At 59.2% G+C, this 57,671-nt stretch carries 47 protein-coding genes, 5 tRNA genes and 1 riboswitch (2 of these 53 cut by a window edge); of the genes, 17 read left to right on the forward strand and 35 right to left on the reverse strand.

Going from position 1 to position 57,671, the window contains the following annotated elements; all coding sequences use genetic code 11:
• The 4 genes from flgA to C1X29_RS15230 form a co-directional block, all read left to right on the forward strand.
• Positions 1–37, forward strand: partial view of a flagellar basal body P-ring formation chaperone FlgA gene (gene flgA, locus C1X29_RS15215; protein ID WP_102688146.1) — the 3' end only. Its footprint begins 725 nt before the window's first position; only the last 37 of its 762 coding nucleotides appear in the window; its start codon lies off the left edge, out of view; its stop codon occupies positions 35–37.
• A 218-nt stretch (positions 38–255) separates the two neighbouring features.
• Positions 256–582, forward strand: coding sequence for a flagellar biosynthesis anti-sigma factor FlgM (gene flgM / locus C1X29_RS15220; RefSeq protein ID WP_007960324.1), 327 nt, complete (start codon positions 256–258; stop codon positions 580–582).
• 48 nt (positions 583–630) lie between these two features.
• Positions 631–1,098 carry a flagella synthesis protein FlgN gene (locus tag C1X29_RS15225; protein WP_007960323.1) on the forward strand — a complete coding sequence of 156 codons (468 nt, stop codon included), beginning with the start codon at positions 631–633 and terminating at the stop codon, positions 1,096–1,098.
• A 95-nt stretch (positions 1,099–1,193) separates the two neighbouring features.
• A complete protein-coding gene (locus tag C1X29_RS15230) occupies positions 1,194–1,928 on the forward strand; it encodes a flagellar brake protein (RefSeq protein ID WP_102717799.1) in 735 nt (244 codons plus the stop codon).
• A 59-nt stretch (positions 1,929–1,987) separates the two neighbouring features.
• On the opposite strand, the gene C1X29_RS15235 is transcribed toward C1X29_RS15230, so the two are convergent.
• The 4 genes from C1X29_RS15235 to C1X29_RS15250 all read right to left on the reverse strand — a co-directional run bounded on the left by C1X29_RS15235 (position 1,988) and on the right by C1X29_RS15250 (position 7,187).
• Positions 1,988–3,364 (reverse strand): MFS transporter, encoded by a 1,377-nt coding sequence (locus C1X29_RS15235; RefSeq protein WP_102717800.1) that lies wholly within the window; start codon positions 3,362–3,364, stop codon positions 1,988–1,990.
• A 68-nt stretch (positions 3,365–3,432) separates the two neighbouring features.
• Positions 3,433–4,674, reverse strand: a complete 1,242-nt coding sequence (locus C1X29_RS15240) for a glutamine synthetase family protein (RefSeq protein WP_173940194.1) — start codon at positions 4,672–4,674, stop codon at positions 3,433–3,435.
• 219 nt (positions 4,675–4,893) lie between these two features.
• Entirely contained in the window at positions 4,894–5,586 is a 693-nt protein-coding gene (locus C1X29_RS15245) for a sensor histidine kinase KdpD (RefSeq protein ID WP_102717802.1), read from the reverse strand.
• On the reverse strand, positions 5,583–7,187 hold the full coding sequence (locus tag C1X29_RS15250) for a tetratricopeptide repeat-containing response regulator (protein ID WP_102717803.1): 1,605 nt from the start codon (positions 7,185–7,187) through the stop codon (positions 5,583–5,585). Before C1X29_RS15250 ends, C1X29_RS15245 begins: the two co-directional genes overlap by 4 nt.
• A 215-nt stretch (positions 7,188–7,402) precedes the next feature.
• Between C1X29_RS15250 and C1X29_RS15255 the strand changes: the two genes are divergently transcribed.
• The gene (locus C1X29_RS15255; RefSeq protein ID WP_102717804.1) at positions 7,403–8,773 is read left to right on the forward strand and encodes a lysozyme inhibitor LprI family protein; all 1,371 of its coding nucleotides are present in this window, start codon (positions 7,403–7,405) and stop codon (positions 8,771–8,773) included.
• A 76-nt stretch (positions 8,774–8,849) separates the two neighbouring features.
• Here the strand turns inward: C1X29_RS15255 and C1X29_RS15260 are convergent, their stop codons facing one another.
• From C1X29_RS15260 to C1X29_RS15270, 3 genes are read right to left on the reverse strand one after another with little or no spacing between them, the layout of a single operon-like run.
• On the reverse strand, positions 8,850–10,484 hold the full coding sequence (locus tag C1X29_RS15260; RefSeq protein ID WP_039772094.1) for a GMC family oxidoreductase: 1,635 nt from the start codon (positions 10,482–10,484) through the stop codon (positions 8,850–8,852).
• Positions 10,481–11,035 (reverse strand): sugar dehydrogenase complex small subunit, encoded by a 555-nt coding sequence (locus C1X29_RS15265; RefSeq protein ID WP_102717805.1) that lies wholly within the window; start codon positions 11,033–11,035, stop codon positions 10,481–10,483. The genes C1X29_RS15260 and C1X29_RS15265 overlap by 4 nt, the downstream gene beginning before the upstream one ends.
• Positions 11,036–11,038: 3 nt before the next feature.
• The gene (locus tag C1X29_RS15270) at positions 11,039–12,439 is read right to left on the reverse strand and encodes a cytochrome c (protein WP_102717806.1); all 1,401 of its coding nucleotides are present in this window, start codon (positions 12,437–12,439) and stop codon (positions 11,039–11,041) included.
• Between the two features lie 367 nt (positions 12,440–12,806).
• On the opposite strand from C1X29_RS15270, the gene C1X29_RS15275 reads away from it, so the two are divergent.
• The gene (locus C1X29_RS15275; RefSeq protein ID WP_102717807.1) at positions 12,807–14,447 is read left to right on the forward strand and encodes a methyl-accepting chemotaxis protein; all 1,641 of its coding nucleotides are present in this window, start codon (positions 12,807–12,809) and stop codon (positions 14,445–14,447) included.
• A gap of 56 nt (positions 14,448–14,503) precedes the next feature.
• On the opposite strand, the gene C1X29_RS15280 is transcribed toward C1X29_RS15275, so the two are convergent.
• A tRNA-Arg gene (locus C1X29_RS15280) sits at positions 14,504–14,580 on the reverse strand.
• A 284-nt stretch (positions 14,581–14,864) separates the two neighbouring features.
• On the opposite strand from C1X29_RS15280, the gene C1X29_RS15290 reads away from it, so the two are divergent.
• Positions 14,865–15,092 carry a hypothetical protein gene (locus C1X29_RS15290; RefSeq protein WP_102688171.1) on the forward strand — a complete coding sequence of 76 codons (228 nt, stop codon included), beginning with the start codon at positions 14,865–14,867 and terminating at the stop codon, positions 15,090–15,092.
• A 20-nt stretch (positions 15,093–15,112) separates the two neighbouring features.
• Positions 15,113–15,292 carry a PA3371 family protein gene (locus C1X29_RS15295; protein WP_085745123.1) on the forward strand — a complete coding sequence of 60 codons (180 nt, stop codon included), beginning with the start codon at positions 15,113–15,115 and terminating at the stop codon, positions 15,290–15,292.
• On the opposite strand, the gene phnN is transcribed toward C1X29_RS15295, so the two are convergent.
• Positions 15,267–15,836 (reverse strand): phosphonate metabolism protein/1,5-bisphosphokinase (PRPP-forming) PhnN, encoded by a 570-nt coding sequence (phnN, locus tag C1X29_RS15300; RefSeq protein ID WP_102717830.1) that lies wholly within the window; start codon positions 15,834–15,836, stop codon positions 15,267–15,269. The genes C1X29_RS15295 and phnN overlap by 26 nt on opposite strands.
• A 389-nt stretch (positions 15,837–16,225) precedes the next feature.
• Here phnN and C1X29_RS15305 point away from each other — a divergent pair, with 389 nt between their 5' ends.
• Entirely contained in the window at positions 16,226–16,552 is a 327-nt protein-coding gene (locus C1X29_RS15305) for an Arc family DNA-binding protein (protein WP_003178899.1), read from the forward strand.
• Positions 16,553–16,667: 115 nt separating this feature from the next.
• On the opposite strand, the gene mgtE is transcribed toward C1X29_RS15305, so the two are convergent.
• Positions 16,668–18,110, reverse strand: a complete 1,443-nt coding sequence (gene mgtE, locus C1X29_RS15310) for a magnesium transporter (RefSeq protein ID WP_102717808.1) — start codon at positions 18,108–18,110, stop codon at positions 16,668–16,670.
• Between the two features lie 320 nt (positions 18,111–18,430).
• On the opposite strand from mgtE, the gene C1X29_RS15315 reads away from it, so the two are divergent.
• Positions 18,431–18,949, forward strand: a complete 519-nt coding sequence (locus C1X29_RS15315; protein WP_085745125.1) for a cell envelope protein SmpA — start codon at positions 18,431–18,433, stop codon at positions 18,947–18,949.
• A gap of 19 nt (positions 18,950–18,968) precedes the next feature.
• On the opposite strand, the gene C1X29_RS15320 is transcribed toward C1X29_RS15315, so the two are convergent.
• The 8 genes from C1X29_RS15320 to ltaE form a co-directional block, all read right to left on the reverse strand.
• A tRNA-Arg gene (locus C1X29_RS15320) sits at positions 18,969–19,045 on the reverse strand.
• Between the two features lie 72 nt (positions 19,046–19,117).
• Positions 19,118–19,194, reverse strand: a tRNA-Arg gene (locus C1X29_RS15325).
• 72 nt (positions 19,195–19,266) lie between these two features.
• A tRNA-Arg gene (locus tag C1X29_RS15330) sits at positions 19,267–19,343 on the reverse strand.
• A 107-nt stretch (positions 19,344–19,450) separates the two neighbouring features.
• Positions 19,451–19,541 (reverse strand) — tRNA-Ser (locus tag C1X29_RS15335).
• 62 nt (positions 19,542–19,603) lie between these two features.
• Positions 19,604–19,792, reverse strand: coding sequence for a carbon storage regulator CsrA (csrA, locus tag C1X29_RS15340; RefSeq protein WP_002554426.1), 189 nt, complete (start codon positions 19,790–19,792; stop codon positions 19,604–19,606).
• Positions 19,793–19,978: 186 nt separating this feature from the next.
• A complete protein-coding gene (locus tag C1X29_RS15345) occupies positions 19,979–21,220 on the reverse strand; it encodes an aspartate kinase (RefSeq protein ID WP_102717809.1) in 1,242 nt (413 codons plus the stop codon).
• 90 nt (positions 21,221–21,310) lie between these two features.
• Positions 21,311–23,935: an alanine--tRNA ligase gene (alaS, locus tag C1X29_RS15350; RefSeq protein WP_102717810.1), complete on the reverse strand. Its 2,625-nt coding sequence runs from the start codon at positions 23,933–23,935 to the stop codon at positions 21,311–21,313.
• Positions 23,936–24,081: 146 nt separating this feature from the next.
• Positions 24,082–25,086 (reverse strand): low-specificity L-threonine aldolase, encoded by a 1,005-nt coding sequence (ltaE, locus tag C1X29_RS15355; RefSeq protein ID WP_102717811.1) that lies wholly within the window; start codon positions 25,084–25,086, stop codon positions 24,082–24,084.
• A 197-nt stretch (positions 25,087–25,283) separates the two neighbouring features.
• A riboswitch (FMN riboswitch) is annotated at positions 25,284–25,455 on the forward strand.
• Positions 25,456–25,557: 102 nt separating this feature from the next.
• Here ltaE and C1X29_RS15360 point away from each other — a divergent pair.
• Positions 25,558–26,067: a 6,7-dimethyl-8-ribityllumazine synthase gene (locus tag C1X29_RS15360; RefSeq protein ID WP_011335530.1), complete on the forward strand. Its 510-nt coding sequence runs from the start codon at positions 25,558–25,560 to the stop codon at positions 26,065–26,067.
• A 46-nt stretch (positions 26,068–26,113) separates the two neighbouring features.
• On the opposite strand, the gene astE is transcribed toward C1X29_RS15360, so the two are convergent.
• The 7 genes from astE to C1X29_RS15395 all read right to left on the reverse strand — a co-directional run bounded on the left by astE (position 26,114) and on the right by C1X29_RS15395 (position 33,844).
• Positions 26,114–27,124, reverse strand: coding sequence for a succinylglutamate desuccinylase (gene astE, locus C1X29_RS15365; protein WP_085745128.1), 1,011 nt, complete (start codon positions 27,122–27,124; stop codon positions 26,114–26,116).
• Between the two features lie 12 nt (positions 27,125–27,136).
• A complete protein-coding gene (locus C1X29_RS15370; RefSeq protein ID WP_064598799.1) occupies positions 27,137–27,427 on the reverse strand; it encodes a hypothetical protein in 291 nt (96 codons plus the stop codon).
• A 62-nt stretch (positions 27,428–27,489) separates the two neighbouring features.
• Entirely contained in the window at positions 27,490–28,836 is a 1,347-nt protein-coding gene (gene astB / locus C1X29_RS15375) for an N-succinylarginine dihydrolase (RefSeq protein WP_085745129.1), read from the reverse strand.
• Positions 28,837–28,929: 93 nt separating this feature from the next.
• The gene (gene astD, locus C1X29_RS15380) at positions 28,930–30,399 is read right to left on the reverse strand and encodes a succinylglutamate-semialdehyde dehydrogenase (protein WP_173940195.1); all 1,470 of its coding nucleotides are present in this window, start codon (positions 30,397–30,399) and stop codon (positions 28,930–28,932) included.
• Positions 30,396–31,421, reverse strand: a complete 1,026-nt coding sequence (astA, locus tag C1X29_RS15385) for an arginine N-succinyltransferase (protein ID WP_064598805.1) — start codon at positions 31,419–31,421, stop codon at positions 30,396–30,398. The genes astD and astA overlap by 4 nt, the downstream gene beginning before the upstream one ends.
• A gap of 51 nt (positions 31,422–31,472) precedes the next feature.
• A complete protein-coding gene (gene aruF, locus C1X29_RS15390) occupies positions 31,473–32,492 on the reverse strand; it encodes an arginine/ornithine succinyltransferase subunit alpha (protein ID WP_011335535.1) in 1,020 nt (339 codons plus the stop codon).
• A 131-nt stretch (positions 32,493–32,623) separates the two neighbouring features.
• A complete protein-coding gene (locus C1X29_RS15395; protein ID WP_074688199.1) occupies positions 32,624–33,844 on the reverse strand; it encodes an aspartate aminotransferase family protein in 1,221 nt (406 codons plus the stop codon).
• Between the two features lie 306 nt (positions 33,845–34,150).
• On the opposite strand from C1X29_RS15395, the gene C1X29_RS15400 reads away from it, so the two are divergent.
• Positions 34,151–41,890 (forward strand): DUF6543 domain-containing protein, encoded by a 7,740-nt coding sequence (locus C1X29_RS15400; protein WP_102717813.1) that lies wholly within the window; start codon positions 34,151–34,153, stop codon positions 41,888–41,890.
• Positions 41,891–41,938: 48 nt separating this feature from the next.
• On the opposite strand, the gene argR is transcribed toward C1X29_RS15400, so the two are convergent.
• The 7 genes from argR to acs all read right to left on the reverse strand — a co-directional run bounded on the left by argR (position 41,939) and on the right by acs (position 49,696).
• Positions 41,939–42,919 carry a transcriptional regulator ArgR gene (gene argR, locus C1X29_RS15405; protein ID WP_011335538.1) on the reverse strand — a complete coding sequence of 327 codons (981 nt, stop codon included), beginning with the start codon at positions 42,917–42,919 and terminating at the stop codon, positions 41,939–41,941.
• A gap of 111 nt (positions 42,920–43,030) precedes the next feature.
• A complete protein-coding gene (locus C1X29_RS15410) occupies positions 43,031–43,795 on the reverse strand; it encodes an ABC transporter ATP-binding protein (RefSeq protein ID WP_003227281.1) in 765 nt (254 codons plus the stop codon).
• 23 nt (positions 43,796–43,818) lie between these two features.
• Complete coding sequence (locus C1X29_RS15415; protein WP_102688620.1) at positions 43,819–44,931, reverse strand: succinylglutamate desuccinylase/aspartoacylase family protein; 1,113 nt, start codon at positions 44,929–44,931, stop codon at positions 43,819–43,821.
• Position 44,932: 1 nt separating this feature from the next.
• Complete coding sequence (locus tag C1X29_RS15420) at positions 44,933–45,631, reverse strand: ABC transporter permease (RefSeq protein ID WP_085697085.1); 699 nt, start codon at positions 45,629–45,631, stop codon at positions 44,933–44,935.
• Positions 45,628–46,317 (reverse strand): ABC transporter permease, encoded by a 690-nt coding sequence (locus tag C1X29_RS15425; protein WP_007951063.1) that lies wholly within the window; start codon positions 46,315–46,317, stop codon positions 45,628–45,630. The genes C1X29_RS15420 and C1X29_RS15425 overlap by 4 nt, the downstream gene beginning before the upstream one ends.
• Positions 46,318–46,408: 91 nt before the next feature.
• Complete coding sequence (locus C1X29_RS15430; protein WP_102717814.1) at positions 46,409–47,182, reverse strand: ABC transporter substrate-binding protein; 774 nt, start codon at positions 47,180–47,182, stop codon at positions 46,409–46,411.
• 558 nt (positions 47,183–47,740) lie between these two features.
• Positions 47,741–49,696, reverse strand: coding sequence for an acetate--CoA ligase (gene acs, locus C1X29_RS15435; RefSeq protein WP_102717815.1), 1,956 nt, complete (start codon positions 49,694–49,696; stop codon positions 47,741–47,743).
• Between the two features lie 451 nt (positions 49,697–50,147).
• On the opposite strand from acs, the gene C1X29_RS15440 reads away from it, so the two are divergent.
• The 5 genes from C1X29_RS15440 (at position 50,148) to C1X29_RS15460 (ending at position 55,012) form a co-directional block, all read left to right on the forward strand.
• Complete coding sequence (locus C1X29_RS15440) at positions 50,148–50,408, forward strand: DUF2790 domain-containing protein (RefSeq protein ID WP_007912695.1); 261 nt, start codon at positions 50,148–50,150, stop codon at positions 50,406–50,408.
• Between the two features lie 555 nt (positions 50,409–50,963).
• Positions 50,964–52,214 (forward strand): ribonucleotide-diphosphate reductase subunit beta, encoded by a 1,251-nt coding sequence (locus C1X29_RS15445; RefSeq protein ID WP_007951068.1) that lies wholly within the window; start codon positions 50,964–50,966, stop codon positions 52,212–52,214.
• 346 nt (positions 52,215–52,560) lie between these two features.
• Entirely contained in the window at positions 52,561–53,091 is a 531-nt protein-coding gene (locus tag C1X29_RS15450) for a Bro-N domain-containing protein (RefSeq protein WP_102717831.1), read from the forward strand.
• Positions 53,092–53,204: 113 nt separating this feature from the next.
• On the forward strand, positions 53,205–53,918 hold the full coding sequence (locus C1X29_RS15455) for an HNH endonuclease (protein ID WP_102717816.1): 714 nt from the start codon (positions 53,205–53,207) through the stop codon (positions 53,916–53,918).
• 107 nt (positions 53,919–54,025) lie between these two features.
• On the forward strand, positions 54,026–55,012 hold the full coding sequence (locus C1X29_RS15460) for a hypothetical protein (protein WP_102717817.1): 987 nt from the start codon (positions 54,026–54,028) through the stop codon (positions 55,010–55,012).
• A gap of 3 nt (positions 55,013–55,015) precedes the next feature.
• Here the strand turns inward: C1X29_RS15460 and C1X29_RS15465 are convergent, their stop codons facing one another.
• From C1X29_RS15465 to C1X29_RS15475, 3 genes are all read right to left on the reverse strand, one after another.
• The gene (locus tag C1X29_RS15465; RefSeq protein ID WP_102717818.1) at positions 55,016–56,206 is read right to left on the reverse strand and encodes a hypothetical protein; all 1,191 of its coding nucleotides are present in this window, start codon (positions 56,204–56,206) and stop codon (positions 55,016–55,018) included.
• An 86-nt stretch (positions 56,207–56,292) separates the two neighbouring features.
• Positions 56,293–57,012: a hypothetical protein gene (locus C1X29_RS15470; protein ID WP_102717819.1), complete on the reverse strand. Its 720-nt coding sequence runs from the start codon at positions 57,010–57,012 to the stop codon at positions 56,293–56,295.
• Between the two features lie 55 nt (positions 57,013–57,067).
• On the reverse strand, positions 57,068–57,671 hold the 3' portion of the coding sequence (locus C1X29_RS15475; RefSeq protein WP_102717820.1) for a sulfite exporter TauE/SafE family protein. The gene runs 212 nt beyond the window's last position; 604 of the gene's 816 nt are visible here — the last part of the coding sequence; its start codon lies off the right edge, out of view; the stop codon is at positions 57,068–57,070.

Genomic DNA, 57,671 nt, shown 5'->3' on the forward strand with positions numbered 1-57,671 from the left:
GGTTATCGCGCCGGGCCAGGTGGAAGTTGCCATGTGAGCGGCCATGTAGCGGTGATGTGAGCGGCTGTATGAACGGATATTTGAAAAGCCTCTGAGTACTCAAGCAGAAAACTGGCGCTGACCAGAGCTGTTCCCTAAACTGTGCCGCAGCAGGATCTGCAACGGCGCATGCAAGCTCATTGCTAAATGAGCCTAAAGTTTTCCAGGGGATGGCCGAGAACATGGCAAGCGTCCAAATTCCCAGAGGTTTTTAACATGGTCATCGATTTCAGCCGTTTGAACAGCTCCTCGTCACTTACGGGCAGTACACGTACCAGCAACGCCAAGGAAACCGCCGAAACCGGCACCTCCGCGCCGCTGAATACCCCGGCCGAACAGGCCAGTACCGCAAAAAGCGGGGAATCGGTACACCTCAGCAATGAGGCTCAACAGTTGCAGAAGGTCACTGACAAGCTGCGCGATCAGCCTGCCGTCGATAAAGCCCGCGTGGCCGAGTTGAAAGCAGCGATTGCCGATGGCAGCTACAAGGTCGACAGCAACCGTGTAGCCAGCAAACTGCTTAATTTCGAAGCCCAGCGCTAGGCCTCGGTCAGCGCCAGGCTTTTGGACGCTTAAAACCCAAGGCCAGCCATGCACGACACTAATCTATTGCAACTGATCACCGACGACTTTGCTCCAGCTCAACAATTGCTGGAGTTGCTGCAAACCGAGTCCCTCGCCTTGCACGGTCGCGACATGCCTCTGCTGGAAGAAATTCTGGCGCGCAAACAGGCATTGATCATTCTGCTCGAACAGCATGGCCGCAAGCGCAGCGAAATCCTCGCCAGTCTCAACCTGTCGCTCGACCGCGCCGGCCTGGAACAACTGGCCAGCCAGTCGAGCATCGGCGACCAATTGCTGAGCCAGAGCGATGTCCTGACCGACCTGATTGCCCAGTGCCAGGCGGCCAACGTCAAGAACGGCCAGTCGATCATCATGCAGCAGGCCGCCACGGCCAATCAGCTGAAAATCCTCACCGGCGGCGAGCCTCCCGCGCTCTACGACGCCAGTGGCACCTTCTCCAAACTGCAGAAACCGCGCGCGCTCAGCCAGGCGTGATGCTTTCTTCTATGCTTGCGCCCTATCAACGTGCGAAACATGCTGGCAAAATACTGGCCAGCCGTAGTCAAATTTTGTCTGGAGATTGATTTAACGTGTCCAACGATGACGCTCCGCAGCCCCCAAAGGTGCTCACCACGCCCCTGGAGATCTCCAGCAATCTGCGCCAGCTGCAAGAGAGCCACGATCCGCTGATCATCACCTTTCACGAGCGTAGCCAGCGCTTCCAGAGCTACCTGATTGAAGTCGATCGCGAAAACGGTTCGATCAAGCTTGATGAAATGATCCCGCGCGACGGCGAACGTTTTCTGGAAGCAGGCGAACCGTTCAAGGTTGAGGGCTTTCATGATGGCGTGCGCATCGCCTGGGAATGTACAGGGACGCTGAGCATCAAGGATTCCGACGGCGACCGCTTCTACAGCGGCGACCTGCCCAGCGAAGTGGTTTATCACCAGCGCCGCAATGCCTTCCGCGCCGCCCTGAAGCTGACCGACCTGGTCAGCGTCGAACTGGGTGGCGAAAAGCTCAAGTCGCCGATCGGCGGCAAACTGCTGGATATCTCTGCCACCGGTTGCAAGCTGCGTTTCGAAGGCGACATCACTGACCGCCTGCAACTGGGCCAGGTCTATGATCGCCTGATCGCCGCGCCGCTGTTCGGCAACCAACCGGTATCGGTCGAGCTGCGTTACCTGCACTTCGAAGAAAAGCTCAACATCACCTTCGCCGGCCTGCGCTTTCACAACATCAGCGGCCCGGCGGCCCGCAACGTCGAGCGTTTCGTTTATCAACTGCAGCGCGAAGCGCGTCGGTTCGATAAAGACGATCTCTGATCGGCAGGCATGAAAAACGGGCAGTCACTGCGGTGACTGCCCGTTTTTTTATGCCCGGATCACGGCTTGGCGGGAGTGATGTCCGGCCCCTCGTCTTCGACTGTCGAGTCGGTGGGCGCGGCAGATTCTGGCTCCGGTTCAGGTTCTGGCTCAGGCTCCGGTTCAGGAGCGACCGTATTCTGCATCTGCTCCTGCACCACTTGTTCGTCAACCCGCGGGTCAAGCGCTGCTACCAGCGGCGAACTGGACATGCTGTCCGGCATCGCCACGTGATGCAGCGGTGCATCGTCCACCTGGTGCAGATTGGTCACGGCTTTCGGTCGGATCCGCCACACCAGCACCAGCGCGAAAAAGGTGAAGAACGCATACAGGCTCTGCGGCCCGAACAGCTTCATCAGCACCCCGGCCGCCAGCGGCCCGATACTGGCGCCCACGCCGTAAGTCACCAGCAGCATCGCCGTCAGCGACACCCGGCGCTCGCCTTCGACGTGGTCGTTGGAGAACGCCACCGCCAACGGGTACAGGCAAAACTGCACCAGCGAGCAGAGGAAGCCGACCACGAACAGAACCTCCAGCGGCACCTGCGGCAGGATCGCCAGCGGCAACGCGGCAATCGCGAGGAACAACGCAAAGCAACGAATCAGCAGCGCCCGGTCATAGCGGTCGGACAACCAGCCCAGCGGCCACTGCACCACCAACCCGGCAAAAATGCAGCTACCCATGAACAGACCGACCTGCTCGGTGGACAGCCCCTGCTGCGAGGCATACAGCGGCGCCAGACCGTAGAACGAACCGATGATCAGCCCCGCCCCGAGCACCGTGCTCAGCGACTGCGGCACACGCTTGATAAAGAAGCGCGGCTCCATCGGCGCCGGGTGCAGCGGCGCCGGGTGAATCCGTCGGGTCAGTGCCACCGGCACCAGACACAGGGCGAAGCACAGCGCGACCAGCATCAGCAGTTCCAGGCCAAGGCCCGGGTGCATGACCAGAATCAGCTGACCGAGCACCAGCCCCAGATACGACGCGATCATGTAGCCGCTGAACACCAGACCGCGCTGATTGGCGTCAGCCTGCTCGTTCAGCCAGCTCTCGATGACCATGTATTGGCACATCATGCCGAGGCCGACGATGGTCCGCAGCACCAGCCAGGCCGGCAGCCAGTCCACCAGGCCATGACCGAGCACCGCCGCACCGACGATCCCGGCACACGCCGAGTAGGCACGGATATGCCCGACCCGGGCAATCAGGCGGTGACCGATCTTGCCGCCCAGCACCAGACCGAAATAGTTGGCCGCCATCAACGCACCGACCCACAACCCGTCGACATGGTCGGCAGCCAGACGCAAAGCCAGATAAGTAGAAAGAAGGCCCGAGCCGATCAACATCATCAGCGAGGCGAAATACAGCGCTCGAAAGGATTTCCAGATTTGGCGCATCGGCGTTCCGAGCGGCTCCTTGCGGTAAGTATCGGGCTATCAAACGATAGCCCGACGGCGACATGTCGTCAGGCCTGGGCTGCTAGAACACGGCGTTCCCAGGGAGTGATTTCGTCAAAGAAACTGGTCAACTCCATGGTCTTCGAAGCGATGTAGCCTTCGATGAACTCCGTGCCGAACAGTTCCTTTGCAAGCTGGCTGTGTTTCAGACGTTCGAGCGCCGCGTGCAAGGTACACGGCAGCGAAAGATGGTCCGGCACGTCGAACTCGCCTTGAATCGCTTCGCTTGGTTCGAGTTCATGCTCGATGCCGTACAGGCCGGCGGCCAGGCTAGCAGCGATGGCCAGATACGGGTTGGCATCGGCGCCCGGCAAGCGGTTCTCGACCCGACGCGCGACCGGCGAACTGGCCGGGATACGCAGGCCGGCGGCGCGGTTGTCGTGGGACCAGCAGGCATTGTTCGGCGACGCAAACGGATGGCACAGGCGCTGGTACGAATTGACGTTCGGCGCAAACAGCGCGGTGAAATCAGCCATGCCCGCCTGCTGCCCGCCGATGAAGTGGCGGAACATCGCGGTCGTCTGACCGTCCGCATCGCTGAACACATTCTTGCCGCTGCCGATTTCGACGATGCTCTGGTGAATGTGCATCGAACTGCCTGGCGTGTGCGCCAGCGGCTTGGCCATGCACACCACCGTCAGGCCGTGCTTGAGCGCGACTTCCTTGAGCAGGTGCTTGAACAGGAAGGTCTGGTCGGCCAGCAACAGTGGATCACCGTGCAGCAGGTTGATCTCGAACTGGCTGACGCCCATTTCGTGCATGAAGGTATCGCGTGGCAGGCCCAGAGCCGCCATGCATTTATAGACTTCACTGAAGAACGGTCGCAGACCGTTGTTGGAACTGACGCTGAACGCCGAATGACCGTCCTCGCGACGACCATCGAGACCGACGGGCGGCTGGAACGGTTGGTTCGGGTCGGTGTTCGGAGCGAACACAAAGAATTCGAGTTCGGTCGCCACCACCGGCGCCAGACCTAGGGCTGCGTAGCGGGCAATGACCTTCTTGAGCTGACCACGGGTCGACAGGTTGGAGCTTTCGCCGGTCAGCTCGTCGGCATCACAGATGGCAAAGGCCCGCGGCTCTTCACTCCATGGCAACGGATGGATCTGCCCCGGATCGGCCACCAGCGCCAGGTCACCGTCATCGCTGCCATAGAATTTCGCGGCGGGATAACCACCCATGATGCATTGCAGCAGCACCCCCCGGGCCAACTGCAAACGCCGCCCTTCGAGGAAACCCTCGGCGGTCATTACCTTGCCACGTGGCACACCGTTCAAATCCGGCGTGACACATTCAATCTCATCAATGCCCGTCAATCGCTGCGCGAGTGAACGCTGGCCATCGGTTGTCATGACGCAATCCTTGTTATTGTGCGAGCCGCGAACGGCGACCCGGACAAAATAGGCTTCGGCTGTTCGGAATATCAAGCAGCAGCCAACAAAAAGAATTCCGGTCGATGCATCCGTGATTCAGGGCAGGTAAATACTGAACACGCCGCCGCCCAGCGGGCCGCCATTACGAATCTCGGTCCGGCCGCCAACACCGTTGCGCTGATGCAGCGCGGCAATGCGCCCGGCGAAGTACAGACCCAGCCCGGTGCTGCCACTGCTGTGGTTGATGCCCTGCACGTAATCGGACTGGCGCTCGAGCATTTCGGCCGGGTAACCGTCGCCGTCGTCATTGATGCTCAGCACCAATTGCCCGGCTTCGTCGCTGACGGTGATCAGCAGCGATTCACGGGCGTAACGGATCGCGTTGTTGATGCAGTTGCCCAGCACAGAGGCGATCAGTTCGCGATCAAAGAAACCCAGCGGACTGAGCGGATCGACTTCGTAAGTGGCGATGATTCCACGACTGGCGAACACTTCCTGATGCGCCGCCAGTTGCGCTTCGATGAAATCGTCCAGCTCGTGATAGGCCGGCTGCAACGGCATCTGATTCACCCCAAGCTTGTACAGCCCGAGCAGTTGCACCAGCATGCCGTTGAGGTGGGCGAACTCGAAGTCGATCACGCCCTGCTCCGGCCCCTGGCGCTGCGCTTCGGGCAAGCGTGCCAGCCATTGGCTGTGGGCCTGCATCAGCATCGCCAGAGAGTTCTTCATGTCGTGCACGGTGGAGGCGATCACCGTGGAAAAATCCAGTGCCTGCTCGTCTTGGTTCATTCGCCAAACGCCTTGCTTTTCAGCTTCTGATAACGCGGATAACGCGCGTCGGTGTCGGGCATCAGACCCACCAGTTTCAGGCAGGCCCGACATTCTTCCAGCTCCGCCGACGGCACATTGGTGTCGGTGCCGTGCAGCAGCGACTGGGCCATGTTCAGCGCGATACTGATGTTCTTCGGTTGCATCTTCAGCGCCTTGCGGAACACCTCGCGGGCCTCCACCAGGTTGCCGGTCTTGTACACGCGCACGCCCTGACGGTTGAGGTCGGCGGCGGCGTTGCTGGAGCTGAGAATAGTCGGGTCGTCGGTGAGCTTGGCGATGTCTTTCATCACCGTCGGGTCATCGCCGTAGATTTCCGCACAGCTCTTGAGCATCGAAGTGCCCGCCTCGGCCTGGCCGAGCATCTGCAATTGCTTGGCGACCAGCAACGCCGCCTCGGGGCTCATGAACTGCTCCATGCCGTCAAGGCGCATCAACGCTTGCTCGGTGAGCTTCTCGGCGGTCTCGGCATCGTTGAGCAACAGGCTCGTGGCCTTCATCAGACGCGCGCGAATCTGCAGGCCCGGGTCGGTAGGGTTTTCCTTGGCCACGGCGCTGAGGGTGGTGTTGATCTCCAGACGCGTACGGGTGTCGAGCCCGCGCTCGCTGCCCTTGCTGATCAGGGCATGGGCCAGGCCGAGATTGCTTTCCGGGTCCTTGAAGCGCGATTGCGCGCCCTGATTCACCGCCTGGCGGTAAGCCCGGGAAGCCGTCTCGAAATCTTCGTTGGCCATCGCCAGCTTGCCCAGCAACGCCTGACGGCGCACCGCCAGCGGCGACAGGCGAATCGCCTCCTCCAGCACTTGCTGCGCGCCTTTGGTATCGCCTTCGGCGACCAGCACGTCAGCCATGCCGTCATACAGCGCCGGCATCATCGGGAAGACCTTCAGGGCTTTTTCATAAACGCCTTTGGCCTGACTGACCTGCCCGCGCTTGAACAGCAACTTGCCCAACCCGGCAAACGCCCAAGGCAACGGCCGGTCGGCGATGATGCTGTCGTAAAGGCGCTCGAGCGCTTCGTTCTGGTTCATGTCGCGCAACGCATCGGCGCGATAGCGCAGGCACAGCGGCGAATAACGGATGTCCTGTTTGCACAGGGCGATACAGGCATTGAGCACCTCGACCGGTTTGCCACGGTCGAGGGCTTGCAGAATCGGCTTGAGCAGGGTCTTGCGCTGCTCCAGACGTTCAAGCCGCTGAGCGAGGCCGGACCGATTGAACGGCTTGGTCAGGTACGCGTCCGGCTCGTGCTCCAGGGCACTGAGCACCATCGCCTGACTGGTCTCGGCCGTGACCATCACGAACACCGCTTCGTGGCTGATCAGCTTCTCCATCATCAGGTCTTCCAGCACCTGCTGGCCGTTCTTCTTGCCGTCACCGAGGTGGAAGTCCTGAAGGATGAAATCGTAGGACTTCTGCGCGCACATTTTCAGCGCCTGCTCACCAGTGTCTGCGGTGTCCACATCCTTGACGCCCAACTCGCGCAACATCGAACGCACGGAACTGCGGAAATCCGAGAAATCATCGACGATCAGAAAACTCTTTTGGTGATACGACAGCATCGAGGATTTCCAGGCAATTGAAGAGGATGGACCATTTCCAGGCGCGCAGATGATAGCTGCCGGCCAAATGCTATCAAGCGATTTCGCGCGACTCTGAAGTCACCGAATGGGTTATCGGCCGGATCAGGGGTTCTCTTGAAGCGAGGGTTCAAGATTCGTTGCGCAAGGATTACCCTGCGCGGCGGTTCTCACCTTCCAACGGCAAAGGATTCATCGTGTACATCAAGGGACGCTACATCGTGTCGGCCTGTGCGCTGCTGTTTTTGCAGCAGGCACTGGCGAGCGGAATGGACTGCACAAAGGCGGCGAGTGTTGTGGAGAAGGCGATTTGCGCGGACAAGCCGTTGCATGAGCTGGATGCGCAGATGGGGGCGGCTTACCGGAAATTGATGAAGGCTGCACCGGCGCAGGCGGAAGTGAAAAAGGCTCAGCGTCAGTGGCTGCAGGAGCGTGATCGATGTGGCGAGGAGGCCAGTTGTCTGAGCCAGCGTTATCAGGATCGTTTGCAGGTATTGCACGCGCAGTGGATCGAGGCTGTCGCCTACAAACCGGACGACGTTGATAAACAGGTCATGGAGGATCTGCAGCAGCGGGTTCGGGAGATGAGCAAGGAGAGTCCGGAGTTTGCGCTGGAGCGGGCGCTGAATTCTCTGACCCTTGGCTACGTCGGCAGCTCGTTTTCAGCCGAGCTGGATGACGATGAGCAACCGCTCTTCCCCACGACCATCCCCAAAGATGTCACGCAAGACGAGTGGAAAGCACTGCAAGCATCCGACATCAAGGGAGCCGCAGAGTCCGGCCAAACCTCTTACACCCTTATGGATCTGGATGGTGATGGCCAGCGTGACCTCATCGTGGAAACCTACTCCGGCGGCACCGGGATGTTTCATTACACGGAAACCTGGCGTCGGGGCGACAGCAGATTTATCAGGAGAACGGCTGAGATTGCCCCTCAGAACAGTAACGACAGCGTCCTTTTCTATACCAATGACCGCGGTGCCAATCAGGCCGTGTACCTGATCGGTGCTCGCGGAAAAGTCTATTTCGCCTACCAGAACGGCAGCTACGGCGAAGATCAGGTCTACCTGCTCAATCCCCTGCAGATCAACCGGCAGGTGCCGACGATCAGCGTGCGCTATGACTACCAACTGACCGTTCCACACACTCAGTACATCGAGGACAGCGACAAAGCCTACGAACTGGAACCGTCCCTGCAGAAAGTGCTCGCCAAAGCTGTGACCGGTCTGGACGCACATGCGGGGATGACGGGACAGCAGAAAACACCACTCTGCCCCATCCCTCCATCCGCCAAGGACACTGAGGAGTACTACGGCTATGGCGCGAGTTACTACGCGATCGAACCTGTCGCCGATTTCCCCGTAGTCATTGGTGATGATTGTTATGTCGCACGACTGATCAACTGGTTCGGTACCTACGACGAAAAAAGCGGTCTGCCTGCGTTACTGTTGATGCGCAAACCCGAGTCCGAAGATCCGCAGCGCAGTTATTCAGTGAACGGGCGCCGGCACATCACGCAGGTCAGCACGTCAGTCGGCAAAACCGAAGGCGGAGCTGATAATTTCTAAAGCCTCGCGCCTTTCGAAAGACAAAAAAGCCCCACCCAGATTTCTCTGCGTGGGGCTTTTCACTTCAGGGCGCTTCTCAGACCTCCGCCACCAACACATCGGCAATCCGAATACTCAACGCCGCACCTGTCAGCGTCGGGTTCACGCAGGAGGACGATGGCATGACGCTCGTCCCCGCAATGAACAGGTTGGAATGGTCGTGACTGCGGCAATCGCGGTCTACCACCGAGTCTTTCGGATCATCGCCCATGATGGTGGTGCCCATGATGTGCTGACGGTTCTGGAAGCCCGTGTCGGTGCTAAGGATGTCGGCGTCGAGCAGTTTTGCAAACTGCTTGAAGTCTTCCAGCGCCTTCTCTTTACCGGCGTGCCAGTAGTCGGGAACGCTGTAGTAGATCTCGGGAACCGGCAGACCGATGGCGTCGAACTTGGTCTTGCTCGGGGTGACCCGGTTTTCCGGCAGCGGCAAGGTTTCGAAGTCGACGGCCCAGTTCAGGGAGCGCGCCGATTGCAGGCGGATCTGCTCATCGAGCTTCGAGCCCAGCACGCCTTTGGCGATCAGGTTCGAGGTGATTTGCGACGTCGGCACGGTGTTGCGCACCTTGATCTTGTAGCTCGGGTAATCGTTGCGAAACGCGCCATCGCGACTGTTCAGATAGACCAGCAATTGCGTCGGCCCTTCGCCCGGCCACATGTCTTCCTTGGTCATGACGTTCATGCTGATGCCGGTGTGATCCATCAGGTTGCGCCCGACCTGATCCGAGGAGTTGGCAATCCCGTTCGGGTACTTTTCCGAGGTCGACATCAACAGCAGCTTCGGCGACTCGATACCGTATGCCGCCAGTACAAAGGCCCGGGCGGTCAGTTTGTGTTTGGACTTGTCGGGGCGCATGTACCAGATCGCGGTGATCTTGCCGTCGTCGCCCGCCTCGATCTTGTAGACGACAGAGTTGTCCAGCACCTTGGCGCCATGGCGCTCGGCCTCATCGATATGCATCGAACCGTCGTACTTGGCTGCAATCGGGCATACCGGGTTGCAGTTGTTGTTGCCGGCACAGGGAGGCCGTTTGCCATAGGGGCGGGTTGCCCGGCCGTTCGGCTCGAGGATCGGGTTATACCCGCCCTTGCTGAGCAATTCGGAGAGGCGCTTGAACATGTAGCTCGGCTTCAGGCCCTCCATCGGATAGGGAATCGAGCGCGGCGGATAGGCGTCCCCGCCCTGCCCGCTTTCGTCCTGGCCGTCGACACCGGAAACGCCCAGTTCGATTTCAGCCCGAGCGTAATACGGTTCCAGCTCGTCATAACTGATCGGCCAGTCACGACCACGGCCATACAACGACTTGAGACGAAAATCGTTGGGCAGCATGCGCCACAGCGAGGAACCGAAGTGCCAGGTGGTGCCGCCCACCACACGCAAGTAAGAAGTGTTGTATTTCACTGGCCCTACCTGCTGCAAATAGTCGCCGTAGGTCGACGGCGCGTGAGGCAGGCTCGGATAGGGCGACCCGGCGCCCTGCAGCTTGGCATTGGCCAGCGAGAGTTTCACCGGGGCATTGCGGAACGTTTCCACCACATCACGGCGATTCACCCGGGGACCGGCCTCGAGCACGATCACCGACTTGTTCGCTTTGGCCAGGCCCGTGGCGATCAGACCGCCCATGACACCGGAACCGATGATCACCACATCGGCATCGAATTGATCGCTGCTCATACTGTCGAGTCCTGAATGACTGCTGGTTTGGGACCCCATGAATCCGGGCCGCCACCGTAGGTTGGAATGATGAGAATGCCGTGAGTGGGCTGATACATCATGGCGAGGGAATAGCTGATCAGCTCCGCATCCGCCGGCTCACCGACGATGCCCAGATACCAGGCGGAAATGATGCTGGTGGCCGTAGCCCGCAGCGATGGATCCGGATTCGGTTGCGCCAGGTATTCATCGACATGCCGGTACCCCTGCGCGCCGATCAATTGCTTCAAGGCAATCACGTTGGTCGAGAAATTCGGCGCGCGCTTGTCCAGCGCAGCGTAATAACGATCGGCCAGAACCGGATTGACCGCACGGCTGACCAGAAACTGCGACAGCGCAATGAAATCGTCGCTCGATACCTGCGCTGCCAGCACCGACTGCCAGGGCAGCGCACTGCTGATCATCGCGGCCAGGCCCAGCGTCACGGAACCACGCAACAGATTGCGGCGAGTGAGCCCAGTCGAGCTTTCGGTTTGAGTTTTTTCGTGTTTGTGCGTCATTGAAGTGTCCATTGCTCAGGCCTCCTTGCGCCGACGTGCAATCAAGGCCCATGCGCCCAGGCCCATCAACACGCACACGAGAATGATGACCGGGGTCGTAAACTTCGCCATTACTGCCAGCGGTGCCTTGGGACCACCGTCCCGTACCTGCGCCACATCGGCGGCGGTGACAATCGTGTCGGCATTGCCGTAGCGCGACAGCACGTAGTTGCTGACGTCGGCAATCTGCTGGTCGTTCAGGCGGTCGGTGAACAGCGCGTCAGGGCCGAAACCCGGCATGTCGATGGCCACACCGTCGACTTCACGATGCACGCCGTACACGATGGTCGCGATCAGGTTGTCGCTGCGACTGGTGGCGGTGTTGTGAAACAGCGATGGGTATTCCCGCGTGCCTTGACCGTTCGGCTGATGGCAGTTGGCGCAAGTGCCACTGAATATCTGCCAGCCCGGGTTGTCCCCCGGTTTGCCTCCGCGCAGCGTCAATTCATCGACCGAGGCCTGACCGTACTCGTGGCGGGCTTTGGTTTCCCCACTGTTGATCGGCGCCGTCTGCAGCAGATAGGCCGCAATGGCTTTGAGATCCACATCGCTCAAATGCTGCAGACTGTTCTCCACCGCCTCGGCCATCGGCCCCGCCGCCTGGGCCTTGCCCTCGACGTGACCGGTACGCAGATAGGCCACGATCTCGTCGCTCGACCAGGCACCGATGCCGCTGACTTTGTCGGAAGTGATATTGGGGGCATACCAACTGCCCAGTGATCCGCCGGCCAACGGTTTTGCGCTGTCGGCCGCCATCAGGACATTGCGCGGTGTGTGGCAGGTATCGCAGTGAGCCAGGCCGTTGACCAGATAGTCGCCGCGATTGACCTCGGCGGACTTGGCCGGATCCGGCGTGAAGCGTGTTTTGCTGTGGAACAGCGCGTTCCAGCCAATCATCGACGCGCGGATATTGAACGGGAAATCCAGAGCGGTTTTCTGGTTCAGCGTATCGACCGGCGCCACTTCATGCATGAAGTAGTCGTAGAGCGCAGCAATGTCGCTGTCGGTCATCTTCGAATAGGAGGTGTAGGGCATCGCCGGGTAAAGCCGAGTGCCATCGGCCGCCACCCCGTCACGCACCGCACGGGCGAATTGCTCTGACGTGTAATTGCCGATACCCGCCGTTTTCGAAGGCGTGATGTTGGTCGAGTAGATCGTGCCCATCGGTGAACCGAGCGGATAGCCGCCCGCAAAAGCCCTGCCGCCTGGCGCCGTATGACAAGCCACACAGTCAGCGGCTACCGCTAGACGCTTGCCCACCGACGCGGTGCTGTCGAGCGCCTCGCCGTACGCGGCGCCAGCTATGGCGATCAGCAGCGTAACCAATCCGGCAGAGGCGTACCCCCTGCGTTTCCCTTTATCAATGCGACGCGACATGAGTCCTACCCTAGGCTGCTTCGTTCTTTTTTTTTCACGGTTCTGGAAATCACGAACACAGCGTCCTCGTCATCTTGAGCGACAAGGACGAAGAGGTACGATGTCGTACGTATTTATTGGAATATTCCATACAATGTAACACTTTGCAATAAATAGAAAAGGCCAAGTGCCATCTTTTGTATGTATGTGCTGAATGCTCTAAAACGCTGGTTACAAGGGTGTTTAATGCAGAATATATTTAAATAAGAAACAACTGGTAACCCTACAGTTGTGGACTCCGCAGCCGAAAGATGTACGACGACTAGCCATTTGCTTACGAGCTGCGCTCGATATTGACCCGCCCCCACATGTCAGCAGGATGCCCCTTATGAGTTGGTTGAATGACGCAAGACTTTCCACGAAATTGATCACGGCCTTCGCGGCGTGCGCCTTCATCACCCTGGGGGTAGGCCTGCTGGGAAGCCGGGGAGTGACCGAACTCTCGACAAGCCTCAGATCGGTGTTCGGCAACAACCTCGTCGCCGTCGCCAACATCGCGCAGACCAAAATCAAGGCTGTCGGACAGACCCGTGACATGTATCGGCTTTACGTCGCCACTGCCGCCAACCTGCCACAGAGCACCAAAGACGAATTCCTCGCCTCGATGAACGCCAACCAGTTGGCGAGCGAAAAAGCCTTTGCCGAATACCGGAAAACCGAGCTTGCCGACGACGAACGTGCAGCCGGTGACCGGATGGAGAAGGCCTGGCCCGTTTACCAGGCGATCGTGCAAAGGTATCTGACCCTGATGAAGGCCGGCGACCTGGAAAATGGCCGCGAACTGCTGCTCGGCGATCTGCAGAAAAACTACCGCGTCGTCATGGACGAATTGACCATCATGACCAACTCCAACGACATGCAGGTCAGCGAAGCCGCGAAGCGATCGGTTCTGACGGAGTCCTCCGCCAAGACCTCGCTGTACATCGGCATCGTGCTGGCCTTTGTCGCGGCGATTTTGCTTGGCCTGTTCATCAGCCGACTGATCAGCCGCCCCATCTCCAAAGCCGTTGAAAGCGCCCGAAGCATCGCTGGGGGCGACTTGACTCAAAACATCGTCAGCACCGGCCGCGACGAGGCCGGTCAGTTGCTCACGGCCCTGGCCGAGATGCAGGGCAGTCTGAAAAGCACTATTCAGCAGATCGCCAGCGCGGCAGATCAACTGGCGTCCGCTGCCGAAGAACTCACCGCCGTCACTGACAATGGAAGCCGCGGACTGATTCGTCAGAACGACGAGATTCAGCAGGCTGCAACCGCTGTCACGGAAATGACCTCCGCCGTGGAGGAAGTTGCGCGCAATGCGGTATCCACCTCCGAGGCCTCCCAGACCACCAGCCGGGAAGCCAGCAATGGACGCGATCAAGCGCGAAACGCCGTTGCCGCGATCAACCATGCAACCACGGAAATCGCCACCTCCACCACCATGGTCAAGGACCTGGCAGAGAAAGTACGGGACATCGGCAAGGTTCTGGATGTCATCCGGGGGATTGCCGAGCAAACCAATCTGCTGGCGCTTAACGCCGCCATCGAGGCTGCACGCGCGGGTGAGCAAGGTCGAGGTTTTGCCGTGGTCGCCGACGAGGTACGAGCCCTGGCGGCAAGAACCCAGGCTTCGACGGGGGAAATCGAAGGCATGATCAACGACGTTCGCAACAGTGCAGACGAAGCCGTCGGCGCCATGGGGAAAAGCCAGGCGCTGGTCAGCGAAACCCAGTCACTGGCGCAAGCGACCGGCCAGGCATTGGAGCTGATTGCCGACGGCATCTCGCAGATCAATGATCGCAACCTCGTCATCGCCACAGCCTCGGAAGAACAGGCACACGTTGCTCGTGAAGTGGACCGAAATCTGGTCAACATTCAGGATCTTTCCACCCAGACAGCGGCAGGCGCACATCAGACCAGCGCCTCGACCCAGGAACTGTCCAACTTGGCAGCGTCGTTCAACACTCTGGTCAGTCGCTTTCGCTTATAAATTCCTGAAAACAAAAAGCCCCGCCAGATCACTCTGCGCGGGGCTTTTTCAATAGATGGTGTCCCAGGGCAGGTTCGAACTGCCAACCTTCCCCTTAGGAGGGGGATGCTCTATCCAATTGAGCTACTGGGACACAAATCTGTCGGTGCGACAGACGGCGTGCATGTTAACGGCCGGGCCCTGATTTGTCATGTCGTCCGCAGGGCTTTTTAAGTGTAGGCAGGCGCCTTGCAAGGGTGCCGGACGTTTTACCGTGCAATTTGCATCACCGCAAAAAGCCATCATTGCAGAATGCAATGCGCCCACTTCGAAAAACCCTGTTAAATGCTTGTTTTTAAAGGATTTAACAGCGGTTAGACTATTGGCACGACGGCTGCTTTACCGATTCTTATACAAGAACAATCGGAGACTCGTCTCATGAACAGCGCCCTCGTGTTCGCAAACGCAATCGCACTGGCCGTCCTGGTGGGCTTTCACTTCGTCCCCGAGGACGACGAGAAAGTGGCCGGGCGCATGCCGCATTACCTGCAAGTGCAGAAGGCGCCGCAATGGGCGGTGTTGAGCGATCAGAGCTTCGCCCCGCAAGCGGTCAGCGAATCTGAACAGGCGTTGCCGGCGCATTCGACTGAACGTCTGGTTTTTTGAAATATCCTCAGGAGTACAGCATGTCCAAGTCAGCTGCAGGATTTCTGATCCTCGCCTTATTGAGTGGCCTCGGGCATTTTTCGCTGTTCGAGCAAACCGAAATATCCCTGCCCCTGATCGGTTGCGGCGTCTTTTCGGCGCTGTTCGTATTGGCGCTGGTGGCCGGGCGCAAGATCAAGTTTGATCCGGTATTGCGCTGAACCTGACCAGCTCCAGCAAATGATTGACGGCATCGGCCAGGTCGCCCGAGTTGTCGATCAGGTGCACAGGGCTGTCGGTTGAACGCCTGTCCTTGAACAGCGTGTTACGGGCCAGCCTCGCATCGATCTGCTCAAGCGTCTCCCGGCCACGCCGGAGCAGGCGCTCACGCAGGACATCATCCCGAACCGTGAGCAACACCGGCACTAGCGTCGGGTAGTGTTCCAGCGCTTGCCGAAGGTTCGCCCGAGAGCCGTTCACCAGGACGTGCTTGCCGGCTTTCAACCACTGATCCATCTCCGCAGGAATCCCGTAGGAAAGGCCGTTGGCCTCCCACCACAGCGAGAACTTGCCTGCACGCTGACGTTGCTGGAACTCCTGGGGCGTCACGCCGATCGCATCCTCGCCCATGGATTCGGCCGAACGGGTGATCACGCGCCTGATGATTTCGCAGTCCAACGCCCGTAAAGGATCACGCGCAGCCTCGATCAGACTGTCCTTGCCAGAGCCGGAAGGTCCCATGAGGTAAATCAGCCTGCCATCCATCCTGAAAACGCCCTCCGGCGGGCATTTGCCCCTAGTAAATCGGCCATTTGCCACTATCCTGTACAAGGTAAGGAACAACGATTCAACCCGCATAGCATGCACGTTCTGACGCCTTCGGGCATCAGTCGACATGTTTCAGGACGCGGTCAGCGATACGGGCCGATGCTTTCTTTTCAAACCAGTCCGCATTTCTGATAATTGGTGCTGGCATTACGCCTTTACCCGGATCAATATTTGTCACAGAATTGACGCCAATGATCTGGCAATTTTGAGGCATGATGCGCGCCTCTTAACAATTCAGGTTGAACCATTTGGCGCGGATGCTTGTCCTACCACTCATCCTGCGGCCAATCCCGAGAACCGCTCCCCTGAACTAACCGGTTAAATATATGCGCCCATTGAAACAGGCAATTTATTCCAGCCGTACGGCTGACAAGTTCGTCGTACGTCTGCCAGACGGAATGCGTGAACGCATTGCCGAGGTGGCTCGCAATCATCATCGCAGCATGAACTCCGAGATCATTGCGCGCCTTGAGCAGAGTCTTATTCAGGAAGGTGCACTGGGCGAAGAGCTGAGCATGCGCCTGGACAGCCCGGAGCTGTCACTGCACGAACGCGAGTTGCTGCAACGCTTCCGCCAACTCTCCCATCGCCAGCAGAACGCGCTGGTTTCTCTGATCGCCCACGACGCCGAAATGGCCGCAGACGCATCCTGAGTCAAACCGAACATCTCAAGCCAGCATGAATGCTGGCTTTTTTTTGCCTGCGATTCGGGCTACTTACAGGCGAAAAAAAGCCCGCCAATTGGCGGGCTGTTTTTTATGCAGTCGGTCAGAGCAGGAAAATCGTCGCCAGCCCCAGGAAGATGAAGAATCCGCCACTGTCGGTCATGGCCGTAATCATCACACTGGCGCCCATCGCCGGATCGCGACCCATCTTGGCCAGCGTCATCGGGATCAACACCCCCATCAATGCTGCCAGCAACAGGTTCAACGTCATGGCAGCCGTCATCACCACGCCCAACGACCAGCTGCCGTAGAGCAAGTAAGCGACCACACCGATCACACCGCCCCAGACCAGGCCGTTAATCAACGCCACGGCCAACTCTTTGCGCATCAGGCGCGAGGTGTTGCCGGTGCTGACCTGATCGAGCGCCATGGCGCGAACGATCATGGTAATCGTCTGGTTGCCGGAGTTGCCGCCAATGCCCGCCACGATCGGCATCAGCGCCGCCAGGGCCACCAGCTTCTCGATCGAACCTTCGAACAGGCCGATCACCCGCGATGCGACGAATGCGGTGATCAGGTTGATCGCCAGCCACGCCCAACGGTTGCGCAGGGACTTCCAGACGGAGGCGAAAATATCTTCCTCTTCACGCAGACCCGCCATGTTGAGGACTTCGCTTTCGCTCTCCTCACGAATCAGGTCGACCATCTCGTCGATGGTCAGACGGCCGATCAGCTTGCCGTTCTTGTCGACCACGGGGGCCGAGATCAAGTCGTAACGTTCGAACGCCTGAGCGGCGTCATAGGCGTCCTCGTCCGGGTGAAAACTCACCGGGTCACTGGCCATGACCTCGGAAACCTGTTTCTCCGGGTCATTCACCAGCAAACGCTTGATCGGCAGCACGCCCTTGAGCACGCCGTCGTAGTCGACCACGAACAGTTTGTCGGTATGGCCCGGCAATTCTTTGAGGCGACGCATGTAACGCAGAACCACTTCGAGACTGACATCCTCACGGATGGTCACCATCTCGAAGTCCATCAGCGCGCCAACCTGCTCCTCGTCGTAGGAGAGGGCCGAACGCACACGCTCGCGTTGCTGCTGGTCCAGAGTCTCCATCAGCTCATGGACGACGTCTCGCGGCAGCTCGGAGGCCAGGTCAGCAAGTTCGTCGGCATCCATGTCCTTGGCCGCAGCCAGGAGCTCATGATCGTCCATGTCGGCGATCAGGGTTTCACGGACGGAATCGGATACTTCGAGAAGAATGTCGCCGTCGCGATCGGCCTTGACCAGTTGCCAGAGCGTCAGACGATCGTCCAGCGGCAGGGCTTCAAGAATGTAGGCGACGTCGGCGGAGTGCAGATCGTCGAGCTTGCGTTGCAATTCGACGAGGTTTTGCCGGTGGACCAGGTTCTCGACCCGGTCATGATGCGGGCCTTCCTGGCGATGAGTCAGGTCTTCGACGACCCGCTGGCGCTGCAGCAGCTCGACGACCTGAGCCAGGCGATCCTGCAGGCTTTCCTGTGTTTTCTTTACTTCGATTTCGGACATAGGCGAACTCCACTCCCAGCAGCGGGGCACGCCGGAAGGATCAATCAGTCAATTCATGATTGGTGAAACGGGTTACTGAATAACTACTGGGTAAGTCCATGGAGGTTTTCCATAAGCCCCGGCGGGGCTGACGGGCGCAATGATACACCGCCTGACGGTTTTAAACGTTAAAAAATAGTGGCTGAAACAAGCGCTTGCGAGACAAAGCTGAGCACTGTCCTGATCCTTCACACTGCGACGACGCATCCTGAAAAGAAAACACACCGGCGGTGAAAAAACTGCCGACTACGCTTGAGAACAATCGTCATGGAGGACGCCGAATGCCATCGAAAACATCCCGATTCATGCTGACCACCCTGCTCTGCCTGCCCGCCATCGGGAGCGCAACGACACTTCATCGTTGCGAAGCTTCAGATGGTCACGTCACGTTCACCACGCTGAGCTGCGCGAACGATGAGCACCTTTCATTGCAGGAAGTTCGCCCCTACTCGCCTGGCTCCACAGTCACCCTGATACCCGAAGCCCGGCACGAAGAAATATCCGGTATGAATATCAGAAAGCGAGAAATGGCCGTCGTCGGGCGCACCCAAGACAAATGTGGAGATCTGATCGACGCGCGACAGAAACGCGAGGCTATCATCAATCAACGAATCATCGCCGGCATGAGCCAACAGGATGTTGAAAGCGCCTTGGGCAAACCCGACAAGGTGAGCATCCGAAATTCGGCAACGAGTTATCGTTACGACCTCAAGCGAGGCCGCAGTGCTCAAATCGATTTTGATGAGAAAGGATGCGTGACGGGAAAAGCCAAATCCCGGACAGCAAAAAGCCCGCGTTAAACGCGGGCTTTTCGGTATATGGTGCACTCGACAGGATTCGAACCTGTGACCGCTCGGTTCGTAGCCGAGTACTCTATCCAGCTGAGCTACGAGTGCAATTTGTGTTTTTAGACCAGAACACAACTGGATGTAACCAAGTCATCAGCATAGCTGCAATTGACTCTTAAATGGTGCACTCGACAGGATTCGAACCTGTGACCGCTCGGTTCGTAGCCGAGTACTCTATCCAGCTGAGCTACGAGTGCATTTTTTGTTTTTAGACCAGACCACAACTGGCTGTAACCAAGTCATCCGCATTGCTGCAATTGACTCTTAAATGGTGCACTCGACAGGATTCGAACCTGTGACCGCTCGGTTCGTAGCCGAGTACTCTATCCAGCTGAGCTACGAGTGCATTTGTTGCGCCGCATTATAGCCCGTCTAATCTCTATTCCAACCACTTTTTCTATAAATTTCAATAACTTACAGAAAAAGCCAGATTACAACGTACTAAGCAAATAATGGCGGAGAACGGGGGATTCGAACCCCCGACACCCTTTTGAGGTGTACTCCCTTAGCAGGGGAGCGCCTTCGGCCACTCGGCCAGCTCTCCGCAACACGGGGCGTATATTAACCACCTTCTTCCCCGTTTGCAAACATAAAAATCGATAAAAATTAATGGCTTGGTTCTTCGTCCTTCTCTTTCTTTATACGCAGATAGATTTCTTCACGGTGCACGGCCACCTCTTTCGGGGCGTTGACGCCGATACGCACTTGATTTCCTTTAACGCCGAGCACGGTCACGGTGATTTCGCCATCACCGATAATCAGGCTTTCTGCGCACCGACGAGTCAGAATCAGCATACCTTTCTCCTCACGCGAATCATTTCAGGGACAACAGTCTGCAAAAAAAAGGCACCCGACCTACAACCGGAGCGATCGTAGCCCTACATGCCTGAGTATTGACCAGCGCGAGCAAAAGAACAGTTCAGGGCCCACGCCATTCAAAAAATAAAGGGCGCGGTCAGACCGCGCCCTTCAGACAACGCATCACTCGCCCTGACGGGCCGGAGCGTCGAGTTCGAAAGCCGTGTGCAGGGCGCGCACGGCCAGTTCCAGGTACTTCTCTTCGATCACTACGGAAACCTTGATTTCCGAGGTCGAGATCATCTGGATGTTGATGCTTTCTTTTGCCAGGGATTCAAACATGCGGCTGGCCACGCCTGCGTGGGAACGCATGCCGACGCCGACGATCGAGACCTTGGCAATCTTGGTGTCGCCAACCACTTCACGGGCACCGATCTCGCGAGCGGTGTTTTCCAGCACGGTCTGCGCAGACTGGTAGTCGTTGCGGTGCACGGTGAAGGTGAAGTCAGTGGTGTTATCGTGCGCGACGTTCTGCACGATCATGTCGACTTCGATGTTCGCGGCACTGATCGGGCCGAGAATCTTGAACGCCACGCCCGGGGTGTCTGGCACGCCACGGATGGTCAGCTTGGCTTCATCGCGGTTGAAAGCGATGCCGGAAATGATCGGCTGTTCCATGGTTTCCTCTTCATCAATAGTAATGAGGGTGCCCGGACCCTCCTTGAAGCTGTGCAGTACGCGCAGCGGAACGTTGTACTTGCCGGCGAATTCCACCGCGCGGATCTGCAGCACCTTGGAACCGAGGCTGGCCATTTCCAGCATCTCTTCAAAGGTGATCTTGTCCAGACGCTGAGCAACCGATACCACACGCGGGTCAGTGGTGTAGACACCATCGACGTCGGTGTAGATCTGGCACTCGTCAGCCTTCAGCGCAGCGGCCAGCGCCACACCGGTGGTGTCGGAACCACCACGACCCAGGGTCGTGATGTTGCCGTGCTCGTCGACGCCCTGGAAACCAGCGACCACCACCACGCGACCTGCTTTCAGGTCACCGCGAATCTTCTGGTCATCAATCTGCAAGATACGCGCTTTATTGTGCGCGCTGTCCGTCAGGATCCGCACCTGGTTGCCGGTGTACGACACCGCCGGCACACCGCGCTTGATCAGCGCCATGGCCAACAGGGCGATCGTCACCTGCTCACCGGTGGAAACGATCACGTCCAGTTCACGTGGAACCGGTTGATCTTCGCCACTGATTTGCTTGGCCAGATCGATCAGACGGTTGGTTTCGCCGCTCATTGCAGACAGCACAACCACCAGGTCATCGCCGGCATCGCGGAAGTTCTTAACCTTGTCGGCGACCTGCTCGATTCTCTCGACAGTGCCGACCGAGGTGCCTCCAAATTTCTGTACGATCAAAGCCATTTCAAAGCCGCCTCTGCCCATGAAGGGCGCCCAATAATCACTCAAACAGCCGCCGGGCCCGCCACTAGACTGCGGGCCCGACGGGCCGTCTTATAAACCCTGCTCGACAAATGGGACGGTCAGCGCCAGTGCGCCATCCAGTGTGCCGGCGTCGACACCGCCGCCCTGCGCCATGTCCGGACGACCACCGCCCTTCCCGCCCACTGCCGCAGCAGCCTGTTTCATCAAATCACCGGCTTTGAGTTGGCCAGTCAGGTCCTTGGTTACACCTGCAACCAGTACGACCTTTTCCTCATGGACACTGCCGAGCAGGATCACTGCGCGGCCGAGTTTGTTTTTCAGCTGATCGACCAGCGCCAGCAGCGCCTTGCCGTCCTGACCATCCAGACGCACGGCCAGCACTTTCACGCCCTTGACGTCCACGGCCGAAGCCGACAGATCGTCGCCAGCGGCAGCAGCGGCCTTGGCCTGCAACTGCTCGAGCTGCTTCTCAAGCGCACGGTTGCGCTCCAGCACAGCCGACAGCTTGTCGATCAGGTTGTCGCGGCTGCCCTTGACCAGGCTGGCCGCTTCCTTGAGTTGTTCTTCAGCAGCGTTCAAGTAAGCCAGCGCTGCAGCGCCGGTGACCGCTTCAATACGACGCACACCCGATGCCACACCGCCTTCGCTGATGATTTTCAGCAGGCCGATGTCGCCGGTACGGTTGGCGTGGATACCGCCGCACAGTTCGACGGAGAAATCACCGCCCATGCTCAGCACGCGCACGTTGTCGCCGTACTTCTCGCCAAACAGCGCCATCGCGCCCTTCTGCTTGGCGGTTTCGATGTCGGTTTCTTCGGTTTCAACGGCGGAGTTCTTGCGAATCTCGGCGTTGACGATGTCTTCCAGCGCCTTGATCTGCTCAGGCTTGATCGCTTCAAAGTGGCTGAAGTCGAAACGCAGGCGCTGACTGTCGACCAAAGAACCTTTCTGTTGAACGTGGTCGCCCAGCACTTTGCGCAACGCAGCGTGCAGCAGGTGAGTGGCCGAGTGGTTCAGCGAAGTGGCGTGACGCACGTCAGCTTCGACGTGGGTTTCCACCGGTGCGCCAACGATCAGGCTGCCCGACGCCAGTACGCCGTGGTGCAGGAACGCGCCGCCGGTCTTGGTGGTGTCGCGCACGTCGAAACGGCTGTTGCCGGCCTGCAGGTAACCGCAATCGCCGACCTGGCCACCGGATTCGGCGTAGAACGGGGTCTGGTTCAGCACCACAACGCCTTCCTGCCCTTCACTCAAGACGTCCACGGACTGGCCATCTTTATAGAGAGCAACGACTTTCGCCGAACCGCTGGTGGCGTGATAACCGGTGAACTCGGTATCGACGTCAACCTTGACCAGGCTGTTGTAGTCCAGACCGAACGAGCTGGCGGAACGTGCACGGACGCGCTGGGCTTCCATTTCACGCTCGAAACCGGCTTCGTCGATGGTCAGGCTGCGCTCGCGGGCGATGTCCGCGGTCAGGTCCATCGGGAAACCGTAGGTGTCGTAGAGTTTGAACACCACGTCGCCTGGAACCACGTCGCCTTTGAGCTCGGCCAGATCCTGCTCGAGGATTTTCAGGCCCTGCTCCAGGGTCTTGGCGAACTGCTCTTCTTCGGCTTTCAGTACGCGCTCGATGTGCGCCTGCTGGGATTTCAGCTCCGGGAACGCTTCGCCCATCTCGGCCACGAGTGCGGCAACGATCTGATAGAAGAAGCTGCCCTTGGCGCCCAGCTTGTTGCCGTGACGGCAAGCGCGACGGATGATCCGGCGCAGTACGTAACCGCGACCTTCGTTGGACGGCAACACGCCGTCGGCAATCAGGAAGCCGCAGGAACGAATGTGGTCAGCCACGACTTTCAGCGACGCCTGAGCGTCGTTGGTGCAGCCGATGGCCTTGGCCGATGCGGCCAGCAGGCTCTGGAACAGGTCGATTTCATAGTTCGAGTGAACGTGCTGCAGCACGGCACTGATCCGCTCAAGACCCATGCCGGTGTCCACCGACGGGGCTGGCAGCGGGTGCAACACGCCATCGGCGGTGCGGTTGAACTGCATGAATACGTTGTTCCAGATTTCGATGTAACGGTCGCCGTCTTCTTCTGGCGAGCCCGGTGGGCCGCCCCAGATGTCGGCGCCGTGATCGTAGAAAATCTCGGTGCAAGGACCGCACGGGCCGGTATCGCCCATGGTCCAGAAGTTGTCGGAGGCGTATGGCGCGCCCTTGTTGTCGCCGATGCGCACCATGCGCTCGGCCGGCACACCGACTTCCTTGGTCCAGATGTCGTAGGCCTCGTCATCGCTGGCGTAGACGGTGACCCACAGTTTTTCCTTCGGCAGGTTCAGCCACTTCTCGGAGGTCAGGAAGTTCCAGGCGTAGGTGATGGCATCACGCTTGAAGTAGTCGCCGAAGCTGAAGTTACCCAGCATTTCGAAGAAGGTGTGGTGACGGGCGGTGTAACCGACGTTTTCCAGGTCGTTGTGCTTGCCGCCGGCGCGCACGCATTTCTGGCTGGAGACGGCGCGGGTGTACGCGCGCTTTTCCTGGCCCAGGAAGCAGTCCTTGAACTGGTTCATCCCCGCGTTGGTGAACAGCAGGGTTGGGTCGTTGCCCGGAATCAAAGAGCTGGAGGCTACACGGGTGTGGCCTTGCTCTTCGAAGAAGCGAAGGAAGGCTTCACGGATTTCTGCGCTTTTCATTAGGTTCTTCCACGGAGGCTGCGGCCAAAGGCCTGTACGAAACGTCAACAGACGAAACGACGGCAAAGGGCCGCATTATATCGGCCCTGCGCGCGGGGTACAGCGTGTTTATACGATAGAAACGGTCAATTGGGTGGCTAACGCTGTCACTTGCGCGAAAACTCGACGAATGTCGCGATCACTTGCTCGATTTGCGAGCGATTGACGTCCATGTGCGTGACCATCCGCAGGCGGGCGGCAGCGCTCAATTTGATCCCGCGCTCGGCAGCGAAAGCCTTGATCGCCTCGGCACGGTCGCCCATCTGCACGTAAACCATGTTGGTCTGCACCGGCTCGACGCTGAAACCGGCCTCGCGCAGGCCTTCAGCCAGATACTGGGCGTTGGCATGGTCATCCGCCAGACGCTCGACGTTGTGATCCAGCGCGTACAGCCCGGCCGCCGCCAGCAATCCAGCCTGACGCATGCCGCCACCGACCATTTTGCGCAGGCGCCGGGCCTTTGCAATCAACGCCGACGAACCGCACAGCACCGAACCGACCGGCGCGCCGAGGCCTTTGGACAGGCACACCGAGACCGAATCAAAATATTGGGTGATTTCCCGGGCATCGACCCCGAGCTTGACCGCCGCGTTGTACAGCCGCGCGCCGTCCAGATGCAGTTGCAGGCCGTTGTCCCGAGTGAACTGGCGGGCCCGGGCCAGATAGTCCAGCGGCAACACTTTGCCCTGCATGGTGTTTTCCAGCGCCAGCAGGCACGTACGGGCGAAGTGGAAATCGTCGGGCTTGATCGCCGCGGCCACCTGATCCAGGTCCAGCGAGCCGTCGGCCTGCACTTCCAGCGGCTGTGGCTGAATCGAACCGAGTACCGCTGCGCCGCCGCCCTCGTACTTATAGGTGTGCGCCTGCTGACCGACGATGTATTCGTCACCGCGCTCGCAGTGTGCCATCAGGCCCAGCAGGTTGCTCATGGTCCCGGTCGGGACGAACAGCGCGGCGGCGAAACCCAGCCGTTTTGCCAGTTCGGCTTCCAGACGATTGACCGTCGGATCTTCGCCATACACGTCATCGCCGGTGTCGGCGCGGGTCATCGCGTCAAGCATGGCGGGGGTCGGTTGAGTGACGGTGTCGCTGCGAAGATCGATAACGCTCATGAACCTGGCCTCAAGTCAGCAGGGGAAATCCTTTACGAAGGTGAATTACTGCGGGCACGGCGCGGATTAATCAACCCTCGCGCAAGGAAAAGTCGTTTCCTGTGCTTCGAAAAATCCGATGGCAATCATCACAAAGGCGCAATGCACAGCCCGGCAATCTGTGTTAAAAACGCTGCGCCGCCCGATAAAGGGCGGCGAAACGTTCTCAGGGCGGGGTGCAATTCCCCACCGGCGGTAATTGCGCGCAATGCGCATAGCCCGCGAGCGCTTGGTGTCAGGCACGGCAAAAACCGTGAGCGGCGGCAAGGTCAGCAGACCCGGTGTGATTCCGGGGCCGACGGTCATAGTCCGGATGAAGAGAGAACGGGATTGACGCCAAAGGGCCGTCCGCCGTGTTCGCGCGAGCGTGCGTACCCTTGAATCCCTTTCGATTCATAACGCCCTGTTTTTCACACAAACAGGAGTCAGAACATGCAACCCACCGCTATCGACAGCAAAAGCAAACACACCCACGGCGAGCGCGTCGCGTTCATCCAGGCCTGCTGGCACAAGGAAATCGTCGACCAGAGCCGTAAGGGTTTCCTCGCCGAAATGATCGCTCAGGGTTATCAGGAATCAGACATCGATTTCTTCGAAGTCGGCGGCGCCTTTGAAATGCCTCTGCACGCCAAGCTGCTGGCCAAGACCGGTCGTTATGCCGGTATCGTTGCCGCCGCGCTGGTGGTGGACGGCGGAATCTACCGTCACGAGTTCGTCGCCCAGTCGGTCGTCAGCGGCCTGATGCAGGTGCAGCTGGAAACCGAAGTGCCGGTGTTCTCGGTATCACTGACCCCGCACCACTTCCATGCCGGCGAAGAACACCAGAAGTTCTTCTTCGAGCATTTCGTGCACAAGGGTCAGGAAGCGGCGAAGACCTGCGCCGATACGTTGCAGAAAGTGCGTGCGTTGCGCCGCACCGAGCCGCGCGCTGTAGCGGTCTGATGCAATAACGATCTCCCCCCGCGCGCTGCGTGGGGGAGGTTCAGTTTTAGGCAAGATTTTCGTCAGTGGTCGGCACGATCAAAATGCCCGCCCGCAGACCGTTCTTGACCTTGGGGTTGGGGAAGATGATCCGCGCGCCCTGCTCTTCGATGATCCAGCGGGTATTGGCCAGGTCTTCGGCCAGCACATAACCCACATCCAGTTCCGAAAAGTTTTCGATGTCCGCCGGCAGGTTCAGGCGGAACGCATCGCTGTGCTTGATGATTTCCCGTGCCACGCTGAACAGTTGCAGACCGTCCAGGTCCTGCTCTGCCATTTCCGGCTCAGTGCCTTCGATGATCTGCTTCAGGCGGGTTTCCAGCAGTGACACATTGACCCCGGCGTTCTGCCCGAACGGCCGCGCCTTGCCCAGCTCCAGCGTGAAGGACTCGGCCCCCAGCTTGTCGTAGGTGTAGGAGCTGAACACGATCGACGGCTTGTTCTGCAACAGCACCGCCTCCATGCCGGCCGCGCGCAGGCGGGCCAGCTCAAGACGGGAATGCTGGCGACCTTCCTTCCACGGATACAAGGCGAACTGCTCGATTTTCGAACCGCGAATTGCGGTGTGCAGGTCGTAGTGCAGGCGCTGACGGTCAGGAAGGCTGAAGAAGCTTGCCGCCAGACGTTCCAGCTCGCAGGCGCGCAGGGCTTCGGAACCGCTGCTTTGTTCGTGACGGCCGTTGAACAGCCGATTGACGTCCTGCTCGACGAAACGTTCGCCCTTGCGAATCGCTTCCGGGTTGCCGAACAGGAACAGAATGCGTGCGCGCGGCTTCAGATCGCCGCGGGCGATGTCATGCAGCAACCGGTCGAGCAATTCGATCGGTGCCGTTTCATTGCCGTGGATACCTGCCGACAGCAGCAGATCCAGGCCATTGTCGCGCGCTTCGGGTGGCCGGACTTCCAGCGCCCCCTCGCTCAACCAGCGCATGCGCACGCCTTCGACAGTCAGTTGAGTCTTCTCCGCCGGTTCGCGGCCGGCGAGGGTCAGTTCAAGCAGTTTGCCGAGGGCGAGCATAGAGCGGTTTCCTTAGTGGTCGTGATTGCAATCCGGGCCGTGCACGTGACCGTCATCGTCGCCGAGGTCAGCCGGTTCCATCTCCAGTTGCAGACTTACCAGATTAGTCGCCAATGGGCGCAACAGCAGGTTGGCGTACTCTTCGTCGCCCTCTTCGACGTCCACGCCGATCAACAGTTGGCCGCGGCCGTCCTGCTGGATCCACAGCTCTTTGCCTTGCCACATGACCGCGACGCGGGTGCAGGAAGTTTCCAGTTGCTTGCCGTCGGTGTCTTCAAGGATCAGCCGCAGGGAATCGCTCATGTCTTTTTTACGCTCTGTTGGGGAGACAAGCCGCGCGCCACGTTCAGGCGGCGCGCCGGCCATCAATTGATCTGGAATGGATAAACCGCGCCCAGTTTAAGGATTTGCGTCAGTTCATCCAGTGCCGTCCGGCATTCAAGCAGCAACTGCGGATCCGCCAGGTCACTTTCGGTCAGGCGGTCGCGGTAGTGCTTTTCAACCCATTCGGTCAACGAACCGTACAACGGGGCGGTCATGATAACCCCTGGGTTGACGGCCGCCAGCTCGGTTTCGTTGAGCGCGACACGCAGACGCAGGCACGCCGGGCCACCGCCGTTCTGCATGCTTTGCTTGAGGTCGAAGACTTTTACTTCACGGATCAGGCCGCCGGAGCTGGTCAGGCTTTGCAGGTAATTCCACACGCGCTCGTTGCCACGGCACTCTTCCGGCACGATCAGCAGCATAGAGCCGTCAGGGCGCGACAGCAGCTGGCTGTTGAACAGGTAGGAACGCACCGCGTCGTCGACGGTGACCGCCGAACGCGGCACGCAGACCGACTGGAAGTTGCCGCCGACCTTGGCCAGTTTGGCTTGCAGCTCAGCCAGCATCTGATCGGTGTCGAGGAACGCGTCCTCGTGATAGAACAGCACCTCGCCGTTGCCCACCGCGATCACGTCGTTGTGGAACACGCCCTGATCGATCACCGCAGGATTCTGTTGCGCGTAGACCACGCCGTCGTCACGCAGGCCGTGCAAACGAGCGACCGCTTGCGACGCTTCGAGGGTCTGACGCGCCGGGTATTTCTGCGGCGCCGGGTAGCGGGTGTCGAACGCACTGCGACCGAACACGAAGAACTCGACACCGGCCTCGCCGTACTCACGGCAGAATCGCGTGTGGTTGGCCGCGCCTTCGTCACCGAACTGCGCCACCGCCGGCAATGCGGCGTGGTGCGCGAAGTGCTGCTGATTGGCGAACATCGCGCCCAGCACACGACTGGTGGTCGGGTGCTCGATACTGCGGTGGTATTTGCAGTTCAGGTTGGCGGCGGTGAAGTGCACGCGACCGTCAGCGGTGTCGGCACTCGGGCTGACCGTGGCGGCGTTGGCCACCCACATGCTCGACGCGGAGCAACTGGCGACCAGCAGCGGCATCGCTTCTTTGGCGGCACGCTCGATCACCTGAGCGTCGGTGCCGCTGAAACCCAGACGGCGCAAGGCAGCCACATCCGGACGCTCTTGCGGTGCGAGAACGCCCTGCTGAAAGCCCATTTCCATCAGCGCTTTCATTTTCGCCAGGCCTTGCAGCGCCGCTTCCTTCGGGTTCGAAGACTGCTGGCTGTTGCTCTGGGACGCAACGTTGCCGTAGGACAGACCACCGTAGTTATGGGTCGGCCCCACTAGACCGTCAAAATTGACTTCATAGGATTTCATCAGCGAGGCTCCACGAGAATCTGTTGTTATAGGCTTCAGTAACTATTCTTTGAGACCGCGGCGCGGCCATCGCCAGCAGGCTGGCGATTAGCATCACGCCATCTTCACGCCAGGCGTCAGGGCCGCCGGCAACACCAGACTTGGAGTTTCCAGCGAGGCCACCGGGTACGCGCAGTAATCCGCCGCGTAGTAGGCACTGGCGCGGTGGTTGCCCGAGGCGCCGACACCGCCGAACGGTGCGCTGCTCGCAGCACCGGTCAGCTGCTTGTTCCAGTTGACGATCCCGGCACGGCTTTCCAGCCAGAACTGCTGGTAGCGCTCTTCGGAATCCGACAGCAGACCTGCGGCCAGACCAAATGCTGTGTCGTTGGCTTCGGCAATCGCCGCCGCGAAATCGGCGTAGCGGATCACTTGCAGCAACGGGCCGAACAGTTCTTCGTCGGAGCGATCGGCAACCGCCGTCACATCCACGATGCCTGGGGTCAGCAGCGCCGACTGGGCCTGCGGCTGCGTCATCGCCAGCAACGACACCGCGCCATTGGCCAGCAGATGCGCCTGGGCATCCATCAACGCTTTCGCCGCACCAAGGGAAACCACCGAGCCCATGAACGGTGCCGGCTGCTGATCGAACGCGCCGACCTCTATGGTCGAGCTGACTTCCACCAGACGCTTGAGCAGGCTGTCGCCCCACGCGCCTTCCGGCACCAGCAGACGACGGGCGCAGGTGCAACGCTGACCGGCAGAAATGAACGCCGACTGAATGATCGTGTACACCGCGGCGTCGAGGTCGGCGACCTGATCGACCACCAGCGGGTTGTTACCACCCATTTCCAGCGCGAGGATCTTGTCCGGGCGACCGGCGAACTGCTGGTGCAGGTGATTGCCAGTACGGCTTGAACCGGTGAAGAACAGACCGTCGATGCCCGGGTTCGCCGCCAGAGCGATCCCGGTTTCGCGGGCGCCTTGCAGCAGGTTCAGCACGCCGGCCGGCAGACCGGCTTCGATCCAGCACTTGACCGTCAGCTCGGCGACTTTCGGGGTCAGCTCGCTTGGCTTGAACAGCACGCTGTTACCGGCCAGCAGCGCCGGCACGATGTGGCCGTTCGGCAAATGACCTGGGAAGTTGTAAGGGCCGAACACCGCGACCACGCCGTGGGGTTTGTGGCGCAACACGGCGGTGGCGTCGCCCAGCGGGCCGCTCTTCTCGCCGGTACGTTCGCGGTAGCTCTGCACCGAGATCGCAATCTTGTTGACCATGCTGGTGACTTCGGTCGCGGCTTCCCACAGCGGTTTGCCGGTTTCCTCACCGATGGTGCGGGCCAGCTCATCAGCGTGGTTTTTCAGCGCGGCGGCGAACGCCTCGAGCACGCTGATGCGATCTTCCAGGGTACGACGGGCCCAGCTCGGGAACGCCTGACGCGCAGCCTGCACGGCCGACTCGACCTGAGCGGCGGTGGCGCCCTCCCCCGACCACAGCACTTGCTGGGTCACCGGGTTCAGCGATTGAAAGGCCTCGCCCTGACCGGCCAGCCACTCACCTGCGATGTATAGCGAATTCATTATTTCGACTCCCGGGCAGCAGACAACGCCACGGCGCGAACCTGATCGCCAGCGTTGAGTTGAAGACGTTTGGCGGTCAGCGGATCGACCACCAGGGTGCCGGCGGCCAGACGGGCCGGCGCCGCCGTGATGCGGCAGTCTTCGCGTTTGCGGTTATGGATGATGAAAGGCGTGGCGTCGTCGCCCGGTGTGCCGATGGCCAGCACCAGCGCTTCGCTGTCACGCACCGCGCGGATCTTGCTGGTCTCGCACTCGATGGCGGGGCCGGCGTCGAAGATGTCGACGTAACCCTGATAGCTGAAGCCTTCGCTCTTGAGCATCGCCAGCGCAGGCTCGGTGTCCGGGTGCACCTGGCCGATGACGTTGCGCGCGTCCGGCGACAGGAAGCAGGTGTACAGCGGGAATTTCGGCATCAGTTCGGCGATGAACGCCTTGTTGCCGACACCGGTCAGGTAATCGGCCTGGCTGAATTCCATCTTGAAGAAGTGACGGCCCAGGCTTTCCCAGAACGGCGAACGGCCAGCGTCATCCGACACGCCGCGCATCTCGGCGATGATCTTGTTGCCGAACAGTTGCGGGAATTCGGCGATGAACAGCATCCGCGCCTTGGACAGCATGCGGCCGTTGAGGCCGGTGCGGTAGTCAGCGTGCAGGAACAGCGAGCACAGCTCGGAGTTGCCGGTCAGGTCGTTGGCCAGGAACAGCGTCGGGATCTCGCGATAGATGTTCAGTTCCTGCGAGGCGCTGACGGTCAGGCCGACACGGAAGTTGTACCAAGGCTCGCGCAGACCGACGGCGCCGGCGATGGCGGAAATCCCCACCACGCGACCGTTGTCGTCTTCGAGCACGAACAGGTAGTCCGCGTCGCCACGGCCGGCTTCACCGCGAAAGGTCTTCTCGGCCCAGCCGACCCGGTGGGTCAGGCGCTCTTCGTTGGCCGGCAAGGTGGTCAGGCCGGTGCCAGTGCTGCGGGCCAGGTCGATCAGAGCGGACAAATCGCTGCTGCGTACGGGACGAACAATCATGCTATCTCCTCAAACGGGCCGCCGTGGCCACCCGTGAAACTCGCTAAGGCGTTAAACCGCCACTAGGCGCACGCTGGCACCTTCACCGACGCCCAGGGCTTCGGCCGCTTCCAGATCCAGAGTCACCGGTTTGCCCGGCGCATAATCCAGTTCAAGCAATACCGCGCGGTAATCCTGCAACTGGGCGTTGGCCACCAGATACTGGCGCCCGGCACCTTTGACCGGCTCGCCGAGTTTCACCGGCACCACGCGGCTCTGGGCGATCGAACGGATCCCCGAGACACGCGCATGCAGAGTCGGGCCACCGTCGAAGATGTCAATGTAGTGATCGGTCTCGAAGCCTTCGCGCATCAGGATGTCGAAGGTGATCTGCGCACGCGGGTGTACCTGGCCCATCGCTTCCTGAGCGGAGTCCGGCAGCAGCGGCACGTAGATCGGGTAATGCGGCATCAGCTCGGCGAGGAACGTCCGGCTTTTCAGGCCACACAGACGCTCGGCCTCGGCGTAGTTCAGGTCGAAGAAGTTGCGACCGATGGCGTCCCAGAATGGCGAGTCGCCGTTCTCGTCGCTGTAACCGACGATCTCGGTCACCACCGAATCGGCGAAGCGCTCAGGGTGGCTGGCGACGAACAGCAGACGGCCACGGGAGTTGAGCTCAGACCACGGCGACCCCACCAGCTCGCGCTGCACGTAGAAACTGGTCAGCAAGCTGTTGCCGGTCAGGTCGTGGCATTGCGAGAGCACGTGGATCTTGTTATGGATCTTCAGCTCGCGGGAGGCGTGCACGAAGGTCTCGTTGCGAAAGCTGTAGAACGGCTCGGAATAACCGGCCGAAGCAACGATTGCCGAGCAGCCCACCAGTTTGCCGGTGGCGGTGTCTTCGAGAACGAAGAAGTAACTCTCTTCGCCGTTGAAGCTCACTTCGGCGGCAAACGAGGCTTCGCTCGCAGCGATCTTGTCGCTCAGGCGTTCAACGTCATCCGGCAAGGAAGTGACACCAATCGGGCTGTCCGCAGCCAGACGCTGTACCTCGCCCAGATCAGCCATTTGCGCGGGGCGCATCACCAGCATGGTGTCACTCCTTTCTCTACTTCAGGTCGGCGAAAGCGCCGACTCGGGAAAAAAATGCCGGGCAGGCCCGGCACAGGAAAATGGTCCCGGCGCCTGTCGATCACGACAGACGCCGGGCGGTCTTGCATGAATCAGGCTTGGGTCAGTTTCGCCGCAGCACGTTCGAAGCGATCCAGACCGGCGTCGATGTCTGCGTCTTCCACCACCAGGCTCGGGGCGAAACGGATTACGTCCGGACCAGCCTGCAGAATCATCAGGCCTTCTTGTTCAGCGGCGTTGAAGATGTCCTTGGCCTTGCCTTTCCAGGCATCGCTCAGCACGCAACCGATCAGCAGACCGAGACCGCGCACCTGGGTGAACAGGCCGTACTTCTCGCCGATCTGTTGCAGGCGGGTCTTGAACTTGTCGTGCTTGGCGTTGACGCCGTTCAGCACCTCAGGGGTGTTGATCACGTCGATCACCGCTTCGGCCACGGCGCACGCCAGCGGGTTGCCGCCGTAAGTGGTGCCGTGAGTGCCGACAACCAGATGTTTGGCCAGCGCTTCGGTGGTCAGCATCGCGGCGATCGGGAAACCGCCGCCCAGGCTCTTGGCGCTGGTCAGGATGTCCGGAACCACACCGTAATGCTGGTAGGCAAACAGATTGCCGGTACGGCCCATGCCGGTCTGCACTTCGTCGAACACCAGCAGCGCGTTGTTCGCGTCGCACAGTTCACGGGCACCTTGCAGGTAAGCCAGCTCGGCCGGCAGCACGCCGCCTTCGCCCTGGATCGGCTCCAGAACGACCGCGCAGGTCTTGTCCGAAACAGCGGCTTTCAGCGCCGCCAGATCGTTGTACGGCACGTGAGTGATGCCGGTGATTTTCGGGCCGAAACCGTCGGAGTACTTCGACTGGCCACCGACGTTCACGGTGAACAGGGTGCGGCCGTGGAAGCTGTTGAGCGCGGCGATGATTTCGTACTTCTCGGTGCCGAAACGGTCGAACGCGACGCGACGGGCCAGCTTGAAGGCGGCCTCGTTGGCTTCGGCGCCGGAGTTGCAGAAGAACACGCGCTCGGCAAAGGTGGCGTCGATCAGCTTGTGCGCCAGACGCAGCGCAGGCTCGTTGGTGAACACGTTGGACACGTGCCACAGCTTGTTCGCTTGCTCGGTCAAGGCACCGACCAGCGCCGGGTGCGCATGGCCCAATACGTTGACGGCGATGCCGCCGGCGAAGTCGATCAGCTCGCGGCCGGCCTGATCCCAGACGCGGGAACCGGCGCCACGCACCGGGATGAAAGCGGCAGGCGCGTAGTTGGGAACCATAACCTGGTCGAAATCGGCGCGTTGTACCGCAGCGTGCTCAACGGACATCGGAGTCTCCTGATGAGGGCCACCCGCCTGAAACTGGCGAGCGATGGGGGGATTGTAAGGACAGTTTTGTGCCCGGCCTTGTCGCCAAGCGACAACTTCTTATAGCGCAAACCCCGGTTTTTCCCGGGTTTACGGCAATGCGACATATAGCGTCGCAAAGGCGCAGTTTAAACTGCCGCCAGCCATTTCAGCAGGCCTGCGAGCATATCAATTGCGACGGGATGGCCTGTCATACATATGTACCACCTGACACAAGATGCATTTTGCTCTGCTTGAGCTCTTTTTCGACGCTCAAGGACGCCAACGATGCCATCCACCACCGGGCAATCGCCCGCCAGTTCGCCCACGCCCGGTGCGACCGCACAAAGCCCCGCTTCCCACTATGAACCGCTGGTGAAAGCGATCCCCGATTGGTTGGGCAAGGCATCGTCCGCCAGACGCACCGCCCTGAAGAACAACCGTCGCGCCCTCCCGGATCCGATCAAGTCAGCGCCTGCCTCGCAACACCAGGCGCTCAGAAACGCCATCACCCGGCACATGAGCGCGCAGAACGCCGTCGATCAAATGCTCGAACGGATACAGAACGCCAGCACCTTCGCCGAGCCCATCCTGACCGAGGCGCTGAAAACGCGTTTCGACCTCGAGCTGAACGTCAAGGAAACCTTTCTGCAGTTGTACATCCCGGTGAAGGCCGCAGGCATTACCACCGGCACCCGGACGTGGACGGTGTCGCTGCTGGACGCGGCATTGCATAACTTCGAGGCGGGCGAAACAGAACCCGGGGCCTACGCCAGCGGCTCCTCGTTCATCACCCGCCCGACCGGGACCGGACAATTCGAGACACTGGCGCCACTTAATGCAGAACCCGGCATTCCAGCCTTCAGCCGACTGTGCCGGGAACTGGATATCGGTGCTCGCTACAAAACCTACCTGGAGGAAAGTCTCGCGCTCGCCAACCCGGTGGCAGCTTCGGTGCTGCGGCACAAGGTCAATACCGCGCAGAAAACCGCACTGCGCGCCGCACTGAAGCTGGCGCGGATGAATGGCGACATCGGAGAAGCGAATCTGCATTCGATTGAAAGTCTGCTGGACGGGACATCCGTGGTTTTGATGAACGGTCAGCCCATGCTGTGCCACGATTTGACGATGATGTCGGTCGCACTGACCGGAATCCTGGTGTTTGCACCTGACCTTGAAAGCGCGAAAACCGCCGTTGCAGTGGTGGCTTACATACCAGACGACCCCGATCATCCGATCAAGGAGTACCTCTCCACGGGCGACCTCGCACACGAACTGATCCGACAGCTGCGCGATACGGAGTACCAGCGATTCTTCAGCCGCTTCGTCGCTCACGAACAGCGTGGACAATTTTTCGGCCAGCTCAAGCAACGTCTGAGCAAAGTGAAATGGCATCCGCCACAGACCGGCAGTCAAATGCCGTCGTGGCGCGACACCCTTATCGAAAGGCCCGACCTGCAATTCTCGGCCACCCCCATCGCCGTTGAACTCTGGGAGCATCTTTATCAGCGCAAGCTCAACAAGATCCTCAACGATGCCGCAGTGATCGCTGTTCCCACTGCCATGGTCGATCGCAATGCACGCTGGAGGCGCTGGGATTCGTTTGTCAGTGTCGCAACGTCGATCCTGGAAATCGCCGCGTTCGTCGTTCTGCCGTTCGTGCCGTTTCTGGGTGAAATGATGATGGCGTACATCACCTATCAGCTGCTCGACGAGCTTTTCACGTTCTATGTCGATTTGGCCGAAGGCCAAACCACCGAAGCCTGTGCGCACTACTTCGCTGCACTGGAATCACTGATCCAGCTGGGTGCTTTCGGGGTTGGCACCAGCGTCGCCATGGCCGAACTGCCCAAGGTACTGCCGCCCGAGGTGGTGGCATTCATGGATCGGTTTCAACCCGTAAAACTGCGCAACGGCAAAACCCTGTACTGGAAGCCGGATCTGAGCAGCTACGCCCGTGACACCCTGCCAGCGACAGGTTCCCTACCCGACGCCCAGGGTCTGCACCGGCATCAGGGCAAAAAACTGCTACCGCTGGATCAGACGCACTACGCCGTCAACGATCACGAGATACCCGGTCAACTGCGCATCGAACACCCCTCACGCACCGATACCTACGAACCTGTTGTGCGGCACAACGGCGAAGGGGCTTTTCACACCGAGCTGGAAAATCCGCTGCGATGGGACACCAACACTGCGTTGCAGCGAATCGGCCACAGCGTAGAGGCATTTACCCCGGCGCAGCGCGAACGCATTCTGAAAATCAGCGGCTACACCGAAGACGGTTTGCGCAAAATGCACATGAATCAGGAGCGTGTTCCGCCACTGCTGGCCGACACCATTGAGCGTTTCAGGATCGATCGGGACTTGCAGGCGTTCATCGAGCAGATCACCAGCGACGAGCCAACGGTTTATCGCGAGGCAGATCCGCTGATCCAGCTGCAATTGCTGAACGAACAAGGCTTGTGGCCGAAAACCAGAAGGCTGCGCCTGATCGATGCCGAGGGAGCGACGCTCTGGCAATCCTCCGATGATGTGCAGCTCCCGCTAACGGACGTTCACGTTAATCGTCTGATCGACGACGACCTGCTCAAGACATTGCTGCGGGCTCTCGATGAAACCGAAATCAGCCCCCTGCTCAATGAAGAGTTCGGGCAGAAAATCGCCCTGGATGCACGCGTCCGTCAACTTCGCAGCCGACTCGCGCAGATTGCCAGGCAACAGCGCCCTGCCCTGTTCGAACAACGCTATGAGTCAAGCCAGCATCGCGCTACACCGCTGGTGAAACAGGTGGCGCGGCACGTACCGAACCTGCCTGTCAGGATCACCGAAGAACTCATTCACACTGCCACCGGCACCGAGCTGATGCAGCTGAGTGAAGACGTGCTTCCAGAGCGTCAGCAACAGCTCTCTGAAACCGCATTGCACGAGCTACGCATCACCCGGGCTTACGAAGGACTGGAAATCGATTCGGTGCATAACCAGGACTCCGAGACTTTGGCACTGCACAGCCTGCCGCTGCTGCCAGGCTGGTCAGACACCGTCAGCCTTGAAGTGCGTGACCAATCGTTCGCGGGAAAGCGGCTCGACACCACCGGTCCCATGGGCGCCCCTATCGAAAAAATCCTGGTACGCCGAGCCGATGGCACGTGGCAGCCGTTTGATCAGGCCGGACTGGAATTGCACGGCCCGACGGATTTCTACACCAGCGTGCTGCAAGCCCTGCCCGACGACCGACGTCAGGCGTTGAATCTGCAAATCGGCGAAGGACAAAAGCTCCGCCAGCTCATTCGCGACAATCCTCTGCCACGCGACAGTCTGCGACTCACACTGGCGGTCGAATCCTCTCCCGCCACCGACGTCGACACTTTGCGCCTGCTGGGCACTGACGGTTACTCACGCAATCTGTCACCCGATGGTTCTCCGCCGACCCTGGACATGCGGGTGCGCGATGTTTTTCCCGGGATCACCCAAGAAGGCCTGCAGGCCATGGTGCAACGCCTGCAAAACCATCTGGAGAATCCGATCGCCGAGCTGTCACGACTGCGCCTTGAATACGCCCGCCTGGAAAACGACCTTGATCGATGGCGCCTGAGAGACGTACGGATCGATCCCGCCACCGGCCAGGAACTGTCTATCGCCCGACGAGCTGCCGCCGCTCGTGATCGACAGCTTTTCGCCCGAACCCTGCTCAGCTGCTGGCGCCGCGAGACTCCGGAACGCTTTGGCTATCGCATGCGTTTTATCGAACCCTTGCTGGGCGATCTGCCGGTGCTGGCGGCAGACTTCAGCCATGTAAACAGCCTGGAACTGAGCGGCAGCGGAGCATCGGCAGGCATCGAAACATTTATTGAACGCTTCCCTCTTTTATCCCGACTCGACCTGCAGAACTTCGACTTGCACACCCTGCCGCAAAACCTCTCGACCCTGTCCGCGCTGCGCCGATTAAGGCTGCGCAAATGTGGAATCATCCTGACCCCGGAAAACCAGACGCTGCTCACTTCACTCAATGAACTGGTTGAACTGGATCTCAAGGACAACCCACTCGGCAGCAGCTTCGATTTAACCTTCCTGCCATCGCTGACCTACCTCAACCTGTCCCGCACCGGGATTGCCGAAGTCCCGCCCGGCTTGATCGATCACCCGCAAATCAGGAGCGCCTGGCTGACCGATAACCGGATCACCACACTGCCTGAAGCGTTGTTCGAACTCTCGCCTGCTGCGGCTGCCGGATACGACTTTTCCGGTAATCCACTCACTGCCGCCACACGCGAGCGGGTAAAAACCTGTTTCACCCGCACCGGCGTCAATTTTGGCGTACGTGCCGAACAGGCCGATATCACCCGCACCACGGCCCTGTTTCCAGATATCGACGAGGGCCAGGCCAGCGGCCTGATTTATCGCCTGCCCGGCTCACTGGTTCAGGGCCGCTTGCAACTGACGGCGTGGGAAACCGAGCTGGCCACGCTGAGTGCCGATCTGAATCTTTGGGCCCGAGACATTCCCGACCGCGACCCGATCAGCGGCGCGATGCTGGAAGCCAACGAACGCTTCACCGAACAGGATGCACGCGAGACGTTTGCCGGCAATCTGCTGCGCCTGTGGCGTCACCGCTCGAAAATCCATCCGCACGCCAGGGCCGATGTTTTTACGGCCGAGGCCAAATTCATTGGTGACCTTCCGATACTGAGCGCGGACTTCAATCACATCACTGCGCTGACCATCAACGGGAATAAAGGCTTGCGCGGTGACGCGGCGTTTCTGCGAAGTTTCTCCCGGCTCAAACGGCTGTTCTTTCGCAACGGCCAACTGGATCAACTGAGCGAGACACTCAAAAACCTGTCGACGCTGGAAGTCCTGGTGCTGGATAGCTGTGGCGTGAGCCTGACCGCCGAATCACTGACAGCGCTGGCCGCAATGCCCAGACTCGAATCACTGGAGTTACCGGGCAATCCGCTGAATCTGGTGCCCGATCTGCAAACCCTGAACTCGCTGACCTACCTCGACCTTTCACGCACGGGCCTGCTGGAAGTCCCGCCTGGCCTGATCGACCATCCGACGCTCAAGACGGCGATCCTCAGTGAAAACCAGATCACCGAATTACCCGAGAGCCTGTTTGAATTATCGGCTCAGGCCGGTGACGGCTACGACCTCTCGAACAATCCACTGAGCGCCAGCACTCGCGAGCGGATCAAACAATACAACCGCGAGACCGGGCAGGATTTCGCCGTACTCGCCGACCTTGCAGATATAGAAACCACCCAGCAGCTGTTTCCCGACCTCGACGCGCAAGACGCCAGCGATGTGTTCTACAGCTTGCCGGGCTCGATTGAACATGGCCGAAGCCAGCTGCGGCACTGGCAGGCAGAAATCCGCCAACTGGATGCCGACCTTGCACGGTGGGCAGCGGCAGGACCGAGTATTCATCCGGACACGGGGCAGGTGCTCAATCCCCGGCAGGTGTTCGTGATGCAGACCAACAGAAAGCTGTTTGCCCAACGAATCGAAGAACTGTGGCGCTTCCGGTTTGCCGAAAAAGCCACGCAAAGGGGCAATGTGCTGATCGCAGAGCTGCCGTTCATTGGCGATTTGCCCGTGCTGTCGGCTGACTTCAGCCACATCGCCGAGCTGACCCTTGACGGCAATCCGGCCCTGAGCGGCATCGATGCTTTTCTTTGGCCTTTCACCGGCCTGCGTCATCTGGAACTGCACGAGTTCAAACTGGAGCAATTGCCCGAAGCTTGCGAACGCATGCCGTTGCTGGAGCGCCTGGTGCTGGAGTACTGCGAGCTGACCCTGACGCCGCCGACTCAGGCCCGCCTGTCGTCCATGAGCCGTCTACAGTTCCTCAATCTGAGCCACAACCCGCTGGGCGCTGCACCAGAGTTGAAGACCTTGCCGGCGCTGACTCACGTGCGCCTGATCGACACCGGGATCTCTCATCTGCCGGAAGGCCTGGTCGAGCACCCGACCCTGATCATGGCCAACTTCGAACACAACCGGATCAGCGAGCTTCCCGACAGCCTGCTCGATCGCCCTGCGCTTTCACCCAACCAATTCATGCTTGGCGAAAACCCGTTTTCACCCGCCACTCGCGAGCGGATCAAGACCCGCTACCAGCACAACCGGCAAGACTTCGGGGTATCGATGCCGACGGCGGACATCGACCGTGTGCGCCTTTTGTTTCCGAGCCTCGACGCCGAACAAGCCAATCGAATGTTGTACTTGTTGCCGGGAACCGTCGCTCAGGGTCGACTTCAAATCGCTCAGTGGGAAACGCAATGGCAGCAACTCGATACAACCCTGAACCGTTGGGTCAGTGAGGTTCCCGAGCAACATCCGTCCACCGGTACGCCACTCACAGATGAGGACAAAATCGTTGAACGCACCGGCCGCGATCAATATCGCCGTGACCTGCAAGCGTTCTGGCGCGCACGCTCGACCGCACAACCGGAGATGCGATCAGACAGGCTGATCCTCAATCTCCCTTTCATCGGCGAGCTGCCCTCTCTGAGCGCCGACTTCAGCCACGTCACCACATTGTCGATCACCGGCAACGCCCAATTGCGCGCCGGAGATGGCTTCTTCGACGCCTTTTCAGGGCTGGAAACACTGGAGCTGCGCGATCTTGGATTGCAGCAAATACCGGATTCGTTCCGGCGTATGCCAGCCCTGGAAAATCTGGTACTGAGCAATTGCGCGGTGACGCTGGATGTCGAGGGCCGTTCCACCCTTGCTTCGCTGACACGATTGAAAAAACTCGACTTGTACAACAACCCTCTGGGACTGGCGCCAGACATCCGCTCCTTGCCGGCGCTGGATTTTCTCGATCTGGCCGGCACTGCGATCAGCGAAATTCCCGATGGAATGATCAACCATCCGCAACTTGAAATCGTCATCCTCAACAACAACCGGCTCAACGAAATTCCTGACGAAGTTTTCAACCTGCCGGCGGAAATCGGTAACGGTTACGACTTTGGCAACAACCCTCTGAGCCCGGCGACGCGAGAGCGGGTCAAGGATTACTTCCGGCGCACCGGAGGTGATCTGGGCGTGCTTGCCGAAGAGGCAGATCGGGCTCGGGTGCAAACGCTTTATCCGGCGCTGGACGATGATCAGGCCAGCACCTTCCTCTATCGCCTGAGCGGCACGCTGGCCGATGGCCGTCAGGAAGTAGCAAGAAGAGAAATGGCGCTGAGCGATCTCACCCGCAGCCTCGCTCATTGGAGCAGCGACGTCCCTGTGGGTGCGCCCGACGGCCAACCGCTGCCCGCAACCGAGCGACTACGTCAGGAACAACTGCGTACGCAGTTCGCCGAAGCACTGCTGACCTGCTGGCGCCAGATCCCGATGGAGGACTCGAGTCTCGACAGTTTCGGGTTCAGCCACACTGTGAGTTTCATCGGCGAGTTGCCGACACTCGGCGCCCCATTGCCCTACGTGCCGGACCTGTTCCTGGTGGGTGAAGGTCACTCATCAAGGCTCGGACGCTTCCTTGAAGCTTTTCCCGGCCTGGACAGCCTGGCCATTCGCGAATGCGATCTGGGCGATATTCCCGAGGATATTTTCACCATGAATCAGTTGACCGCCCTGAGCCTGCCGGACTGCAAAATCAGGCTGACACCCGAATCGGCAGCAGCACTGGCGAGCATGGACAAACTCGAGGTACTCAACCTGCGCGACAACCCGCTGGGGCTGACGCCGGACGTCAGCAACCTGCATGGCCTGACCGACCTCGACCTGAGCGATACCGGAATGACCGAAATACCGCGAGGCGTACTGGAAAACCTGCACTGGAACGAGATTGATCTGTCCGGCAATGCGATCACAGACGTGCCGGAAGAAATCATGGATGTGCCCGCGGCAGTCGGCGACCGCTACGACTTGCGCGATAACCCGTTGTCGACCGAGAGCAAAGCAAGAATCCGGGCCTACTATCAGGAGACTGGCAACAACCTGAACGTCGCCGGCATCGACGATGCGCCGCGCCCGGCTGAAATGAGGCCTGATCTGGAAATCGAAGACTGACCGATACAGCGCCATGGCAGCCAATGCCATGGCGTGATTGGCGAGGGATCAACCGCGCTCGGGCGGCACCGACGACAGTTCGAAAGGACTGCTGCTGCGCCGCTGGTTGCGGTCTTCCCGCGGCGTGGCGCCGAAGAAGTTGCGATAGGCGCTGGAGAAATGCGGCCCCGAGGAGAAACCGCACGACAGGCCGATCTGGATGATCGACTTGCTGGTCTGCATCAACATCTGCCGGGCCTTGTTCAGGCGCAGTTCCAGGTAGTACTGGCTCGGCACACGGTTTAGGTACTGCTTGAAGATCCGCTCCAGCTGGCGGCGGGACACGCACACGTGCTGGGCGATTTCGTCGGTGGTCAGCGGTTCTTCGATGTTGGCTTCCATCAGCAGCACCGCCTGGGTGAGCTTCGGATGGCTGGAGCCGAGGCGGTTCTGCAATGGAATGCGCTGACGCTCGCCGCCTTCGCGGATGCGTTCGACCACCAGTTCTTCAGAGACCGCACCGGCCAGTTCCGCACCATGATCGCGGGCCAGCACCGCCAGCAACAGATCGAGCACCGACATGCCGCCGCACGCCGTCAGGCGATCACGATCCCAGTCGAACAGATGACTGGTGGCGATGACTTTCGGGAAGCGTTCGGCGAAATCGTCCTGCCAGCGCCAGTGCACCGCCGCGCGATAACCGTCGAGCAGACCGAGTTGCGCCAGCGGGTACACACCGGCCGACAGACCGCCAATCACACAACCGGCACGCACCAGTTGTTTGAGCGCGCTGCTGAGCGCCGGCGCCAACGTGGTCGGGGGCTCATCGGCGAGCAGGAACAGTTTCTGGAAGTTTTCGAGTTTGCCGGCCCAGGGTTCGCCGGGCAGTTGCCATTCACCCTCGGCCGGTGCTTCGGCCTGCAGGAAGGACAACTCGTAAACCACGTCCGGATGCACACGCTGGGCAACACGCAAGGCCTCCTCTGCCAGCGCCAAAGTCAGAGCTTTAGTGCTGGGCCAAATCAGGAAACCAATTCGATGGGCAGTCATGGCGGGCGATCCGAAACGTAAACAGAGGGAAAAACCGAAATCGGCTGCAACCAAATTAGACCATCTGGCGCGCTGCGCAGCATGACCTAATCTGGTGCATAACGGGAGCGATTACTTGAGGCTGCCCGAGAGGAATTGTTGCAAACGTTCCGACTGCGGATTGACCAGCACTTCACGCGGGTTGCCGCTTTCTTCGACGACGCCTTTGTGCAGGAACACCAACTGGTTCGACACTTCACGGGCGAAGCCCATTTCGTGGGTCACCACCACCATGGTCCGGCCTTCCTGAGCGAGGGCCTGCATGACTTTCAGCACGTCGCCGACCAGTTCCGGGTCGAGGGCGGAAGTCGGTTCGTCGAACAGCATCACTTCCGGTTCCATCGCCAGCGCACGGGCGATCGCCACGCGCTGCTGCTCGCCACCGGACATGTGCCCCGGGAACGCGTCTTTACGATGAGCCACGCCGACCTTGTTCAGGTAGTGCTCGGCTTTCTCGCGGGCTTCGGCCTTGGACACGCCCAGCACGTGAACCGGCGCTTCCATGATGTTTTCCAGCGCGGTCATGTGCGACCACAGGTTGAAGTGCTGGAACACCATCGACAGGCGCGAACGCATGCGTTGCAGCTGTTTCGGATCAGCGGCTTTCAGCGCGCCGTCCTTGTTCGCTACCAGTTTCAGCTCTTCGTTGTTGAGCAGGATCTTGCCCGCGTGCGGCTGCTCGAGCAGGTTGATGCAGCGCAGGAAAGTACTTTTGCCGGAGCCACTGGAGCCGATGATGCTGATCACATCGCCGGCGGCCGCTTTCAGGGAAACGCCCTTGAGCACTTCGTGACTGCCATAGCGTTTATGCAGGTCTTGGACTTCAAGTTTGTACATGCGGTCGGTTCTCACAAAAACAGTCAGTCGTTGAGCAAAGGGCCGTCGCGCAGCGCATCGCGCCCCGCCACTTTGGCCAGCCAGAAACCGGGTTGGGCGTAACGCAGCCGCTCAATGGCAAACAGCACCCCGGACGTACCAGCACACACCGTGCTGACCCGATCCGACAGCGGATCGATCACTTCGAAAATCTTGTCACCGGCTTCAACCCACTCGCCGGGCTTGCGCAGAAAACTCACCACGCCCGGATGCGGCGGCAGGAGCAATTCAGTGCCCTCGAACGGCATGCCTTCGCACGGTTCGTGCGCCGCGCTCGGCCACTCGCCACGGATCAGGCCTTGCTCGGCGAGGAACGCCAGAATGCCTTCTGCCCAGGCTTCGGCCTGCGCCGGCGTGGTGTCAGCCTGACCACCCAGTTCAACGGTGGTCGCCAGGCACGCCAGTGGAATCTGCGCGTCCGGGAACAGACGCGACAGACGCAGCCACGGCAGAGAACAGGCTTCATCGAACGAGCTGCCGCCGGAATCTTCCGCCAGCAGGCCGACCTTCACGTCCAGGTGCGCGGCGAGCGAACGCCACTGCGGCCAGTGCTGCGGCAAGGCGTACATGTGCAGCGCGGCTTCGCAGTCGCAATGCAAGTCCAGCACCACATCGGCGGTGGCGGCGTGTTGCAGCAGGATGCGCTGCATGCCTTGCAACTGGCTACTCGCCTCAGGCAATTCGGCCAAATGATCGGCCATCGCCTGACGGATCAAACGGATGTTGGCGCGCGGATCATCACCGAGTTGTCCTTCCAGCCTGGCGGCCACGGGGGCGCTGAGCTCGACGAAATCACGGTTGAAATTCTTGCCGCTGCCGGCCTCGAAACGGCCCTGATGGTTGCCTTGCAGCAACTGGCCGAGGCCCAGCGGATTGGCCACCGGCACCAGTTCGATGACGCCGTTGAGCAGGCCCTTGGCTTCGAGCTCGCCGAGGCGTTTTTTCAGTTCCCAGGCGGTGCGCATGCCGGGCAGTTCGTCAGCGTGGAGGCTGGCCTGGATGTAGGCCTTGCGCTCGCCGCTCCCGAAGCGAAATACCGAAATCCGGCGCTCGCTGCCCAGGTGGCTCCACGGCAGAACGTGGTCGATGCGTTCCATATCAGTGCTTCCTCGGGGCCAGATAGCTCAGCCAGCGACGCTCGGCCAGCTTGAACAGGCGCACCAGAATGAAGGTCAGGCACAGGTAGAACACGCCGGCGGTGATGTACGCCTCGAACGGCAGATAGAACTGCGCGTTGACGGTACGGGCCGCGCCGGTGATGTCGATCAGGGTCACGATGGACGCCAGACTGGTGGTCTGCAGCATCATGATCACTTCGTTGCTGTACTGCGGCAGCGCCCGGCGCAGGGCCGATGGCAGCAGGATGCGCTTGTACATCTTGACGCGCGACATACCCATGGCCTTGGCCGCTTCGATCTCGCCGTTCGGCGTGGCCTTCAGGCTGCCGGCGATGATTTCAGCGGTGTAGGCGCTGGTGTTGATCGCGAACGCCAGGCACGCACAGAACGTTGCGCTGGACAGCCACGGCCACAAGAAGCTTTCACGCACCGCTTCGAACTGGGCCAGACCGTAGTAGATCAGGAACAGTTGAACCAGCATCGGCGTGCCGCGAATCACGTAGGTGTAGAGCCAGGCCGCACCGTTGACCACAGCGTTCTTGGACACACGCATCAGGCCCAGCGGCAGGGCCGCGAGCAGACCGAAGAACAGCGACAGCGCGAGCAACTTGAGGGTCGTGACCAGACCGCCGAGGTACAGCGGCAGGGCCTCCCAAATGACGTTGTAGTCGAAGATCATAGATCAGCCGCCCTTACGCCTACCGAGTAGCGCTTCTCAAGGTGACGCAGCGCCAGCAACGAGACACTGGTGATCACCAGGTACATCGCCGCCACTGCGAGGAAGAAGGTGAAAGGCTCGCGGGTGGCGTCGGCCGCCTGCTTGGCCTTGAACATCATGTCTTGCAGACCGACCACGGAAATCAGCGCGGTGGCCTTGGTCAACACCAGCCAGTTGTTGGTGAAGCCCGGAATCGCCAGACGAATCATCTGCGGCACCAGCACCCGGAAGAACACCTGGAAGCTGCTCATGCCGTACGCCATGCCGGCTTCGGCCTGACCTTTGGGGATTGCCATGAACGCGCCGCGGAAGGTTTCCGACAGGTACGCACCGAAGATGAAACCGAGGGTGCCGATACCGGCGGCCAGCGGGTTCAGGTCGATGTAGTCGTCATAGCCGAGCATCGGCGCAACGCGGTTGAGCAGGTCCTGACCGCCGTAGAAGATCAGCAGGATCAGCACCAGGTCGGGAATCCCGCGAATCACCGTGGAATACAGATCGCCCAGCCACGCCAGCCAGCGCACCGGCGACAGGCGCAACGCGACGCCGATCAGCCCGAGAACGATGGCCAGGGCCATGGACGACAAGGCGAGCTGAAGCGTCAGCCAAGCGCCATCGAGGATGACAGCCCCGTAGCCTTTCAACATGATTCAGGTCCTCGAAAGTTGGGATGAAAAAATGGCGCAAACCGCAGAGATCCTGTTGCTTGCGCCATTTCGGACGGGTCGAGCGACGTCTTTACTTGCCGTAAATGTCGAAGTCGAAGTACTTGTCCTGGATTGCCTTGTACTTGCCGTTCTCGCGGATGGCCGCGATGGCGGTGTTGATCTTGTCTTTCAGGGCGTCGCCCTTGCGTACCGCGATGCCTACGCCGTCGCCGAAGTATTTGACGTCGGTGAACGCCGGGCCCACGAACGCGAAGCCTTTGCCGGCGTCGGTTTTCAGGAAGCCGTCATTCAACAGCGTAGCGTCCGCCACGGTGCCGTCGAGGCGACCGGCGGCCACGTCGAGGTAGATTTCGTTCTGCGAGCCGTACGGCTTGATCTCGGCACCCAGCGGGGCCAGGACTTCGCGGGCGAAACGCTCGTGGATCGAACCACGTTGCACGCCGATGTTCTTGCCCTTGAGCTCAGCCAGACCTTCGCTGACCTGAGTGCCTTCCTTCATCACGAGGCGGGCCGGGGTGTTGTAGTACTTGTTGGTGAAGTCCACGGACTTCTTGCGGTCTTCAGTGATCGACATGGACGACAGGATCGCGTCGATCTTGCGCACTTTGAGTGCCGGAATCAGACCGTCGAACTCTTGCTCGACCCACTGGCACTTGACCTTCATTTCTTTGCACAGCGCGTTGCCGATGTCGTAGTCGAAACCGACGATGCTGCCGTCCGGCGCTTTGGAAGCGAATGGAGGGTAAGCCGCTTCGATACCGATTTTCAGAGGCTTTTCATCGGCGAATGTCGGCAGGGACAGCACGGACAGTGCCAGGGCGCCAAGCAGCACAAGTTTCTTCATCTTGGGACTCCATCGGTAAAGGGCAAAAACGGCAGAGTGAGCGACAGCCCAATATGCGAATGGGTGTAACGAAATCGGTTGCTGCGTGCGTGGGACATTTCCAGTCAAAACCGCGAAGGCTTCAACGCAAGCCACGACGAGCGAGTGATCGGCATTCTAACGACAGGCCCGAAGCCGATATTTCTTCAATGCGACAACTAATTACAGATGCACCGAGAAACCCGCTTGAGCACATTGACAGCCCTGCAATTTCATGCAAGAGCGAAAGACAGTGAACCGATCTATGCTGCAAATTGCGGGCCTATTATTCGCAAACCCTTCTAATCCGGCAAGCGCGGGGTTATGTCTTATTTTTCACAGGGTGTTTTGAGGCTCTAAAACGGGGCGATGCGTTTCCGGATGCCCCGTTGTGGAGCGGGCGGTTACACATTCAGTTACTTGAAGGCGGACGGGTAACAGTGGGAATGGGCTGACGGAGCAATTCGATAATTATTGGAAAACAAAAAGCCCCGCCCGGCGCAATGCCGGACGGGGCTTTTCAGCCTTCAGACCCGCCGCTTAGGCGACGTTCATGGTCTTGTGCGTATCGATCAGATGCTGCACCACACCCGGATCGGCCAGGGTGGAGATGTCGCCCAGGCCTTCGTATTCGGCGGTAGCGATCTTGCGCAGGATGCGGCGCATGATCTTGCCCGAACGGGTCTTCGGCAGCCCCGGCGCCCACTGGATCACGTCCGGCGAAGCGATCGGCCCGATCTCCTTGCGCACCCAGTTCTTCAGTTCCAGCCGCAGTTGCTCGCTCGGTTCTTCGCCGTTCTTCAGGGTGACATAAACATAAATGCCCTGCCCCTTGATGTCGTGCGGCACACCGACCACCGCCGCTTCGGCGACTTTCGGGTGAGCGACCATCGCGCTTTCGATCTCGGCAGTCCCCATGCGGTGGCCGGACACGTTGAGCACGTCGTCCACGCGACCGGTGATCCAGTAGTAACCATCGGCATCGCGACGGGCGCCGTCACCGGTGAAGTACATGCCACGGAAGGTCTTGAAGTAGGTGTCGACAAAACGGTCATGGTCACCGTACAGGGTGCGCGCCTGACCTGGCCACGAATCGAGAATCACCAGATTGCCTTCGGCCTCGCCCTCGATGATGTTGCCGAGGTTGTCCACCAGCGCCGGCACCACACCGAAGAACGGACGTGCGGCCGAACCTGGTTTGAGCGCATGGGCGCCCGGCAGCGGGCTCATCATGTTGCCGCCGGTTTCGGTCTGCCACCAGGTATCGACGATCGGGCAGCGGGACTTGCCGACGTTCTTGTAATACCAGTCCCAGGCTTCCGGGTTGATCGGCTCGCCCACCGAACCGAGCAGACGCAGGCTGCTGCCGTCCGCGCCTTCAACAGCGGCGGTGCCGGAGGCCATCATCGCGCGGATCGCGGTCGGCGCGGTGTAGAGGATGTTGACCTTGTGCTTGTCGACGATCTTCGCCACCCGGGTGATGTCCGGATAGTTCGGCACGCCTTCGAACAGCAGCGTGGTCGCGCCGTTGGCCAGCGGGCCGTAGACGATGTAGGAGTGACCGGTGACCCAGCCCACGTCAGCGGTGCACCAGTAGATTTCGCCCGGACGGTAGTCGAACACGCGCTCGTGGGTCATGGCCGCGTACAACAGATAACCGCCGGTGGTGTGCTGCACGCCCTTCGGCTTGCCGGTGGAGCCGGAGGTATAAAGGATGAACAGCGCTTCTTCGGCGCCCATCTCTTTCGGCGCGCAGACGGTGCCCGCCACTTTCATCAGGTCTTCGTACCAGATGTCGCGATGCTGGTTCCACTTGATGTCGCCGCCGGTGCGCTTGCACACGATGACTTTCTGGATGCTGCTGGTTTCCGGGTTGGTCAGGGCGTCGTCGACGTTGGCCTTGAGGGAAATCTTCTTGCCGGCACGGATGCCTTCGTCAGCGGTGATCACCACTTTCGAGCGGCAGTCGATGATGCGACCGGCCAGGGCTTCCGGCGAGAAGCCGCCGAACACCACCGAGTGAATCGCGCCGATCCGGGTACAGGCCAGCATGGCGACCACGGCGTCGGGAATCATCGGCATATAAATGGTCACCACATCGCCGCGGTGCACGTCCTGGCCACGCAGGGCGTTGGCGAGTTTGCACACTTGTTCGTGCAGTTCGCGGTAGGTGATGTTGCGGCTTTCGGAAGGATCGTCGCCTTCCCAGATGATGGCGACCTGATCGCCGCGCTCGGCCAGATGACGGTCGAGGCAGTTGTAGGAAACGTTCAGGGTGCCGTCGGCAAACCACTTGATGTCGACATGGTGATCGTCGAACGAAGTCTGTTTCACCGTGGTGAAAGGCTTGATCCAGTCGAGGCGCTTGGCTTGTTCGCGCCAGAAACCGTCAGGGTTGACGACTGACTGTTGGTACATGGCTTTGTAGGTCGCCTCGTCGGTCAGCGTATTGGCCAGAACCTCGGGACGAACGGGATACAGGGAAGCCGCACTCATCTTTCCTACCTCGGTGTAATAGTTGTTTTTGTATGACCCTGTTGTAGCCGGGGCGCCCGTATAGAACCATTCGACGATGGTAGTAACAAGCCCCTACAAAACATCCAGAAATGCCACAGACACTCCTGAAGCAAACCCCGCAACCCTTGTGGGAGCTGGCCTGCCAGCGATTCAGACGACTCGATTTCCCGGGAAAGCCACTGCACTGGCAATGAAGATATCCAGCGATTGTTACCAAATCTGCCAAAGGTGTTTATCAAAACCGGGTCTGTTTACCCCTACCCCGCCTCCCTAAAATTCACCTCGCCGACAAGGCAAAGCGATTAACAACGTTACAGCCCCCACGAAGGCCGTTAATCCAGCTCTGAAGTAACAAACCAAACGATGAAGTTCCACACGCAACCCCAAAAAGGTTGCGTGACCCCACTCGACCTCAAGAAGGTAAATTCAAATGAAAGCTTTATTGGTTCTGGCCCTCAGCAGTCTGTGCGCAACCGCCATGGCAGACGAGGTTCCGACTGATGTCGCACAGCAACAACCGGTTATCGAGGAATACACTTACTCCACTCACCTGGACATCGCCAAAGTTGTTTCCATGAGCGAAGTTCCGAATGTCTGCGAAGTTGTTCCGGCGAAAATGGAGTACGACGACTCCAAGGGTCAGCGTCACATTCTGCGTTACAGCATCATGGGTAACGGCTGCACCAATTGATGCGTTGAGACTGCACCGAATCGGATCACTCAGCGCAACATCGAGAGTCGATTCCAGCCCGGCTTCGGTCGGGCTCAGTTGTGTTTGAAGCGGCGCAAAAGGGTTGCAAAACACAAGATATAGTGAAAAACGCGGTTTTTTGCTCGTTTTTTGAGCAATCAATCACACGCCAAAAAATTAATGAAAAAATTTTCTCCGGGGCCAATCCCGGCGAAAGCCCTGTAAACCCTCGCTCCGATCGAAATCACCCCTGCGCTCGACCGCCCTGCGCTGTTTCGCCCTCCCCCACGCCCGTGTTTTTTTCCCTATAATGCCGCCCTAATCGGGTCAGCAATATTCCCTTACAGGGATCAAAGCCATTCTGAAGCCCCGCAGCAGCGACAACGCTGACCTGCGCCCGTCAGAGGCTCTCGGAAACCCGTAAAAATTTTCTGTTTATTGCCTGCGTAGCACCGCTGCAAAAAACGACATCCAACGCGGCCTGTACGGCCGTGTGAAAAACCAACCAATCAGTTTTCACACGGGCACAGGCCCTCACGCAGGAGACGACACGTCATGCTGAGCTGGGACGAATTCGACAAAGAAGACAGTGAAGTAGCAGCAGTGAAAGGCGCCAACGCCGGCCACGCTAGCGAAGCCAACATGGACCGCCTCGACAGCGCCGGCGGTGCCGCCGCCCTCGAAGCCCGCGCCGTGACCGCCGAAGACTCGGCCGCCGTGGCTCGCGCCAAGGCTGCACTGGATTCCCTCGACGTTGCCGAAGGCCTCGCCGAACTCGAAGGCTCCGCCGCCCGTGTCGCCGTTGACGAAAAGCGCATGATCAACTGCCGCGCCGACCTCAACCAGCTCGTGCCATTCAAGTACGACTGGGCCTGGCAGAAATACCTGGACGGCTGCGCAAACCACTGGATGCCGCAAGAAGTCAACATGACCGCCGACATCGCCCTCTGGAAAAACCCGGAAGGCCTGACCGACGACGAGCGCCGCATCGTGATGCGCAACCTCGGCTTCTTCTCCACCGCCGACTCCCTGGTTGCCAACAACCTGGCCCTGGCCGTGTACCGCCTGATCACCAACCCGGAATGCCGCCAGTACATCCTGCGCCAGGCATTCGAAGAGGCGATCCACACCCACGCCTACCAGTACTGCATCGAATCCCTGGGCATGGATGAAGGCGAGATCTTCAACATGTACCACGAGATCCCATCGGTCGCGAAAAAAGCCGCCTGGGGCCTGAAATACACCCGCGCCATCTCCGACCCGGAATTCAACACCGGCACCGTAGAGACCGACAAAGAACTGCTGCGCAACCTGATCGCCTACTACTGCGTTCTGGAAGGCATCTTCTTCTACTGCGGCTTCACCCAGATCCTCTCCATGGGCCGCCGCAACAAAATGACCGGCGTCGCCGAGCAGTTCCAGTACATCCTGCGCGACGAATCCATGCACCTGAACTTCGGCATCGACGTGATCAACCAGATCAAAATCGAAAACCCACACCTGTGGGATGCCGAAATGAAGGAAGAAGCTTCGCAGATGATCCTGCAAGGCACCCAGCTGGAAATCGAATACGCCCGCGACACCATGCCTCGCGGCGTACTGGGCATGAACGCAGCGATGATGGAGGACTACCTGAAGTTCATCGCCAACCGTCGCCTGTCGCAGATCGGTTTGAAGGAAGAGTACCCAGGGACGACTAACCCGTTCCCTTGGATGAGCGAGATCATGGACTTGAAGAAAGAGAAGAATTTCTTTGAGACTCGTGTGATCGAATACCAAACTGGTGGTGCGTTGAGCTGGGATTGATAGTCTCGCTCGCCACGATTTGACGATTGCTGCTTGAGTCGTCGAATTAAGAAAGCAAAAAGCCCCGATTTGATCGGGGCTTTTTTATGGGCGGCTGGTTGTCCTTTCAGACCCTACATTGCAGAGTTCAATCTCCTACAGCACTTACAGCCGCTTCGCATTGAAGCCAACTGCAAGCACCTCTAAGCTCAATTGCAGGTGCCTAAGAAACACCCAACGTAGAAAGCTTGATCAGTCACACAGACGCGTATGCCGTCGGTGGAGCTGCCTCGCTCGTTGGGATTTCTTAAGCCCACTCTACGTTGGGGTCAGGCCCTCCAAAAATCTAAACGTAGAGGTAATGGATATGCCCGATCCTTTTTCTGTAACAGTCTTCTCGCGTCACAACCTCGCTCTACATGCCCTTCTGCTCGAAAACCAAACGTGGTTCTGTGCCCGCGATGTGGGTCGTTTGATGGGTGTCCATCTGTGCGAACGCATGGTCAACAAGCTAGATAAGGATCAGCGTCGCGTTTTGTGGATTGAGTATTTTCGGCAACCCGAAAAGCAACTGATGATCAGCGAGTCCGGTGTGTATGCGCTGCTGGTGTATCACTACGTCCCGGGGAACCGGTTGTTACGGGAATGGTTAACTCTGCAGGTGGTGCCGGCCTTGCGTGATGCAGAACACTCGGAACATTCAGATCGGCCGAAGTTGAGTTTGTTGGATTGGCCGGAGATGTCGTTGAGTCTGCTGCATTGGCAGGATGAAGGCTGGATTCGGCTGCGGGATATGCCTTATCTGCTGAATGATCAGACGCAACGGCGGACACCGGAGAAGCATTGGTGGAGAAAGGTTGCGCAGGTGTTTCGGTCTTCGGGGCCCTCAATGGGTTAGTGATGCTGCTGTAGGACTTCGCGAGATCCGTCGTTATTTTATGTAGGAATTTTCGTAGACATCTGTAATGGCCACTCAGTATCGTCCGAGGGTTTTCAACCCTCGGCGACTGTATGGACACCTCGAAAGAAAAAACTGGCTGGAGTGATGAGGAGTTAGAAGCTTCCGTAGACGCTTATCTGAAAATGCTGGTTCTTGAACAACAAAATCAGCCATTCAATAAAGCGGACGAGAATCGACTCTTGCGAAAAGGCCCGCTGAGCAAACGCAGCGCCTCGTCAGTCGAGTACCGCATGCAGAACATCTCTGCTGTGATGGATTTATTGGGGCTGCCGAGAATTACAGGCTATGTTTCGGCGAAAAATCTCGGCTCCGGTGTCATTACGCGTATCAAAAAGATCCTGGCTAAAAAAGACATGGAAGCGATAAGAAACAGCTCACGAGGAGGTACTCAGCTGACTCGACTCCGGCTGGTCGAACCTTCCGCTCCTGAGTTGAATGATGCGCCCCCGGGTGTATTAAACCCGAAGCAGACTAACGCGACGGTAGTTAGGCTTTCGCGCAAATTAAATGTGAAAAAATGGGTTCTAAAACGCTCTCAGGGCATTTGCGAAGGATGTGGCCAAAAAGCGCCATTCCAGGATGCTGATGGCAAACCATTTCTTGAAGTTCATCATTTGAAACATCTTGTTAACGGCGGGACAGACCGTACAAGCAACGCAGTAGCCCTTTGCCCAAACTGCCATCGACGTTGCCATTACTCGAGCGACAAAGATGAGTTCACTGCTAAGTTTTATAGTAGCGTCGAGGGATTAGAGGCCGAATAGCTACAGGGTATTCGGCAGTCAGCCAATTAGAACTCGTTAACCCAGTTGTCCGTTTTGGGGCAGCCTCACAAAATCCCCTCCCCCCACTCAAGGACCCGAGCCCCACCATGAAATTCGACCTCGCCTACTGCCTCAGCCTCGACGACAAACTGTCGATCTATGACGTTCGCGATCTCAATTTCGATGAGACGGTGGCGTTCGACTCCGCGAAGGAACACTTCCAGTGCCCCAACGACGCCTGTCGTTCGGCGTTCGATGCTTCCAACGAGTTGGGCACGTTCAATGCCAAGAACGTGAATTACGTGCGCACGCCGCACTTCAAGAATCTGCCCGGTACGCAGCATGTGGCGGGTTGTCCGTATGTGAGTTTGAAGACGTCGGCGTCGGGGGTTGAGGCGGCGGATGGGGAATTGGATGACGGGCGGGAGGAGCATTTTCCGTCGGAGTTGTTGCTGACACGCCGTGAGTATGTGCGCAAGCCTGCCGCGCCTGCGGGGGCGGCGGATGTGTTGCGGGATGATCCGGTGCGAGTGGCGACTAATCCCTCAAAAGAATCGCCGAGTCGCGAGACGGCGCCGGACAAGACCAGTGTCTTCGCTCACCCCGTGGAGTGTTTTGTGTCGAACTTCGCGGACAAGGATTTGCTCAAGCGCATGCCGTTGAAGATTGGCGAGCATACGGCGCCGTACAGTTCGTTCTTCAAGAAGATCGAGTACTTGATGGACAACAAGGGGCTGATTTACTGGGGCCGGATCAAGAAGATCGAGGACTTCCACAGCGCCAGTTTCCGGATCGATTTCGAGGACAAGGTCTGGTTCAAGAAGCCGGATGACAGCAAGAAGAAGCCTTATCCGGTCAGTGTCTATCTCAACAAGAAGCTGATCGACAACTACCGCAAGCGCAAGGCGTTTCTGGAAGAGATCAAGCACGCGATCGACAGTGATAAGGAGTTGTTCTGTTTCTTCTATGGTGTGACGCCGGAGTTGAAGCAGGTGCCGGGCAAGAAGAACCCCGAAAAGCCTTTCGAGGTCTTCAATGCCAATATCGAGAACCTGGATCACTTCATTATTCGTGAAGCGCCAGGTCTGGCGTGATGGTCAGCCTTGGGGCAGTTGCAGTTTGACGGCGCCGGGGTGTTGCTTGATCAGGGAGTACGGCAGGACTGACCAGTCTGGTCTATCGCAAGAGCGTTGAACGCGGGCGAAGTAGGCGCCCAGGTACAAGCCTTTCGCAGTGAAGTACCACGGCGAAGAACCCCAAACGCTTTCTTCCGTGAAGTCGCAATCGTCATCTTGCGTCGGTTTCTTCATTTCTGCGGGGTACAGGGCGGTGAATTGCTTGATCAGCCAAGGCACCAGGTCTTTGTTTTCATACTGATAACGCGCGTCACTTTCGGCTTGGCTCAAGGGTTTGTCACCCAGACTGTCTCGTTCGGCATGCAGCAGTGGCTTGCCCTCACCTACCCACAACACATCTTCGAGTGATAACGGATGGCCTGTGCTTACATCAATGTTGAGGGGTGAATCACCGAAGTCCGGATGCGCGCCACCGCAGAAATAGCTGGTCGAGATGTTCAGGCTGACCACGGCTGGCGAAATCATTTTGGGCTCTGCGTCCTGCATGAACTCGACGTATTCCCCGCCCTGCAGTTGGCAACCGTGATAGCGGATGACCTCATTCCACAACCGTCCAAGCAACTGTTGGTTAACCCGTTGCAGATCGTCTTTTGGCAGATCGGACTCTACGCTGAACAGCGAAATCTTTGACTCCGGCTCTGTCCACCATTGCAGGGTGTAACCCATGAAGTCTTGTTTCTTCAGCGGTTTGAGCTTGAGTCCCTGTAGTCGCAAATATTCATACGGCTCGCCGTTTGGCAGCGCGGCGATAAAGGGCAGCGTAGAAGTTGTCGGCGCTGGAAGCCTGGCCTCGGAAAGTTGCACTGAAAGCTTCTTGCCCTTCGGACTTTGCCACTCGCCCTGCCAGCCAGTGGCAGTTTCTTCCAGTTTCAAAGTTGGCAGTGGCTTGTCGTCGCTGTAGCGATTGTTGCCTTCGACCAGCGTCAGAGTGCTGTCCTGCAATGACCCGCTGAGGGGCAGGTCCCGATGGTATTTCTCGTAGAAGTAACGACCGGTCACTTCATCCGGATTCTGGGTATTAATCTCGACCACAATCGGCGTCTTGCCCAGCGTACCGGTGAACACACGTCTGCCGTCGTCAGCCTGAGCGGTGGAAAGCAGTGAAAACAGCACGGCGGCGTATGGCGCCAGGCGCAACAGTCCCTTGAGCATGGATCGATCCCTGAGTGAGTCGGAGGTCGCGCCGGGACGTGAGTGCCGGCGCTAGTGAATGCGGGGCGGATTATGGCGGGGGTGGCTTAAGTAATCGAGTTTTGTCGGTTGTACTCTTCCAGCCAGGCTTCGCGCTCGACTGCTGCTATCTCCCGATACACTTGCATGCGGCGCGTCTTTGCCGCTTGAACTTCGTCCTCATCCAGAGCGCAATAACGATGAAGCCAATGAACGGTCATCTCCTCATCCGGGTAGTAGTAACCCTTGGCGCCCTTGCTGTTTCTCGGGGTGTCGTTCATCTGCGCGTCGAACACCATGGCTGCGACTTCATCAGGCGGTAAACAACCGGCCCCTGCGGCCTTGTCCTGGAAGACCCAGGCAATTTCATCGATGTGTTTTTGTGCGCTGCGATGGCTGCGGCGATAGAACTGCTGCGGTCGACACATCCACTGGAATCGCTCAATCAACGGTTCGATATCAATCCACTCGGAGAGTCCGTGATGGGTTGCATGAAGCATGACACCGTTGAACCAGCGATCAGCGAATTGCCCCACAAATGCATTCAGATCGGCCTTTTTCATGTCGGCGAAAACCATGCAATAGCGAGTCTTGATATGCATGGCGAACAGCACATGCTTTCGTTGCACGGTGATCGCATGCACCAGCCACTGTTCGACACCACTGTCCATCTCATCATCTTCGATGGTTGATGACGGCGGGGCGAAATCCACCGGGGTGATCTTTTTGCCCTGGTGGACACGACTGAAGAACTTGCTGGCAGCTTCGGTGCAATTGAAGATCAGCATCCTTGATCTCTGATAAATACTGGGGACGATGGATTATGGGTCTGTCGGTAGACGATTACTTCATCGACATTCCCAACATCACAATAACCAACAATCCAATATAAACCCAAGCATGCACCCGATCCGGTATCCGCCCGATCCACGGCGTGGCAAGTCGAATCCCCAGCAACGATCCGAGCGTCAGCACCGCAAACGCCAGCAGATCCACATACCCGACAAACCATGGCCCCAAGTCGGTCTCGCTGAAACCGGCCAGCGCCATGTAAGTCAGGGTGCCCGCCAGTGCCACCGGCACGCTCAACGGATTGGCCATCGACGTTGCCTGCGACATGCTCAACCCGCAACGCCGCAATAACGGCACGGTCATGACGCTTCCTCCTACGCCGAGAAAGGTTGCGATGGCGCCAATGCCTACACCGCCGCCGGACGTTTCCAGTGTTCCCAATCGCCGTGGGATGGCGCCTTCGGACTGCGTAAGAAATCCGCGTCGCAGCAGGCAGTCGACAATCGTCACGCCGAGGTAGGCGATGAAGGCATAACGAATGACTTCGCCGCTGACCCACACCGCTGCGATTGCGCCGACGACCGCGCCCAACCCGATGAACCCGCCCAAGGGCCACAGGTAATCACGGATAAGGTTGCCAGCGCGGCGATGTTTG

The sequence above is a fragment of the Pseudomonas sp. GW456-12-10-14-LB2 genome (genome assembly GCF_002884345.1).
Classification (GTDB): Bacteria; Pseudomonadota; Gammaproteobacteria; order Pseudomonadales; family Pseudomonadaceae; genus Aquipseudomonas; species Aquipseudomonas paraglycinae.

Coding starts and splice junctions, on each gene's coding strand:
- flgM (WP_007960324.1), top strand. CDS start 256: ATGGTCATCGATTTCAGCCGTTTGAACAGCTCCTCGTCACTTACGGGC.
- C1X29_RS15225 (WP_007960323.1), top strand. CDS start 631: ATGCACGACACTAATCTATTGCAACTGATCACCGACGACTTTGCTCCA.
- C1X29_RS15235 (WP_102717800.1), bottom strand. CDS start 3,364: ATGCGCCAAATCTGGAAATCCTTTCGAGCGCTGTATTTCGCCTCGCTG.
- C1X29_RS15240 (WP_173940194.1), bottom strand. CDS start 4,674: ATGACCGCCGAGGGTTTCCTCGAAGGGCGGCGTTTGCAGTTGGCCCGG.
- C1X29_RS15245 (WP_102717802.1), bottom strand. CDS start 5,586: ATGAACCAAGACGAGCAGGCACTGGATTTTTCCACGGTGATCGCCTCC.
- C1X29_RS15250 (WP_102717803.1), bottom strand. CDS start 7,187: ATGCTGTCGTATCACCAAAAGAGTTTTCTGATCGTCGATGATTTCTCG.
- C1X29_RS15260 (WP_039772094.1), bottom strand. CDS start 10,484: ATGAGCAGCGATCAATTCGATGCCGATGTGGTGATCATCGGTTCCGGT.
- C1X29_RS15265 (WP_102717805.1), bottom strand. CDS start 11,035: ATGGACACTTCAATGACGCACAAACACGAAAAAACTCAAACCGAAAGC.
- C1X29_RS15270 (WP_102717806.1), bottom strand. CDS start 12,439: ATGTCGCGTCGCATTGATAAAGGGAAACGCAGGGGGTACGCCTCTGCC.
- C1X29_RS15275 (WP_102717807.1), top strand. CDS start 12,807: ATGAGTTGGTTGAATGACGCAAGACTTTCCACGAAATTGATCACGGCC.
- C1X29_RS15290 (WP_102688171.1), top strand. CDS start 14,865: ATGAACAGCGCCCTCGTGTTCGCAAACGCAATCGCACTGGCCGTCCTG.
- C1X29_RS15295 (WP_085745123.1), top strand. CDS start 15,113: ATGTCCAAGTCAGCTGCAGGATTTCTGATCCTCGCCTTATTGAGTGGC.
- phnN (WP_102717830.1), bottom strand. CDS start 15,836: ATGGATGGCAGGCTGATTTACCTCATGGGACCTTCCGGCTCTGGCAAG.
- C1X29_RS15305 (WP_003178899.1), top strand. CDS start 16,226: ATGCGCCCATTGAAACAGGCAATTTATTCCAGCCGTACGGCTGACAAG.
- mgtE (WP_102717808.1), bottom strand. CDS start 18,110: ATGTCCGAAATCGAAGTAAAGAAAACACAGGAAAGCCTGCAGGATCGC.
- C1X29_RS15315 (WP_085745125.1), top strand. CDS start 18,431: ATGCCATCGAAAACATCCCGATTCATGCTGACCACCCTGCTCTGCCTG.
- csrA (WP_002554426.1), bottom strand. CDS start 19,792: ATGCTGATTCTGACTCGTCGGTGCGCAGAAAGCCTGATTATCGGTGAT.
- C1X29_RS15345 (WP_102717809.1), bottom strand. CDS start 21,220: ATGGCTTTGATCGTACAGAAATTTGGAGGCACCTCGGTCGGCACTGTC.
- alaS (WP_102717810.1), bottom strand. CDS start 23,935: ATGAAAAGCGCAGAAATCCGTGAAGCCTTCCTTCGCTTCTTCGAAGAG.
- ltaE (WP_102717811.1), bottom strand. CDS start 25,086: ATGAGCGTTATCGATCTTCGCAGCGACACCGTCACTCAACCGACCCCC.
- C1X29_RS15360 (WP_011335530.1), top strand. CDS start 25,558: ATGCAACCCACCGCTATCGACAGCAAAAGCAAACACACCCACGGCGAG.
- astE (WP_085745128.1), bottom strand. CDS start 27,124: ATGCTCGCCCTCGGCAAACTGCTTGAACTGACCCTCGCCGGCCGCGAA.
- C1X29_RS15370 (WP_064598799.1), bottom strand. CDS start 27,427: ATGAGCGATTCCCTGCGGCTGATCCTTGAAGACACCGACGGCAAGCAA.
- astB (WP_085745129.1), bottom strand. CDS start 28,836: ATGAAATCCTATGAAGTCAATTTTGACGGTCTAGTGGGGCCGACCCAT.
- astA (WP_064598805.1), bottom strand. CDS start 31,421: ATGATTGTTCGTCCCGTACGCAGCAGCGATTTGTCCGCTCTGATCGAC.
- aruF (WP_011335535.1), bottom strand. CDS start 32,492: ATGCTGGTGATGCGCCCCGCGCAAATGGCTGATCTGGGCGAGGTACAG.
- C1X29_RS15395 (WP_074688199.1), bottom strand. CDS start 33,844: ATGTCCGTTGAGCACGCTGCGGTACAACGCGCCGATTTCGACCAGGTT.
- C1X29_RS15400 (WP_102717813.1), top strand. CDS start 34,151: ATGCCATCCACCACCGGGCAATCGCCCGCCAGTTCGCCCACGCCCGGT.
- argR (WP_011335538.1), bottom strand. CDS start 42,919: ATGACTGCCCATCGAATTGGTTTCCTGATTTGGCCCAGCACTAAAGCT.
- C1X29_RS15410 (WP_003227281.1), bottom strand. CDS start 43,795: ATGTACAAACTTGAAGTCCAAGACCTGCATAAACGCTATGGCAGTCAC.
- C1X29_RS15415 (WP_102688620.1), bottom strand. CDS start 44,931: ATGGAACGCATCGACCACGTTCTGCCGTGGAGCCACCTGGGCAGCGAG.
- C1X29_RS15420 (WP_085697085.1), bottom strand. CDS start 45,631: ATGATCTTCGACTACAACGTCATTTGGGAGGCCCTGCCGCTGTACCTC.
- C1X29_RS15425 (WP_007951063.1), bottom strand. CDS start 46,317: ATGTTGAAAGGCTACGGGGCTGTCATCCTCGATGGCGCTTGGCTGACG.
- C1X29_RS15430 (WP_102717814.1), bottom strand. CDS start 47,182: ATGAAGAAACTTGTGCTGCTTGGCGCCCTGGCACTGTCCGTGCTGTCC.
- acs (WP_102717815.1), bottom strand. CDS start 49,696: ATGAGTGCGGCTTCCCTGTATCCCGTTCGTCCCGAGGTTCTGGCCAAT.
- C1X29_RS15440 (WP_007912695.1), top strand. CDS start 50,148: ATGAAAGCTTTATTGGTTCTGGCCCTCAGCAGTCTGTGCGCAACCGCC.
- C1X29_RS15445 (WP_007951068.1), top strand. CDS start 50,964: ATGCTGAGCTGGGACGAATTCGACAAAGAAGACAGTGAAGTAGCAGCA.
- C1X29_RS15450 (WP_102717831.1), top strand. CDS start 52,561: ATGCCCGATCCTTTTTCTGTAACAGTCTTCTCGCGTCACAACCTCGCT.
- C1X29_RS15455 (WP_102717816.1), top strand. CDS start 53,205: ATGGACACCTCGAAAGAAAAAACTGGCTGGAGTGATGAGGAGTTAGAA.
- C1X29_RS15460 (WP_102717817.1), top strand. CDS start 54,026: ATGAAATTCGACCTCGCCTACTGCCTCAGCCTCGACGACAAACTGTCG.
- C1X29_RS15465 (WP_102717818.1), bottom strand. CDS start 56,206: ATGCTCAAGGGACTGTTGCGCCTGGCGCCATACGCCGCCGTGCTGTTT.
- C1X29_RS15470 (WP_102717819.1), bottom strand. CDS start 57,012: ATGCTGATCTTCAATTGCACCGAAGCTGCCAGCAAGTTCTTCAGTCGT.